The organism is Duganella aquatilis (genome assembly GCF_009674565.1).
GTDB lineage: Bacteria > Pseudomonadota > Gammaproteobacteria > Burkholderiales > Burkholderiaceae_D > Rugamonas > Rugamonas aquatilis.
In genome coordinates, this window is record NZ_WKJL01000022.1 from 55,994 (window position 1) to 103,015 (window position 47,022).

43 protein-coding genes and 1 tRNA gene (1 of these 44 running past the window's edge) are annotated in these 47,022 nt (G+C 63.8%); 9 read left to right on the top strand and 35 right to left on the bottom strand.

Annotated features, from left to right (window positions below; translation table 11 throughout):
* From GJ698_RS23570 to GJ698_RS23610, 9 genes are all read right to left on the bottom strand, one after another.
* Positions 1-13 carry the 5' end (the start) of an enoyl-CoA hydratase/isomerase family protein gene (locus tag GJ698_RS23570; protein WP_154360309.1) on the bottom strand. Its footprint begins 1,052 nt before the window's first position, so 13 of the gene's 1,065 nt are visible here — the first part of the coding sequence; the start codon lies at positions 11-13; the stop codon falls past the left edge of the window.
* 9 nt (positions 14-22) lie between these two features.
* A complete protein-coding gene (locus GJ698_RS23575) occupies positions 23-940 on the bottom strand; it encodes an alginate lyase family protein (RefSeq protein WP_154360310.1) in 918 nt (305 codons plus the stop codon).
* Positions 941-998: 58 nt separating this feature from the next.
* Positions 999-1,358, bottom strand: a complete 360-nt coding sequence (hpf, locus tag GJ698_RS23580; protein ID WP_154360311.1) for a ribosome hibernation-promoting factor, HPF/YfiA family — start codon at positions 1,356-1,358, stop codon at positions 999-1,001.
* 74 nt (positions 1,359-1,432) lie between these two features.
* Entirely contained in the window at positions 1,433-2,905 is a 1,473-nt protein-coding gene (locus tag GJ698_RS23585; RefSeq protein WP_154360312.1) for an RNA polymerase factor sigma-54, read from the bottom strand.
* Between the two features lie 6 nt (positions 2,906-2,911).
* Positions 2,912-3,664 carry an LPS export ABC transporter ATP-binding protein gene (gene lptB / locus GJ698_RS23590; RefSeq protein WP_154360313.1) on the bottom strand — a complete coding sequence of 251 codons (753 nt, stop codon included), beginning with the start codon at positions 3,662-3,664 and terminating at the stop codon, positions 2,912-2,914.
* A gap of 1 nt (position 3,665) precedes the next feature.
* Positions 3,666-4,268: a lipopolysaccharide transport periplasmic protein LptA gene (lptA, locus tag GJ698_RS23595; protein ID WP_154360314.1), complete on the bottom strand. Its 603-nt coding sequence runs from the start codon at positions 4,266-4,268 to the stop codon at positions 3,666-3,668.
* Between the two features lie 12 nt (positions 4,269-4,280).
* Positions 4,281-4,874, bottom strand: coding sequence for an LPS export ABC transporter periplasmic protein LptC (lptC, locus tag GJ698_RS23600; protein ID WP_154360315.1), 594 nt, complete (start codon positions 4,872-4,874; stop codon positions 4,281-4,283).
* A gap of 12 nt (positions 4,875-4,886) precedes the next feature.
* Positions 4,887-5,414: a KdsC family phosphatase gene (locus GJ698_RS23605; protein ID WP_208023873.1), complete on the bottom strand. Its 528-nt coding sequence runs from the start codon at positions 5,412-5,414 to the stop codon at positions 4,887-4,889.
* 11 nt (positions 5,415-5,425) lie between these two features.
* Entirely contained in the window at positions 5,426-6,415 is a 990-nt protein-coding gene (locus tag GJ698_RS23610) for a KpsF/GutQ family sugar-phosphate isomerase (RefSeq protein ID WP_154360317.1), read from the bottom strand.
* Between the two features lie 139 nt (positions 6,416-6,554).
* On the opposite strand from GJ698_RS23610, the gene GJ698_RS23615 reads away from it, so the two are divergent.
* Entirely contained in the window at positions 6,555-8,537 is a 1,983-nt protein-coding gene (locus tag GJ698_RS23615; protein WP_154360318.1) for a monovalent cation:proton antiporter family protein, read from the top strand.
* 134 nt (positions 8,538-8,671) lie between these two features.
* Here GJ698_RS23615 and GJ698_RS23620 read toward each other — a convergent pair whose 3' ends face one another.
* The 7 genes from GJ698_RS23620 to ychF form a co-directional block, all read right to left on the bottom strand.
* Positions 8,672-9,790: an L-dopachrome tautomerase-related protein gene (locus GJ698_RS23620; protein WP_154360319.1), complete on the bottom strand. Its 1,119-nt coding sequence runs from the start codon at positions 9,788-9,790 to the stop codon at positions 8,672-8,674.
* Between the two features lie 101 nt (positions 9,791-9,891).
* Positions 9,892-11,061, bottom strand: coding sequence for a GGDEF domain-containing protein (locus GJ698_RS23625; protein ID WP_154360320.1), 1,170 nt, complete (start codon positions 11,059-11,061; stop codon positions 9,892-9,894).
* Positions 11,062-11,127: 66 nt separating this feature from the next.
* Complete coding sequence (locus GJ698_RS23630) at positions 11,128-11,979, bottom strand: MOSC domain-containing protein (RefSeq protein WP_154360321.1); 852 nt, start codon at positions 11,977-11,979, stop codon at positions 11,128-11,130.
* Positions 11,980-11,983: 4 nt separating this feature from the next.
* On the bottom strand, positions 11,984-13,522 hold the full coding sequence (locus GJ698_RS23635) for an NYN domain-containing protein (protein ID WP_154360322.1): 1,539 nt from the start codon (positions 13,520-13,522) through the stop codon (positions 11,984-11,986).
* 157 nt (positions 13,523-13,679) lie between these two features.
* Positions 13,680-13,973, bottom strand: coding sequence for a flagellin (locus GJ698_RS31050; protein ID WP_229260140.1), 294 nt, complete (start codon positions 13,971-13,973; stop codon positions 13,680-13,682).
* A gap of 71 nt (positions 13,974-14,044) precedes the next feature.
* Positions 14,045-14,584, bottom strand: coding sequence for a flagellin N-terminal helical domain-containing protein (locus GJ698_RS31055; RefSeq protein WP_229260141.1), 540 nt, complete (start codon positions 14,582-14,584; stop codon positions 14,045-14,047).
* A 158-nt stretch (positions 14,585-14,742) separates the two neighbouring features.
* Positions 14,743-15,834: a redox-regulated ATPase YchF gene (ychF, locus tag GJ698_RS23645; RefSeq protein ID WP_154360323.1), complete on the bottom strand. Its 1,092-nt coding sequence runs from the start codon at positions 15,832-15,834 to the stop codon at positions 14,743-14,745.
* 162 nt (positions 15,835-15,996) lie between these two features.
* On the opposite strand from ychF, the gene GJ698_RS23650 reads away from it, so the two are divergent.
* A complete protein-coding gene (locus GJ698_RS23650) occupies positions 15,997-16,428 on the top strand; it encodes an acyl-CoA thioesterase (RefSeq protein ID WP_229260142.1) in 432 nt (143 codons plus the stop codon).
* 64 nt (positions 16,429-16,492) lie between these two features.
* Positions 16,493-18,325 carry a DUF885 domain-containing protein gene (locus GJ698_RS23655; protein ID WP_154360324.1) on the top strand — a complete coding sequence of 611 codons (1,833 nt, stop codon included), beginning with the start codon at positions 16,493-16,495 and terminating at the stop codon, positions 18,323-18,325.
* A gap of 70 nt (positions 18,326-18,395) precedes the next feature.
* Here the strand turns inward: GJ698_RS23655 and GJ698_RS23660 are convergent, their stop codons facing one another.
* The 8 genes from GJ698_RS23660 to GJ698_RS23695 form a co-directional block, all read right to left on the bottom strand.
* The gene (locus tag GJ698_RS23660; RefSeq protein WP_154360325.1) at positions 18,396-19,646 is read right to left on the bottom strand and encodes an amidohydrolase; all 1,251 of its coding nucleotides are present in this window, start codon (positions 19,644-19,646) and stop codon (positions 18,396-18,398) included.
* Between the two features lie 8 nt (positions 19,647-19,654).
* Positions 19,655-20,236 carry an aminoacyl-tRNA hydrolase gene (gene pth / locus GJ698_RS23665; protein WP_154360326.1) on the bottom strand — a complete coding sequence of 194 codons (582 nt, stop codon included), beginning with the start codon at positions 20,234-20,236 and terminating at the stop codon, positions 19,655-19,657.
* Between the two features lie 113 nt (positions 20,237-20,349).
* Entirely contained in the window at positions 20,350-20,955 is a 606-nt protein-coding gene (locus GJ698_RS23670; protein ID WP_154360327.1) for a 50S ribosomal protein L25/general stress protein Ctc, read from the bottom strand.
* Positions 20,956-21,089: 134 nt separating this feature from the next.
* Positions 21,090-22,040 carry a ribose-phosphate pyrophosphokinase gene (locus tag GJ698_RS23675; protein ID WP_154360328.1) on the bottom strand — a complete coding sequence of 317 codons (951 nt, stop codon included), beginning with the start codon at positions 22,038-22,040 and terminating at the stop codon, positions 21,090-21,092.
* 150 nt (positions 22,041-22,190) lie between these two features.
* Positions 22,191-22,267 (bottom strand) — tRNA-Gln (locus GJ698_RS23680).
* A gap of 76 nt (positions 22,268-22,343) precedes the next feature.
* The gene (gene ispE, locus GJ698_RS23685; protein WP_154360329.1) at positions 22,344-23,234 is read right to left on the bottom strand and encodes a 4-(cytidine 5'-diphospho)-2-C-methyl-D-erythritol kinase; all 891 of its coding nucleotides are present in this window, start codon (positions 23,232-23,234) and stop codon (positions 22,344-22,346) included.
* A gap of 9 nt (positions 23,235-23,243) precedes the next feature.
* Positions 23,244-23,843 carry an outer membrane lipoprotein LolB gene (locus GJ698_RS23690; RefSeq protein WP_154360330.1) on the bottom strand — a complete coding sequence of 200 codons (600 nt, stop codon included), beginning with the start codon at positions 23,841-23,843 and terminating at the stop codon, positions 23,244-23,246.
* A gap of 14 nt (positions 23,844-23,857) precedes the next feature.
* Positions 23,858-25,606 (bottom strand): tetratricopeptide repeat protein, encoded by a 1,749-nt coding sequence (locus GJ698_RS23695; RefSeq protein ID WP_154360352.1) that lies wholly within the window; start codon positions 25,604-25,606, stop codon positions 23,858-23,860.
* Positions 25,607-25,791: 185 nt separating this feature from the next.
* On the opposite strand from GJ698_RS23695, the gene mutM reads away from it, so the two are divergent.
* The 3 genes from mutM to mutY are packed head-to-tail and all read left to right on the top strand — an operon-like array spanning position 25,792 to position 29,710.
* Positions 25,792-26,625, top strand: a complete 834-nt coding sequence (mutM, locus tag GJ698_RS23700; RefSeq protein ID WP_154360331.1) for a bifunctional DNA-formamidopyrimidine glycosylase/DNA-(apurinic or apyrimidinic site) lyase — start codon at positions 25,792-25,794, stop codon at positions 26,623-26,625.
* Between the two features lie 13 nt (positions 26,626-26,638).
* Entirely contained in the window at positions 26,639-28,567 is a 1,929-nt protein-coding gene (locus GJ698_RS23705; RefSeq protein ID WP_154360353.1) for a dynamin family protein, read from the top strand.
* A gap of 12 nt (positions 28,568-28,579) precedes the next feature.
* Entirely contained in the window at positions 28,580-29,710 is a 1,131-nt protein-coding gene (gene mutY, locus GJ698_RS23710) for an A/G-specific adenine glycosylase (RefSeq protein ID WP_154360332.1), read from the top strand.
* Here the strand turns inward: mutY and GJ698_RS23715 are convergent.
* The 9 genes from GJ698_RS23715 to GJ698_RS23755 form a co-directional block, all read right to left on the bottom strand.
* Positions 29,707-30,102, bottom strand: a complete 396-nt coding sequence (locus tag GJ698_RS23715; RefSeq protein WP_154360333.1) for a CCDC90 family protein — start codon at positions 30,100-30,102, stop codon at positions 29,707-29,709. The genes mutY and GJ698_RS23715 overlap by 4 nt on opposite strands.
* 75 nt (positions 30,103-30,177) lie before the next feature.
* Entirely contained in the window at positions 30,178-31,314 is a 1,137-nt protein-coding gene (locus tag GJ698_RS23720; protein WP_154360334.1) for a deoxyguanosinetriphosphate triphosphohydrolase, read from the bottom strand.
* A 14-nt stretch (positions 31,315-31,328) separates the two neighbouring features.
* Entirely contained in the window at positions 31,329-32,972 is a 1,644-nt protein-coding gene (aroKB, locus tag GJ698_RS23725) for a bifunctional shikimate kinase/3-dehydroquinate synthase AroKB (protein WP_154360335.1), read from the bottom strand.
* Between the two features lie 12 nt (positions 32,973-32,984).
* Positions 32,985-35,156, bottom strand: a complete 2,172-nt coding sequence (locus tag GJ698_RS23730) for a beta strand repeat-containing protein (protein ID WP_154360336.1) — start codon at positions 35,154-35,156, stop codon at positions 32,985-32,987.
* A gap of 32 nt (positions 35,157-35,188) precedes the next feature.
* Complete coding sequence (locus tag GJ698_RS23735) at positions 35,189-37,384, bottom strand: type IV pilus secretin PilQ (protein ID WP_154360337.1); 2,196 nt, start codon at positions 37,382-37,384, stop codon at positions 35,189-35,191.
* A complete protein-coding gene (locus tag GJ698_RS23740) occupies positions 37,381-37,920 on the bottom strand; it encodes a pilus assembly protein PilP (RefSeq protein ID WP_154360338.1) in 540 nt (179 codons plus the stop codon). Before GJ698_RS23740 ends, GJ698_RS23735 begins: the two co-directional genes overlap by 4 nt.
* Complete coding sequence (locus GJ698_RS23745; RefSeq protein ID WP_154360339.1) at positions 37,917-38,591, bottom strand: type IV pilus inner membrane component PilO; 675 nt, start codon at positions 38,589-38,591, stop codon at positions 37,917-37,919. Before GJ698_RS23745 ends, GJ698_RS23740 begins: the two co-directional genes overlap by 4 nt.
* On the bottom strand, positions 38,591-39,223 hold the full coding sequence (locus tag GJ698_RS23750; protein ID WP_154360340.1) for a PilN domain-containing protein: 633 nt from the start codon (positions 39,221-39,223) through the stop codon (positions 38,591-38,593). Before GJ698_RS23750 ends, GJ698_RS23745 begins: the two co-directional genes overlap by 1 nt.
* Positions 39,223-40,299, bottom strand: coding sequence for a pilus assembly protein PilM (locus tag GJ698_RS23755; protein WP_154360341.1), 1,077 nt, complete (start codon positions 40,297-40,299; stop codon positions 39,223-39,225). The genes GJ698_RS23750 and GJ698_RS23755 overlap by 1 nt, the downstream gene beginning before the upstream one ends.
* A 327-nt stretch (positions 40,300-40,626) precedes the next feature.
* Here GJ698_RS23755 and GJ698_RS23760 point away from each other — a divergent pair, with 327 nt between their 5' ends.
* Positions 40,627-42,996 (top strand): penicillin-binding protein 1A, encoded by a 2,370-nt coding sequence (locus tag GJ698_RS23760; RefSeq protein WP_154360342.1) that lies wholly within the window; start codon positions 40,627-40,629, stop codon positions 42,994-42,996.
* A gap of 31 nt (positions 42,997-43,027) precedes the next feature.
* On the opposite strand, the gene GJ698_RS23765 is transcribed toward GJ698_RS23760, so the two are convergent.
* Complete coding sequence (locus GJ698_RS23765; RefSeq protein WP_154360343.1) at positions 43,028-45,094, bottom strand: acyltransferase family protein; 2,067 nt, start codon at positions 45,092-45,094, stop codon at positions 43,028-43,030.
* A complete protein-coding gene (cyaY, locus tag GJ698_RS23770; RefSeq protein ID WP_154360344.1) occupies positions 45,091-45,426 on the bottom strand; it encodes an iron donor protein CyaY in 336 nt (111 codons plus the stop codon). Before cyaY ends, GJ698_RS23765 begins: the two co-directional genes overlap by 4 nt.
* Positions 45,427-45,469: 43 nt before the next feature.
* On the opposite strand from cyaY, the gene lptM reads away from it, so the two are divergent.
* Together lptM and lysA are read left to right on the top strand one after the other, a co-directional pair.
* On the top strand, positions 45,470-45,649 hold the full coding sequence (gene lptM, locus GJ698_RS23775; RefSeq protein ID WP_154360345.1) for an LPS translocon maturation chaperone LptM: 180 nt from the start codon (positions 45,470-45,472) through the stop codon (positions 45,647-45,649).
* Positions 45,650-45,654: 5 nt separating this feature from the next.
* Positions 45,655-46,932 carry a diaminopimelate decarboxylase gene (lysA, locus tag GJ698_RS23780; protein ID WP_154360346.1) on the top strand — a complete coding sequence of 426 codons (1,278 nt, stop codon included), beginning with the start codon at positions 45,655-45,657 and terminating at the stop codon, positions 46,930-46,932.
* Positions 46,933-47,022 lie beyond the last annotated feature (90 nt).

Below are 47,022 nucleotides of genomic sequence, written 5' to 3' on the forward strand. Positions count from 1 at the left end.
TATATTCGCTCATGCGAATATTCTACTTCAGATGCTCCAGCGGATTGGGCACATCCAGCGAACCGCCCATGCGCGGCTGCCACAGCGCCTTGCCTCCCGGCGGCGGCGCCTTGCCCTCGTGGCGGTTGTAGACCACGGTCACCTCGCGGCTGCCGACCGGCTCCTGCTCAAAGCCGGTACGCCTGGCGATGCCGGAAGGATCGGCCGAACCCGCCACGGTGAACGCCACCAGCGTGTCCAGGCGCGGATCGTGCACGTCCAGGATGGAGGCGATGAACACCAGCGGCGTCGCCGCAAACACCTGGTAGTGCAAGGCCTTGCCGGCGCGCTCCATCTCGGCCGGCAGCGAGCCGTCCTCGGCCATCTGCCCCAGCGCATGCTCAAGCACCTTGCGGCCCCAGTCCAGGTAGCGCTTGTCGCCGGTGACGCCGCCCACCGACGTCACCGCCAGCCCTTCCCAGTAGTAGTGATTGTTGCGGCCGCCCTTCTTGGCGTCCGAATGCGCCATGGTGGCGTCCGCCAGCGTCCTGAACCAGCCTTCGATCACCGCGCGCTGCGCCGGCGTCGCCTGCGCCTGCACGCGCGCGTAGCTCAGCGCCATGCCGCCCAGGGTCCACTTGCGCACGTAGTAGGCCTGCTCGCTGGACAGCTTGCCCAGCATGGCCTTCTGCCCGCCCCAGCTGGCCAGCCAGGACAGCGCACAGACCGCGTCGCCGCCGGCGTTGGCGTCCTTGGCCACCTGCGCCAGAAAATCCTCGATCGGCTTGGTGTTGGCGATATTGCGCGCCCGCAGCACCGGATCGATCACCGAATGGTGGGCGTCCGAGTAATAGCTGTTGGCGTCGATGTCGATACGGGCCGGTGGCGGCGCCTCGCAGGCGGCCATGGCGGAGGAGCCGGCCAGCGCCAGCGACATCATCAGAGTTAAACGTTTAACCATAAGACCTCAATAAAGGGCGCTCAGAGCGCCCTTAGTTGTTGATGCCAAAAACCGCTAATCAGACGGCAGCGGCGGCGGGTTCGTAGCTGTCGGGAATATGCTTGATCGCATCGTGCCCGTGCTGTTGCACTTTGTTTTTGTATTTCATGACCTGCCGATCCAGCTTGTCGATCAGCGTATCGATGGCGGCATACAGGTCTTGCGACAGGCTCTCCACGTACACGGTCTTGCCGGACATACGCAGGTTGATTTCAGCCTTTTGACGTTTCTCTTTCTCTTTAAGGTTATCTACGGTCAGGATGACAGCAATATCAATCACTTGATCAAAGTGGCGGGTGACGCGTTCCAGCTTGTTCTGCACGTACTCACGAATAGCCGAGGTCACTTCGAGATGATGTCCACTGATGGTGAGATTCATACACACTCCTAAAGATGATGTCGCTTGACGGTTAGTGCTGCGCCCATTGCCGCCGGGCGCGCAGGAACCACACACTACAAAGACTTGCGGAGGCTGACTGGAGGGATCTTGAGGGCTTCGCGATATTTGGCAACAGTGCGTCGCGCAATCACCATGCCCTGTTCACCCAGCATGTCCGCAATCTTACTGTCGGATAAAGGATTTTTAGGGTCTTCAGCTCCTGTCAATTGCACTATCAAGGCACGTATCGCCGTCGAACTTGCTTCCCCGCCAGCTTCGGTGGCGACATGGCTACCAAAGAAATATTTCAACTCAAACATGCCGTGCGGGGTCAGCATATATTTTTGAGTTGTTACCCGAGAAATGGTGCTCTCGTGTAAACCCAGTGTATCAGCAATTTCGCGAAGCACAAGGGGACGCATGGCGACCGCGCCGTGCGAGAAAAAGTTCTTTTGTCTTTCTACTATCGCCTGCGCCACGCGCAGGATGGTGTCGAAGCGCTGGCGCATATTCTTGATCAGCCACTTGGCTTCCTGCAGCTGCGCTCCCATCGCGCCTTCGCCCTTGCCCTGCTTGAGCAGGTTGGCGTACATGGCGTTGACGCGCAGGCGCGGCATGACGTCGTTGTTCAGGCTGACCTGCCAGCCGTTGCGCGATTTTTTCACGATCACGTCCGGCACCACGTAGTCCGACACGTCCGATGCGAAGGCCGCGCCCGGATGCGGATTGCACTGGCGGATCACGGCCTGCGCTTCACGCAGGTCTTCGTCGTCGCACAGCAGCGCTTTTTTCAGCTTGTTGAAATCGCGCTGCGCAAACCAGGCCAGGTGATTCTCGACGATGGCCAGCGCCATGCGCCGCGTCACCATCGGCACGCAAGGCAAGCGCTTGATCTGCAAGGCCAGGCACTCGGCCGCGTTGCGCGCGCCGACGCCCATCGGATCGAAGCTTTGCAGCATGCTCAGGGCCGTCTGCAATTCCTCGATCTCGACGTCGAGTTCTTCCGGCAGGCGCGCGTGAATGTCCTCCAGCGATTCTTCCAGGTAGCCGTTCTCGTCGAGCGCGTCGATGATCAGTTCGACCAGCGCGCGGTCGCGCATTTCCAGCACCGTCACGCGCATCTGTTCCATCAGATGTTCGCGCAGCGTGCAGTGGTGCGCTTCCAGTTGCGGCCGCGCGTCTTCATCATCGGGCGCCTTGCTGCGGCCGGCGTCGCTCCAGTCGACGTCGGCTTCGGCGGTGGTGCTTTCGGTGTCGGCGGCCGGGCCTTCGTAGGCGTCGCCTTCCGGCGCCGGCGCGTCGCCCGGCGGCCCTTCGGGCGGCGCGTCGCCGACCGGCGCCTGCTGGCTGATGGCGCCGTCGGACAGCAGCCGCAGCGAATGGTCGAGCGGATCGTCGAGACGTTCCAGCAGCGGGTTATCGGTCAGCAGCTGTTCGAGTTCCTGGTGCAGCTCCAGCGTCGACAATTGCAGCAGCCGGATCGACTGTTGCAGTTGAGGCGTCAACGCCAGGTGCTGCGACGTGCGCAGTTGCAAAGACTGTTTCATTAGGGGTTACATGCGGAAGTGTTCACCCAGGTAGACGCGACGCACCGATTCGTTGGCGATGATGTCGTCCGGACGGCCTGATGCCAGCACCGAGCCCTGGTTGATGATATATGCGCGGTCGCAGATGCCCAGCGTCTCGCGCACATTGTGATCGGTAATGAGGACGCCGATATTCCGTTCCTTGAGGAAGCGCACGATGCGCTGGATCTCAATCACGGCAATCGGGTCGACCCCGGCGAATGGTTCATCGAGCAGCACGAAGCGCGGATTGGTCGCCAGGGCGCGCGCGATCTCCACGCGGCGGCGTTCGCCGCCGGAGAGCGACAGCGCCTGGTTCTCGCGCAACTTCTCGATTTGCAAATCGGCCAGCAGGGTATTCAGCCGTTCATCAATTTCAGCCTTGGATAAAGACTTGCCGTTCACCTTCTGAATTTCGAGAACGGCGCGAATATTTTCTTCCACAGTCAGCTTGCGGAACACCGACGCTTCCTGTGGCAGGTAAGACAGGCCCATCGCCGCGCGGCGATGGATGGGGAGCGACGAGATATCGGTGCCGCTGATATCGATGCTGCCGGCGTCCGACGGCACCAAGCCGACGATCATGTAGAACGAGGTGGTCTTGCCGGCGCCGTTCGGCCCCAGCAGGCCGACCACTTCGCCGCACTCCACCTGCAACGACACGTCATGCACCACCTGGCGCTTGCCGTAGGTCTTTTGCAGGCCCTTGACGATCAGGGTGCTACCGCAGGATGGTTCCATCTTATTTCCCCGGTGCAGGCTGGGTGGTCGGAGCAGGCGCAGGCTCTGCCTGTTTGTTTGACGGTTGGATCACCATGGTGCCGCGGCCGGCGCCCACCTGGCTGTCACCAGTCGGCGTGTTCTTCACCGCGAAGAATTCCTTGCGGCTGTCGTAGGAAATGAATTCGCTGTCCACCTGGCTGGCGACTTTCGGGCCTTCCAGCTTCTTGATCTGGGCCTTGGCGAACAGTTTCACCAGCTCGGTCTTGCCGTCGTATTCGATGCGGTCGGCCTTGCCTTCGACCCACTGGTCGCCGGCGCCGTCGAGCTTCTGGCGGAAGGTAGCCTGCACGCCCGGCGCGCTGTTCAGCACCACGTACTGGTAGCCTTCCGGATCTTCGGTCACCACCGCCTTCGGCGACTTCATCAGCAGGGTGCCGCGGGTCAGCACCACGTTGCCGGTGAAGGTCTTGATCTGCTTGACGTCATCGGCGTCCAGCTGGTCGAAGGTGATCTGGGTCGGCTTGCTGGAGTCAGCCTTTTCCGCGTGCGCGACGCCGGCGGCGGCAACGGCCAGCAGCAGCGTGGCGGCCAGCATCAGTTTGTTGGTCTTGATTCGGTTCATCTCTCTCATTCCTCAATGTGCCGCGCGCGGCGGCATCGTAATAGTTCCGCGTCCGCCCAGCGTGATCTGGCGGGTGGCGTTGTTCGCCGTCATGCCGGTGCCGGTGGCGGTCGAGCGCCCGGACAGCATCTCCACTGCGGCGTCGGTCTGCATGCGCTCCTCGTCCGGGTACACGGTCAGCGTACTGGTCTTCAGGCGCAACTCCTGCGCTTGCTTGGTGGCGGGTCGCACCACGTCCACATTACCACTCAGCTTGACGCGCGTATTGCCCTGGTCGACATAAGCGGTCAGCGCGTGAATATTCATCGGCGGCTGTTCGGTGGACAGGCTGTGCACGTAGGGCTTGTCGATCAGCGACGAATCATCGATGGGATGATGGGTCAGCTTGTCGCCGGAAATGATGTAGGCCGGCTGGCCCTTCATGTCCATGCGTACCGTACTGAAGCGCTCGATGATGTAATCCGGCTCGTCGCGGAAGCGGTCGGCCTGCGCCTTCTGCCCGGCCTGGTCGACCACCTGCACCAGCCAGAAGCTGCCGAGGGCCACGAACACGCCGACCATCATGATCAACGTCAGCTGCCAGCGATGTGCCGTTCTTTTACGCATGACTTGTCCTTGTTAAACCAGGAATTGTGCCATCACGCGCTCGTAGCTGCCTTGCGCATGCATCAACAGTTCGCACACTTCGCGCACCGCGCCACGGCCGCCGAACGCGACGGTGGTGTGGTGGGCGCGCTCCAGCACTTCCTGGCGGCCGTTCGGCACGGCGACGGCAAAGCCGACGCGCGCCAGGATCGGCAGGTCCACCACATCGTCGCCGATGAAGCCGACCTGCTCGGCGCTGAGGCCGGTTTTTTCCAGCAGCGCGTTGAACGGCGTCAGCTTGTCGTGGCCGCCCTGGTGCAGGTGGTTGATGCCGAGGTCGGCCGCGCGCTTGATCACCTGCGGCGACTTGCGCGCGCTGATGATGGCGGTGTCGATGCCGGCTTCCTGGATCAGCTTGATGCCCAGTCCATCCTGCACGTTGAAGGTCTTCAGCGCTTCGCCGTCGGCGCCGTAGTGCAGGCTGCCGTCGGTCAGCACGCCATCGACGTCGAAGATCATCAGCTTCACGCGCGCGGCGCGTTCCAGATACGTGATAGTCATCAAATCGCCCATTAGATTACTTTTGCACGGGTCAGGTCATGGATGTGCAGCGCGCCGACCAGCTTGCCGTCGGCGTCGGTCACCAGCATCTGGTTGATGCGGTACTGCTCCATCACGGCCACCGCGTCCACCGCCATCTTTTCCGGCGAGATGCTGCGCGGGTTGGCGTGCATCACGTCGCCGATGACGACCTGGGTGAAGTCCTGTACTTTTTCGATCATGCGGCGCAGATCGCCGTCGGTGAACACGCCCAGCGGCTTGTCGTCGGCGTCGACGATGGCGGTCATGCCCATGCCCTTCTGCGTGATTTCCAGCAGCGCTTCGGTCAGCTTGACGTCGGCACGCACCTTCGGCACGGCGTCGCCGCTGCGCATCACGTCCTTGACGTGGGTCAGCAGGCGGCGGCCCAGCGCGCCGCCGGGGTGCGAGCGGGCGAAATCTTCTTCCTTGAAGCCGCGCAGGTCCAGCAGCGCCACGGCCAGCGCGTCGCCCAGCGCCAGCGTGACGGTGGTCGAAGTGGTTGGCGCCAGGTTCATCGGGCAGGCTTCCTTGGCCACGGCCACGTTCAGGTGGACGTCGGCGATGGTGGCCAGGCTGGAGCCTGGCTTGCCGGTCATGGCGATGACCTTGCTGCCCATGCGTTTCACGACCGGCAGAATGGTCATCAGTTCCGAGCTTTCGCCGGAATACGAGATGGCGATGAAGGCGTCGTCGCGGGTGACCATGCCGAGGTCGCCGTGCGCGGCTTCGGCCGGGTGCACGAACAGCGCCGGCGTGCCGGTCGAGGCCAGGGTGGCGGCGATCTTGCGGCCGATGTGGCCGGACTTGCCGATGCCCGACACGACCACGCGGCCGGTGCAGTTCAGCAGCAGCGAGATGGCCTGCACCACGCTGTCGTCGTCTTCCAGGCGCGCGTTCAGGGCATTGATGGCATCCGCTTCGTTTTGCAGCGTGTCTCGGGCAAGACGCAGTGCCGTTTTTGCATCAAAAGCTTTCAGCATTGTTTTTTCATGGGTTACACTCATGCCCAAGTATAGCCGAATTGAGAAAGCAAAAAACTTGCCAGTCGCAACATAACGCCCTTGGATGCCTGGAAAGGCCCACAAACAACAAAACTTTACCTTTACCGGCGATGTTGAAATGACGTTTTCACCTCTGGAATTAACACTGTTGCTGTTGGGAAGCGCCGTGCTCGGCGTGGTGGCTTTCCGCATGATGCACCTGCCGCCGATGCTTGGCTACCTGACCGTCGGCATCCTGATCGGCCCCCACGCGCTGGGCCTGGCCGAGCAGAGCGAAACCACCCACGGCCTGGCCGAGTTCGGCGTGGTGTTCCTGATGTTCTCGATCGGCCTCGAATTTTCCTTGCCCAAATTGAAAGCCATGCGCGGCATCGTGTTCGGGCTGGGCATGGCGCAGGTGGTGCTGACCATCGTCGCCACCATGATACTGGGCTGGGCCATCGCCACCCAGCTGCCGGTGGCGCTGCATCTGAGCTGGCAGGCCTCGTTTGCGCTGGGCGGCGCGCTGGCCATGTCCTCCACCGCCATCGTCTCGAAAATGCTGACCGAGCGGCTGGAGCTGGAAAGCGAACATGGCCGCAAGATCATCGGCATCCTGCTGTTCCAGGATCTGGCGGTGGTGCCGCTGCTGATCCTGATCCCGTCGCTGGGCGAGCGCCCGGACGCACTGATGGAAACGCTGGGCTGGGCCGCGCTGAAGGCGGTGGTGGTGCTGGCCCTGCTGTTCGTGGTCGGCCACAAGGTCACGCGCGGCTGGTTCACCATCGTGGTCAAGCGCCGCTCGCAGGAACTGTTCATGCTGAACCTGCTGCTGGTGACCCTGAGCGCGGCCTGGATCACCGAGCGCGCCGGCCTGTCGCTTGCGCTGGGCGCCTTCGTGGCCGGCATGCTGATTTCCGAAACCGAATACAAGCACCAGGTGGAAGAAGACATCAAACCGTTCCGCGATGTGCTGCTGGGACTGTTCTTCATCACCATCGGCATGCTGCTGAACCTGCGCCTGGTGCTGGAAAACTGGTGGCTGGTGCTGTTGCTGCTGTGCGTGCCGGTGCTGATGAAATTCGCGCTGATCGCCGGCCTGGCCAAACTGTTCGGCTCGTCGGACGGCGTGTCGATGCGGGTCGGCCTGGCGCTGGCGCAGGCGGGCGAGTTCGGCTTCGTGCTGCTGAACCTGGCGGCCGGGCATAACCTGATGGAATCGTATGTGGTGCAGGTGGTGCTGGCGTCGATGGTGTTGTCGATGCTGGTGGCGCCGTTCATCATCGCACAGTCGGACAAGATTGTGATGAAGTTCTCCAGCAACGAGTGGATGATGCAGTCGCTGCAGCTGACCAAGATCGCCAGCCGGGCGATGTCCACCAACAAGCACGTGATCGTGTGCGGCTTCGGTCGCAGCGGCCAGCGCCTGGCGACCTTGCTGGCCGAGGAGAAGATCGATTATCACGCGCTGGATCTCGATCCGGAGCGGGTGCAGGAGGCGCAGACGGCCGGCGCGCATGTGTCGTACGGCGATGCGGGACGGCGCGAGAGCCTGGTGGCGGCGGGGATTTACCGGGCCAGCGCGGTGGTGATTTCCTATGCCGACACGGCCTCGGCGCTGCGCGTGCTGCGCCAGGTGAATGAGCTGACGCCGGCGCTGCCGGTGATCGTGCGCTCGCATGACGATACGGATCTGGACCAGTTGAAGGCGGCCGGTGCGGCCGAGGTGGTGCCGGAGATTATGGAGGGCAGTCTGATGCTGGCCTCGCATGCGCTGGTGATGCTGGGCGTGCCGCTGCGGCGCGTGGTGCACCGGGTACAGGCGGCGCGCGAGGAGCGCTATGCGTCGCTGCGCGGGTATTTCCCCGGCATTACCGATGCGGAGGAGGAGACCGATCCGGAGAGGTTGCATACGGTGACGCTGACCGGCAGCGCCAGCAGTGTTGGGCGGTCGCTGGGGTCGGTGGATGTGGCGGGGTGTGGGGCGGAGGTGGCCAGCATCCGGCGCGGCAAGGGTGGACTGGAAGTGGCGCCGGAGACTGTGCTGCAAGCCGGCGATGTGGTGGTGCTGCGCGGCGAAGCCGAGGCAGTCAACCGCGCGGAGCAACGCCTCTTGCGCTGAACCCCGCAGGGCCACAGAGGGGTCTGACCCCTGCGGGGTCAGACCCCGACGGCGGCGCGCCGCTTGGGGGTGACAGCATGCAATCGGGTCGGCGCAGGCGTCGCGTCTTTTTTCACGCGACTTACCCCGTCATGCTATCGCGTCGGCGCCGGCTTCGCGTTAATTTTCACGCGGAATAAGCCATAGGCTTTTTCGCGCAAGTCTTTGCCGCCATGGAAGCCGGCCTGGCGGTGCAGTTGGTTGGCGGTGAAGTACAAATAGCCATCCGGACCGATCGACAGCGTATCCGGCCACAGCAACCGGCCATCACTGGCCAGCGTGCTCCAGCTGCCGTCCGGCGCGCGCTTGCGGATGCTGTTGTGCTCGTAGTCGCTGGCGTACACCGCGCCATCGGCATCCGCTTCCAGACCATCCGATGCCCCCTTCTCACCCAGGTCTTTCACCGCCGCCGCCAGTTGCTGCTCGCTGACCGCCGCATCGCGCAGCAGACGCGTCGGCACCGAGTACAGGTGGCGGCTGGACAGCGGGCTGTAATACAAGGTTGCGCCATCGGCCGACAAGGCGATGCCGTCGGACGCCACGGTGAACGGCTGCGTGCTGCCATCGGCATTGCGTACCTTCATGTTTTCCCCTTCCACCATCGGCGCGAAGGACGGGTCGGCCGACGTCGATGCATGACCGCTCAGGCGCCGCAGCGCCTTGCCGCTGGCCAGGTCCAGCACGATGATGGCGCCCGGGCCGCTCAATGACGAATCGGTCACATACGCGGTGCCGGTACGGAAATCGAAACGCACATCGTTGACATAGGTAGTCGGCAGGATCACGTTGGAGGGGAATACCACCGTCTGCGCCACCTTGTCGGTTTTCAGATCGACCGCAACCAGTTTCGGGCCGCCCGGCTTCGGCGCGGCAAAGCCCGGCGCCGCCGTATCCAGCACCCACAGCTTGCCCTGGCCGTCGGCCACCACGCTCTGCACGCTGGAGAAATCGCGGTTGGCGGCAGCGCTGGGATAAGCGAGCACGCGGCCATCGCGGATCTCGCCCACGCCGAACGGCACGTCGTCACCCCACTGCGGGAAATTCACGAAGATGCGCCCGGTCTCGGACACGCTGACACCGGTCGGCATGGCGCCGGTGAAGACAAACACGCGCTCGGCCTGGCCGACAGGACGTTGCTGCGGCACCGGTTCGGCGGCTTGAACATGGAAGGAAAAAGCCAGCGCCAGGGCGGCGGCGATACGCAGGGTTTTCATGGCAGCCTTTCAAAGAGAATGAAGTTGCGGCCATGTTATTCCCGGTATCAACGCAGATAAATCCCCTTAATCAGCTAACTCTTTCAAGAAAATCGCGAAAATCATTCAGCCCGATAGCTGATGACGCGGTTGCGGCCATTTTCCTTGGCGTCGTACAGCAGGCCGTCGGCGCGCTCGATCAGGTTGCGGGCGATGACTTCCGGATCGCCCTCCGCCATGCCCACTTCGAGGCAGGCCACGCCGATCGACACCGTCACCGACAGCTGCAGTTCCGGCGACAGCGTGATCATGCTGCCGGCTACGCTGGCGCGGATGCGCTCGGCCACGAAGGCGGCGCTTTCCAGGTTGGCGTCGATCAGCAGCACGACGAATTCCTCGCCGCCGAAACGCGCCAGTGCGTCCGAAGTGCGCAGCTCGTTCTTGATGCGCGCCGCCACCTCGCGCAGCACCTCGTCGCCGCCGCCGTGGCCGACGGTGTCGTTGACGCGCTTGAAGTGGTCGATGTCGATGTACATGAAGGAAATCGGATACTGCTGGCGGCGCGCCCGCGCAATCTCTTCCAGCAGGCGGCGGTCGATGTAACGGCGATTGTAGACGCCGGTCAGCGAATCGGTCAGGCCGATGTACTTCAGCATCTCGTTGCTGATGACGTTTTCCAGGCAGATGGCAATGATCGACGCCATGTGCTCGATGAAATCGGTGCCCAGGCTCGGCGTGAAGCGGGTCGGATCGCAGCTGCCCAGATTCAGGCTGCCGATGATCCGCTTGTTGCGCAGCAGCGGCACCATCGCCACGCTTTGCAGGCCGACCGGCGCGTTAGGGAAGGTGTGCGCGTGGCGCTGCCGGTCGTACATGCCCAGCAGCGGCCGCGGCGTCGGCGCGTTGGCCGTGCGGCGCGCCAGGTCCAGGCCCAGCTCGTCCAGCGTTTCAACAAAAATCAGGTCGGGGAAATCTTCGAACACCACATCCAGCTTCAGCATCACCGTGCGGATGTCGGCGTCTTCGTCGATCAGCGTCAGCGTCACGCTGTCCAGCTCGGAGATCACGGGCAGCACGCGGAAGATGGTGCCCACCAGTTCCGGGAAATTGCTGGCGCCAACGATTTCCAGATCGAAAGCCTGGTGGCGCGTCATGATCGAATGGTTGCGTTCGGCCTGCTCCAGCAGATAGGCCATGCGCGCGCGCAAAGCCCGGTTCTCGGCCGCCAGATCATGCGCAGCGTCGGCGTGATCGATATTCGGCGGTAGTTTCCCGGTTGCGGTATGCGTCATAAGTGGCCTTTCTTGCGTACCCCTCACCTTACGCCAAGTTGCGGCGCTTGGGAATGCCCCGGGGTGTCAAAATGCCAAGGTAACTTCAATTTCTTGTCCTACGCGCACACGCTGGTCGTCGCCGGCAATCAAAATGGCGTTCATGCCGAAACACAGCGCGCCTTCCAGCTCCGGCTTGGCGCGGTAGCTTTGCATGATGTCCATAGGGTCGGGACCGAACTCGCCGGTGGCCTGATCGACCGACGGCATCGGGCAGCGCGGGCACGGCTTGACCGGCTTCAGCACCACCTCGCCGATCTGGTAGGTTTCCGCGTAGTCTTCCTCGAAGGCTTCGATGCCGTCGATGACCAGGTTGGGACGGAAGCGGTTCATCGGCAGCGCCTGGCGGCCGGCGGCCACCAGTTTCTGGTTCAGATCGTCCAGCGACGCGCTGCCGGCCACCAGGATCGGATAGCCGTCGGAGAACATGGTGGTCGCCTGCACGCCGTCGGTCCACTTGGTGCTGACCGGGCGTTCGGCACTGGCGTGGAAGCGCACCAGCCGACACGGCGCACCGACCGCATTGCTGATCCATTCGGCGGTGAGCGCGTCGCAGTCGTAGGCCTGCACCGTGTCGTCCCACACTTGGACGTTCAGCGACGGCGCGCTGGCCGGGTCCGGCAGGCCCAGGGGAATTTCCAGGCGCAGCATGCCGGGCGCTTGCAGTTCCAGCGTGGTGGCCTTGATCGTTGGCTTGATCAGCGCCATGCGCGGATGCTCGCGCTGGGTCAGGCAGTTGCCGTTGTTGTCCACCACCATCCATTCGCGATCGTAAATCTGCTCGCTCATCAGCCCCAGCGGCGTCACCGTGACTTCCTCCAGGGAGATGCCGGCGCAGGATTTGATCGGGTACAGCGTAATGGCGGACAGTACTGGCATCGGCTTACTCTTCGGTTGGCGTGGCGGAGGCTTTGGGCGGACGTGGCGCACGCGGGGCAGCTGGCTTGCGCGCCGGTTTGGCGGCGGCCGGCTTGGCCTTCGGCTTGCCTTTGGCCGGCTTGTCGGCGGCGGCTTCTGGAGCGGCTTCGGCTGGTGCGGCGACCGGCGCCGCTACCGCGACGGCAGTTTCATCGGCCTTCGGCTTGGCGTTCTGCCTGCCGCCATTGGCGCGGCCGTTCGGCTTGCCGGCCGGGCGTTGTGCCGGTGCGGCTTCGGCAACCGTTGGCTCTGGCGTCGGCGCAGGCGCTGGCGCGACTTCCGGCACCACGGCTGGCGCCTCAACATCGGTCGACGCATTGCCTTTCTTGGCAGCGGTCTTCACCTTGCGTGCAGGCGGCTTGGCGCCATTTTTTTTCTTGGCTGGCGCAGCGGGTGCGGCGACTTCCACCACCGGTGCAGTCTCGACCGGCACAACCACTTCAGGCACAGCGGCCACCTCCACCACCTCGGCGGCCGCCACTGCCGGCGCATCTGCTTGCGGCTGGCCGCCGCGTTGCTGCTGAACCTGGCGCTGCGCCTGGCGTTCGGCAAACCGCTCGGCAGCGGTACGGCCGCGATTGCGGCTGCGGCGCGATTCCTGCTGGCCGCCGTCCACCGGCGCGGCGGCTGGCGCGGCGCCCTCCGTGTTCGTCTGCGCTTCGGCGGCAGCTTGCGGCACACCATTGCCGCGATAAACGTAGGCGCCGGATTTTTCATCGCGGCCGAATTCCAGGTAGCCGCGCGCCTTGCATTCCTCGATCAGATTGCCGAAGGTGCGGAAGCCGTAGTAGGACTCGCTGAAATCCGGCTTGCGGCGCTTGATCGCCTCCTTCAGCACGGAGGCCCAGATCTTGCCGCTGTCGCCGCGTTCCAGCACCAGCGCCTCGAAGGTATTGACGGCGATTTCCACCGCCTGGCTGCGGCGCTTCTCCATCTCGTCGCGGCGTGCGCGTTCCTCTTCCGGCGTGCGCTTGACCTGCGGCTTGCTGTCGGTGGCGCCGCTGCTTTCGCGCTTGGCGCGGCGGCTCTCGCGCACCAGGTCGTCGTAGAAGATGAATTCATCGCAGTTGGCCACCAGCAGGTCCGAGGTGGACTGCTTGACGCCGACGCCGATCACCTTCTTGGCGTTCTCGCGCAGCTTGGACACCAGCGGCGAAAAATCGGAATCGCCGGAGATGATGACGAAGGTATCGACGTGCGACTTGGTGTAGCACAAGTCCAGCGCATCGACCACCATGCGGATGTCGGCCGAGTTCTTGCCGGACTGGCGCACGTGCGGGATCTCGATCAGCTCGAAGTTCGCCTCGTGCATGGGCGCCTTGAAACCCTTGTAGCGGTCCCAGTCGCAATAGGCTTTCTTGACCACGATGCTGCCTTTGAGCAGCAAGCGCTCCAGCACCGGCTTGATGTCGAACTTGTCGTAGTTAGCGTCGCGCACGCCGAGCGCCACGTTTTCGAAGTCGCAGAACAGCGCCATGCTGACGTTTTCGTTGGAAGATGCCATGAAAAGTATTTTCTTGTATAGGAGTGAGGGGGGCGGGAGGCAAACGCGGCGGTCCAGCGATCCGGCAATCCGACGATTATACCCAACAACGGTGCGCGCACGGCTATCGGCACAGCTTGCGTTGCGCGGCGGTCGCGGCGGCGCGCAGGCGCACCGCTTACTGGACCAGGGTAATGACCAGTTGGGACAGGCTATTGGATTGCTTCAGCATGGCGCTGGCGCTCTGCGTAAGCATTTGATCTTGCGTCGCGTTGGCCGCCTCGGTGGCGAAATCGGTATCGACGATGCGCCCACGCGCCGCCTCCGTGTTGTTGCGAACATTGGCGAGGTTGCGGAAGACGCTGTTAAGGCGATTGCTGGTAGCGCCCAATTGCGCGCGCAGCGCGCCCACATCGTCCGCCGCCGCGGCGATCTTGCCGATCAGCGCGTTGGCGGACTCGGCCGAGGTCAATTCGGTGCCGGGGCCGTCGACCGGAAAGCCGGACAGGCTTTCGTCGTCGATCGCGTAATACAGCGAAACATTCAGCCGTCCCAGAAACGGACGGAAGTCGATATTGATGGTTTCCTTCGCGGATGCGCCGGTCTGGAAGGTGATCGCGCTATCCCCCAGTGTGCCCGGGCCTCAGGACCGGACGGCGCAACGATGTATCGCATCAAGTATTTGCCCGCGTACACCCCCTCGTTGATGATCTGATCGATCTGCTTGCTTTGCGTGACATACTCGGCATGTAGCGCATCCCGATCTGCCTGGGTGCTGGAACCGTCCGCCGCCTGCACCGCCAGCTCTCCCAAGCGCGTCAGTAAATTGCTGACCTCATCGAGCATGCCGTCTGCGGTCTGCAACATGGAAATGCCGTTTTGGGTGTTGCGCATGGCGACCGCCATCCCGCTCGATTGGGCCGAGAGCCGGGTCGCCAGTTGCAGACCGGCGGCATCGTCCATGGCGGAGTTGACGCGGTAGCCGGTGCTCAGGCGCGTTTGCGAGGTGGCCAGGGTACTACTGGCGCGACGTAGCGCATTTTGACTGGACAACGATGCGAGGCTGGTACGAAGGCTAAGCATTCAAGCAATCATTCTTTACGAAAATGTTTCTATATTACATAGAGGCGACACCAATTGTAAGGAGATTAAGGATACCGCTGGTTTTTTTCTTAAAACATCCGCTGCAACAAAAAAGCCCCGCATTGCGGGGCCTCCTTGCACTGCCGCTCGGGCAGCGCTTAGACGTTGAACAGGAAGTTCAGCACGTCGCCATCTTTCACGACGTATTCCTTGCCCTCGGCGCGCATCTTGCCGGCTTCTTTCGCGCCGCCCTCGCCCTTGTACTGGATGTAGTCGTCGTAGGCGATGGTTTGTGCGCGGATGAAGCCACGTTCGAAGTCGGTGTGGATCACGCCGGCCGCTTGCGGGGCGGTGTCGCCGATGTGGATGGTCCAGGCGCGCACTTCCTTCACGCCGGCGGTGAAGTAGGTTTGCAGGCCCAGCAGCTTGTAGGCGGCGCGGATCAGACGGTCCAGGCCCGGCTCTTCCATGCCCATGTCGGCCAGGAAGGCGGTCTTGTCAGCGTCGTCCAGGTCGGCGATTTCCGCTTCGATCGCGGCGCAGATGGCGACGATCGGCGCGTTCTGGGTGGCGGCGTAGGCGGTCAGCTGGTCCAGCAGCGGGTTGTTGGTGAAGCCGGAATCCGATACGTTGGCCACGTACATGGCCGGCTTGGCGGTGATCAGGCACAGCGGCTTGATCAGGGCCATTTCGTCGGCATCCAGGCCCATCGCGCGCACCGGTTTGGCTTCGTTCAGGTGCGGCACAATGCGCTCCATGATGGCGACCAGCTTGGCGGCGTCCTTGTCGCCCGAACGGGCTTTCTTGTTTTCGCGGTGGATGGCTTTTTCCACGGTGCCCAGGTCGGCCAGCGCCAGCTCGGTCTGGATCACTTCGATGTCGTCCAGCGGGCTGACCTTGCCGGCCACGTGGATCACGTTGTCGTCTTCGAAGCAGCGCACCACGTTGACGATGGCGTCGGTTTCGCGGATGTGCGACAGGAACTGGTTGCCCAGGCCCTCGCCCTGCGAGGCGCCCGCCACCAGGCCGGCGATGTCGACGAACTCGACGATGGCGTTGACCATGCGCTCAGGCTTGACGATGTCGGCCAGCGCGGCCATGCGCGGGTCCGGCACTTCGACCACGCCGACGTTCGGCTCGATGGTGCAGAACGGGTAGTTTTCGGCCGGGATGCCGGCCTTGGTCAGGGCGTTGAACAGGGTGGACTTGCCGACGTTAGGCAAGCCGACGATGCCGCATTGGAGACTCATGTGAACCTTTAAATTATCAATATTGCCGGCAAGCGGCTGGTGAAAAACGGCCCGCAGGCGGCGTTTTTGGATATTCTTGCTGTTTCTAAGCTAATACAGCGTTCAAGGGTCCATTGTACCTCCCTTGTCCCCACTCTTCAAAAAACAGGAGGCCGCATGACCATGCGTGACGCCGGACGGGACCAGTTCCGCCACTTCCAGGCCATTCCGACCCGCTGGATGGACAACGATATCTATGGCCACGTGAACAACGTTGTCTATTACTCATATTTCGACACGGCGGTGAACCAGTTCCTGATCGAGGCCGGCGTGCTGGATATTCACCAGGGCGAGGTGGTGGGCTTCGTGGTGGACAGCGGCTGCTCCTACTTCAGTCCGATCGCCTTTCCGGACGTGGTGCACGCCGGCATCCGCGTGGCCAAGCTGGGCAACTCCAGCGTGCGCTACGAAGTCGCCCTTTACCGCAACGACGATGCCCTGCCCGCCGCCGCCGGCCATTTCGTCCATGTCTACGTCGACCGCGCCAGCAACCGCGCTGTGCCAGTGCCGCCCGCCGTGCGTGACGTGCTGAATACGCTGGCTGTTCTTGGCTGACTTGTTTGATGCTAGACTCATTCGTCATCGCACTCGAATAATTTATCTTCATCAGGAAAGCCACATGCTATTTTCTCGTTGCCAAGCGCCGTTGCGTACCTCCGTTCTGATTGCCAGCCTGATGCTGGCTGGTGCTTATACCTTGCCGGTGCAGGCGACGCCGGCGGTGGCGGCGGTCAAGGCCAACCAGGCGCAGAAGCAGTTGGCGAAGATCGCGGCGGCCTTCCATACCGCGCGCTGCAAGTTCGATCCGCTGCTGTTTGCCACCGCCAATGGCGACAGCCGCTATGACGATCAGCTCGGCCTGGCGATTTCGCCCAAGGTGCGCGCGGCCCAGTTCACGCTATACCGCGGCATGCAGAAGCAGCTGATGGCGGTGCGCCGCGACCAGCTTGGCGCGCAGGAGCAACTGACCTACGACCTGCTCACCTATGAGCTGAACAACGCGATGCAGCTGGAGTCCTTCCCCGACCACCTGCTGCCGCTGAACCAGTTCGACAACGTGCCCAGCACGCTGGCCAACTACGCCGGCGGCACCGGTTCGCAGCCACTGGAAACGGTCAAGCAATACCAGGCTTATCTGAGCCGCCTGAACCAGCTGCCCGGCTGGATCGATCAGGCCATCGCCAACATGAAGGAAGGCATCCGCAGCGGCGTGGTGCAGCCGAAGGCGATCACCGTCGCCATGCTGCCGCAGTTCCAGAACCTGCGCGCCGCCACGCCAGAAGCCAGCGTCTATTATTCGCCGGTGACGCGCTTCCCGGCCGCGTTCTCCGACGCCGAGAAAAAGCAGCTCACCGCTGCCTACCTGAAAACGGTGGACAGCAAGATCGCGCCGGCGTTGACCCGCCTGGTCGATTTCCTCGAACACCAGTACCTGCCGGCCAGCCGCACCAGCACCGGCTGGAGTGCGCTGCCGAACGGCATGGCCTGGTATGCGGCCCACATCAAGGACAGCACCAACCTGCCGCTGACGCCGGACGAAGTCCACGCGCTGGGCCTGAAGGAGGTGGCGCGCATCCAGCAGCAGCTGACCGTGCTCGGTCCCAAGCTGGGCTACGACGGCCCGGAGAAGCAGCTGCCGCAATGGGTCGGCGCGCAAACCAAGTTCGACATTTTCACCAGCGACGAGCAGGTGCTAGATGCCTACCGCGCCATCTACGCGCAGGTCCAGGCCAAGCTGCCGACCTACTTCAGCCTGATTCCGAAAGCGAAGCTGGAGCTGCACCTGGAACCGGAACTGACGCGCGCCACCGCCTCCGACCACTACACGCCGCCAGCCGCCGACGGTTCGCACCCTGGCGTGTTCTGGCCGGTGGTGAACGATCCGAAGAAATACAGCCGGGTCGACATGGTCAGCCTGTTCCTGCACGAAGGCGTGCCGGGCCACCACCTGCACGCGGCGCTGCTGAAGGAATTGGACCTGCCGGACTTCCGCAAGTTCAGCACCGAGAATCCGAACAGCGCGGCCTACACCGAAGGCTGGGCGCTGTATTGCGAAACGCTGGGCAAGGAGATGGGCCTGTACGATGACCCGGTGGCCTACTACGGCCATTTGAACGCGGAGATGCTGCGCGCCGCGCGCCTGGTGGTCGATACCGGCATGCACGCCAAGGGCTGGTCGCGCGAGCAGGCCATCGCCTACCTGGTCGAGACGCTGGGCTGGAGCGAACCGCGCGCACGCAACCAGATCGAGCGCTACATGGTCTGGCCGGCGCAGGCGTTGAGCTACAAGATCGGCTCGCTGAAGATCCTGGAACTGCGCGCCCGCGCGCAGATGGCCTTGGGCGACAAGTTCAGCTACCCGAAATTCCACGAGGTGGTGATTGGCGACGGCACGCTGCCGCTGCCGATCCTGGAACAGCGCGTCGATCGCTGGATCGCCGCCACCAAATAAAACCGGGGTCAGTTCTGCCAATCGCACACGAACTCATGTACCAATGGCAGAACTGACCCCGGATTGAGGTTTATTTGGCCATCACGTTCATCACCGCCAGCGTCATCGCCTGGGCGGCGGTCTTGATCGAGGGTTCCGGCACCGGCGCGTAGTACGGCGAGTGGTTGAAGGCGACCGGCTTGCCGCCGTGCTCGGCTTCCGCCACCGCTTTCGGGTCGTAGACGCCGGTGAAGAAGAACATGCCCGGCACGCCCTGGTTCACGTATTGCGAAAAGTCTTCGCTGGCGGTCATGGCCGGCATGCGCGATACGTTGGCGTCGCCGAAGGCTTTCTTCAGCACGCCTTCGGTGCGGGTCACCAGCGCTGCGTTGTTTTCGATGGCGATGCCGCCGGGGATCAGCTGCACGTCCGGCGCCGGCGCGTCGGCCATCGCCGCCGAGGCGTTGGCGACGCGACGCACGCCGGCCAGGATTTTCTCCCGCACAGCCGGGCTGTAGCTGCGGATGGTGCCGCGCACTTTCACCGTGTCCGGGATGATGTTGCCGACCGTGCCGCCGTTGATGGCGCCGATGGTCACCACGCCGAATTCCTTCGGATCTTTCTCGCGGCTGATGACGGTCTGTACCTCGACCACGAAGCGCGCGGCGATGGTGATCGGGTCCAGCGCCTTGTCCGGCGCCGAGCCGTGGCCGCCGCGGCCCTTGAAGGTGATCTCGATCGCGTCGGAGTTCGACGACACCGGCCCGCTGTTGTAGCCGATGGTGCCGTAGGCCAGCGGCCACGAGTGCAGCGCGAACGCATAGTCCGGCTTGCCGAAGCGCTGAAACAGCCCATCCTCCAGCATGGCCTTGGCGCCGGACACGGTTTCTTCCGCCGGCTGGCCGATGAACATCAGTGTGCCTTGCCATTGCGACTTGAGCGCCACCAGCGTGCGCGCGCTGGCCAGCCAGGCCGTCATGTGGACATCGTGGCCGCAGCTGTGGGCGGCGCCGTTCTTGCTGGCGTATGGCAGGCCGGATTTTTCTTCCATCGGCAAGGCGTCCATCTCGGTACGCACCAGCACCAGCGGGCCGGGACCGTTCTTGTAGATGGCGACGATGCCGGTCTTGCCGACCTTTTCCGTGACCTCGAAGCCGATCTTGCGCATTTCGGCAGCCAGCCTGGCGGCGGTGCGCTCTTCCTGGAAGGCGATTTCGGGATGCGCGTGCAAGTCCTTGTAGATCGTCTCCAGTTGCGGATACATGCCGTTGATGAGGGCGCCTGCGTCCTGCGCCTGGGCGGCCGTGGCGGCCAGCAGTGCAACGATCGGTAAGAGTTTCATTGCTTCCTTTAGTCGGTATGCAGCTTGGTGGTGGCGGCGGGGAATTCGCCTTTGACGATTTGCGGCATGATCAGCAGCGATTTTTCAATGGCGCGTTCGATCAGTTCCTGGTCTTCGCGACGCGGGCGGTGCAGCACGAAATCCGCCACCTGCTGCGCCAGGTTCAGCGAACGCGGATGGCCGACGCCGAGGCGCAGCCGCCAGTAGTCCTGCGTGCCGAGCGCGGCGGTGATGTCCTTCAGGCCGTTGTGGCCGCCCGAGGAGCCGCCTTTTTTCAGGCGGGCGATGCCGGGCAGCAGGTCCAGCTCGTCGTGCACGACCAGCACTTCGTCGGCGGCGATCTTGAAGAAGCGGCACAGCGCGCCGACCGACTGGCCGGACCGGTTCATAAAGGTCAGCGGCTCCAGCAGATACACTTCCTGGCCGGCGATCGAGGTCCTGGCCACCATGGCGTTGTACTTGGCTTCGCGCTGCAGGCGCGCGCCGCTGTCGTTGGCGAGGTTGTCCACCAGCCAGAAGCCGGCGTTGTGGCGGGTTTGTTCGTATTCAGGGCCGGGATTGCCGAGGCCAACGATAAGACGGATGGGCATGACGTGATAACGATGTGATTGATACGTGATTATGGACGAAAAAAAACCCTGTAGCGCTGAACGCGATCTTGAGCGCGTTCAGGCTACAGGGTTTTTTAGCGAAGCGGTTTAAATTACTTCTTGGCTTCTTCGGTGGTTGCAGCGGCTTCAGCAGCAACGTGGCCAGCAGGTACCGAAGCGGTAGCGATGGTCAGGTTGTTGCCGTGGGTGACAGCGGTCACGCCAGCTGGCAGTTTGATGTCGTTCACGTGCACCGAGTGGCCGACGTCCACGTTGGTCAGGTCAACGGTCACGAACTCTGGCAGGTCTTTCGGCAGGCATTCGATTTCGATTTCGTTGGCAACGTGGCTGATGGTTGCGCCGTGCAGCTTGACCGCTGGCGAAATTTCAGCGTTGGCGAAGTGCAGCGCCACTTTCATGTGGATCTTTTTGCCGGCGTCAACGCGCTGGAAGTCAGCGTGCAGAACCAGTTGTTTGAACGCGTGCATCTGGAAGTCGCGCAGCAGAACTTTCTCTGCCTTGCCGTCGATTTCCAGGTCCAGGATCGACGAGTGGAACGCTTCTTTTTTCAGCGCGTGGTACAGGGCGTTGTGGTCCAGGGCGATGGTCACCGGTGCTTCGGTACCGCCGTAGATGATGCCAGGGGTTTGGCCCGAATTGCGCAGGCGGCGGCTCGCTCCGGAACCTTGCAATTCGCGTTTGAATGCAACAACTTTCATGTGTAACTCCAATAATTAACAGGGCTTGCGCCCCGTGTGATGAAGCGCCCCGCGACCAGGCGCGCTTCGGGAAAAACGGCGCGCCCGGAAAAAACCGGGCGCGCCGCCTGAAAAACTTGGCTTGTCGAGACTGCTTAGTCGACGAACAGGGAGATCACGGAATCGCCCTTGATGATGCGTTTGAACGTCTCGGCCAGCAGCGGTGCGCAGGTCAGCTGACGGATCTTGGCGCACTGCTTGGCGGCGTCGGACAGCGGAATCGTGTCGGTCACCACCAGTTCGTCCAGCGACGAGCTGTTGATGCGGTCGATCGCCGGGCCGGACAGCACAGCGTGGGTGCAATATGCTACCACTTTCTTGGCGCCGCGCTCTTTCAGCACTTCCGCCGCCTTGACCAGGGTGCCGGCGGTATCCACCATGTCATCCATGATCACGCAGTTGCGGCCTTCGACGTCACCGATGATGTTCATCACTTCGGACACATTGGCTTTCGGACGACGCTTGTCGATGATCGCCAGGTCGCAGCCCAGGCGCTTGGCCAGGGCACGGGCACGCACCACGCCACCGACGTCCGGGGACACCACCAGCAGGTCTTCGTTGTGCTTTTTCTGCAGGTCGCCCAGCAGGATAGGCGAAGCGTAGATATTGTCGACCGGGATATCGAAGAAGCCCTGGATCTGGTCTGCGTGCAGATCCATGATCAGGACGCGCTCGACGCCGGCTTCTTCCAGCATGTTGGCGACCACTTTGGCCGAGATCGCAACGCGCGCCGAACGTGGGCGGCGGTCTTGACGGGCGTAACCAAAGTAAGGAATCGCAGCGGTGATGCGGCCAGCCGAAGCGCGTTTCAGGGCGTCAACCATCAGGATCAGTTCCATCAGGTTGTCGTTGGTTGGCGCGCAGGTCGATTGCAGCACGAAAACGTCTTTACCGCGGACGTTTTCATTGATCTCAACCATGACTTCGCCGTCCGAGAATTTCGAAACGTTTGCCTTGCCGAGGGGGATGCCGAGATTTTTTGCGACTCCCTCTGCCAACGCAGGATTAGCGTTGCCGGTAAAAACCATCAGGTTTTCGTAAGCCATTGGGATTCCAGAGAAGTTGTAGAAGATTCTTTGAAGAGCCAGCGCAAGCAGCGCGGCACTGAACTAAATGGAATGAGGCGCATCGTGCGCCTCACTTTTTGCTCTATCTGGCCGGAGACTAGTGCCTCGACGGTTCCAGATACAAACGAATGGCAGGGGAACAAGGATTCGAACCTTGGTATGCCGGAATCAAAATCCGGTGCCTTAACCAGCTTGGCGATTCCCCTACGCAACTGACTGCTCGTCGTTACAGGCCGATATTGTACAGCCTTTTTCACGCTTCGCAAAATCTTTTTTGCCGATTCACAACTTGGCGCTGAATTTCCCGATGAGTGGATGCTGTTTCAGCGCCTTGGCCTTCCAGGCTGTCCACTGCGCTGGCACTTTTGCAAGTACCGCGTCGGCGTCCGCCTCGGTTGCTACCGCACTGAACACACATGCACCGGAACCAGTCATCCTGGCATCGCCGTAAGCACCGAGCCATTCTACCGCTTCTGCTACCGGCGGGAATAACTTCGTTGCTACCTGTTGCAAGTCGTTCTTTCCAAACCCCGATGTGCTGGAGTGGCTGGAAAAGTCCGTTATATTAACGAGCGGCGTGTCCCTTGTCAAATGTTCTGAACCGAAAATTGCCGCCGTGGGCACCATGACGCCCGGTTCGATGACCACATACCAACATTCCGGCGCCGATACCGCCTGCAGCGCCTCGCCCACCCCTTCGGCAAAGGCGGTTTCGCCAAAGATGAAGAACGGGATGTCGGCGCCCAGCGGCAGGCCCAGGGCCATCAGTTCCTGCTTGCTCAGGCCGGCATTCCACAGGTGGTTCAGCGCCATCAGCGTGGTGGCGGCGTCGGACGAGCCGCCGCCGACGCCGCCGCCCATCGGCAGGATCTTGTCGATTTCAATGTTCACGCCGCGCGGCAAGGCGCCGCTGCGGCGCAGCACCTCGGCTTGCAGCAGGCTGGCGGCGCGGATAATCAGGTCGCTCTCTTCCGGCACGCCGGGCAGGTCCGTCACGCGGCGCAGCGCGGTGTCGTCGCGCAGCGCGAAGTGCAGCGTGTCGCCATGGTCGATCAGCTGGAACACGGTTTGCAGCAGGTGGTAGCCGTCGGCGCGGCGGCCATTCACGTGCAGGAAAAGGTTGAGCTTGGCCGGAGCCGGGCAGTTGTTCAGCGCAGTGTCGAATGCAGTCATGCCGATATTTTACTTGTCGGACGGGAAGATGACGACGCGGATGTTGACGTCATCCACCGCCTCGCCCAACACGATGCGGGTGGCGTCGATGCGCTTCGGTTGCGGCACGGCGGCCTGGTCGTCCTGCCAGCTGACGTAGTCCAGTTTCCAGCCGTCGCGCGTGATGACGGTGTCGTTGGCGGGCGAGGCGACGAAGCGCTTGCCGTCGCGGCCGGTGGCGTAGCCCTGCAGCCATTCGCGCAGGCCGGACACCGGCAGCACCCAGCCCAGCGTTTTCTGTGTCAGCGCATCGACGTCCGGTGCGCGCTGCGGCGGCTTGCCGCTTTCGGTCAGTGTGGCCGAGGTCGGCGTGACATTGATCACGGCCGCCGTCTGCCCGGTCGGCAGGGTCAGGGTGACGTCGGTATTGGTTTTGGTCTGCTGCCAGTTGAAGGAGACGGTCGCCGATTCCTTCTTGCCGTCATGGCTGTAGTTGATGCCGATGCGGCCGGCCAGCGCGATATCGTCGCGATACGGCGCCACGCCGGCGCTGGAGACCGGGCCGGACGGCGTGGTGGCGCAACCGGCAACGGCGGACAGGGCAAGGGCAAACAGCAGTGGTCGTATCATTTATACACTTTGAATTAAATGCTTTGATTCAGGCGCGCCAGCGTGCTCTTCAGCGCGTCGTTTTTCGGATCCTTGCTCTGCGCTTCCTGCCACATCTTCTGCGCGCCGGCGAGGTCGCCTTTGACGAACAGCACTTCGCCCAGGTGCACGGCGATTTCCGGATCGCTGCGCAAGGTGTAGGCGCGGCGCAGGAAGGATTCGGCTTCGTTCAGGTTGCCCATGCGGAACTGCACCCAGCCCATGCTGTCCATGATGAAGGGATCGCCCGGCGCCATCTTCATCGCCTTGTCGATCAGCGAATAGGCTTCCGGCAGGCGCTCATTGCGTTCGGCCAGCGAATAGCCCAGCGCGTTGTAGGCATGCTGGTTGTCCGGCGCGGCGATCATCACCTGGCGCAGGGCTTTTTCCATCAGCTCCACCTGGCCCAGCTTTTCCGCCACCAGCGCGAAGTCGTACAGCAGGTCGGGATTGTCCGGGTAGCGCTTCAGCGCGTTTTCCAGCACCACGTAGGCGGCACGGTGGTCGCCGGCGTCGCGCAGCAGCTGGGCGTCGGTCTGGAATACCTGGGCCTGGTCGTTCGGATCGGCCGGTTTCAGTTCGGCCAGCTGCTTGCGGGCCTCGTCGATATTGCCTTTGCGGGCGGTCAGCAGCGCCATCTTCATGCGTGCGGCGAGGTAGATTTTTTCATCGCTGCCGTCGACCTTGTCCAGCCAGTTGTAGGCCGCGTCGAAGTCGCCGCGCTGCTCGGCGATCTGCGACAGTATCATCAGCACCTTGGACGGGTCGCGCTCGTCGTTGGGGTGATTCTCCAGTGCGGTGACGAAGCGGCTGAAGTATTTTTCCGCATCCGGCAGATTGTCGGACTGCATCGACATCACGCCCAGCGCGTACAGCGTGGCGATGTTGTCCGGTTGGTCGTTCAGCAGGATCAGGAATTGTTTGCGGCCTTCGTCGAACTGCTTGTTGTCGACCAGGATGCGGGCGTAGGCGGCACGCACTTCGGCCGACTTCGGATATTTGTCGAGGAAGCTGCTCAGCTGCTTGAGCGCGCCGTCGATGTCGCCCGACACCTGGGCGCTGGTCAGGACCACCAGTTCGGAATCCGGCTTGATGGCCAGCGCCTTGGCCGACTCTTCGCGCGCGCGCGCCAGGTCGTTCAGGCTGAACGCGCCTTGCGACAGGATCAAATGGGCTTCCAGCGTGTCGTCATACGGCATCAGCACGCGTTCCTGCAGCGTGAAGGCGGCGTTCTTGTCCTTGGCGCGCAGCAGGTATTGCTGCATCTGGAACATCACCAGCGGGCGCGCGGCCGGCTTGGCTTTTTTCAGGCGTTCCTCGAACAGCGCTTCGGCCTCGCCCAGATCGTCGGCCACCACGGCAAAGCCGAGGAAGTACTGCACCGCCTCGTCCGAATCCGGCGCCAGGCTGCGCCACAGGCGGATGGCGGCCACCGCTTCGCCGGTCTGCTTGGCGGTCAGCGCCATTTCGGCGGCGCGCTTCGCCAGGCGCGGATCGCGGGTCTGCTGGGCCAGCGACATCATGGTGATGTACGGGCCCTGCCACTGCCCTTTCTTGAATTCCAGCTCGGCCTTGGTGATGCGGAACAGCAGATCGCCCGTCAGCTCGGTATTCGGCAGCACTTCCGGCGCCGGGGCCGGCGCTTCGGCGACAGCCGGCGCTTCCGCCTCGGCGGGCGCGGCGGGCTGCGGCGCAGCGGCGGACTCGGCCGGTTTTTCCGGCGCGATGGCGCACGCCGACAGCATGGCAGAGAGGGTTACAATGGCGAAAGCGTTTTTCAAGGGTAGATCCTGGCAGGTCAGCAAAGTACAGTCAGATTTTACGCCGATCGCATCGCGGGCGGAGTTTGACTAGTGTAACCAAATATTCCGCCACGGCCAGACGTTACCCGCCTTTATTTCCTCAGCCCTAAGAGACAGTTGCCAGACAGATGCCAGAATTACCAGAAGTCGAAGTCACCCGGCGCGGCGTCGCGCCCCATGTCGAAGGCCGCACCGTGCGCCAGGTGGTGCTGCGCCGCGATGGTTTGCGCTGGCCCTTCCCGCCCGAGTTGCCGCAGCTGCTGGCGCAGCGCAAAGTGCTGCGCACCGGCCGCCGCGGCAAATACCTGCTGATCCATTTCGAGCACGGCACGCTGATCATCCACCTCGGCATGTCCGGCCACCTGCGGGTGATGGCGCCGGGCATCGAGCCGGAAAAGCACGACCACTTCGACCTCGAGGTCAGCGGTCCGGCAGGCAACCAGGTGCTGCGCATGAAAGACCCGCGCCGCTTCGGCGCCGTGCTGTGGCACGACGACGCCGACGGCGATTTGGAACACCATGTGCTGCTGCGCGGCCTCGGCGTGGAGCCGCTGGAAGCGGGCTTCAGCGGCAAATTGCTGTACGATCAGACCCGGCAGCGCAGCGCGCCGGTCAAGCAGGTGCTGCTGGCGGGCGATATCGTGGTGGGTGTCGGTAATATTTATGCATCGGAAAGCCTGTTCCGCGCCGGCATCAATCCGAAGACGCCGGCCAAGCGCATCAGCCTGGCGCGCTACGAGAAACTGGCGCAGGCGGTGCGCGAGATCCTGGCCGAGGCCATCGTCCAGGGCGGCAGCACGCTGCGCGACTTTATCAGCGTCAACGGGCAGTCCGGGTATTTCCAGCAGACGTATTTCGTCTATGATCGGGCTGGCGTGCCCTGCCGCGTGTGCGCGGCGCCGATACGCCAGATCAAGCAGGGCCAGCGCTCCACCTTCTATTGTGTGAATTGCCAAAAATAAGGGCAGACTGATGATGGCCAGGGATTTCGAACAATACAGCGCCTGGCGGCAAGGCGTGGTCACCGCACTGAAGAATTATCAGTCGTGGGTGGCGGGCGCATCCCTGACCGACGCCGCCACCGACCAGCGCATCACGCGCACGCTGGCGCGGCTGGCCGACGACAAGCTGTCGGTGGCCTTTGTCGCCGAATTCTCGCGCGGCAAGTCGGAACTGATCAACGCCATCTTCTTTGCCGAGTACGGCCAGCGCATCCTGCCGTCGGCGGCCGGCCGCACCACCATGTGCCCGACCGAGCTGCTGTGGGACCACACGCTGGCGCCGTCGATCCGCCTGCTGCCGATCGAGACGCGGGCCGACAACCTGTCCACCAGCGACTACCGCGAACAGCCGGCCGCCTGGACCGTGCTGCCGCTGAACCTGGACGCCGGCGCCGACATGCACGAGGCCTTCAAGCAGGTCAGCAAGACGCGCTACGTGCCGGTGGAGGAAGCCAAGCGCTACGGCCTGTACGACGAGGACGATCCGGACATGCCGGTCACGCTGGACGAGCACGGCCAGGTGGAGATTTCGCTGTGGCGCCACGCCATCATCAACTTCCCGCACCCGCTGCTGAAGCAAGGCCTGGTGATCCTCGACACGCCGGGCCTGAACGCCATCGGCACCGAGCCGGAGCTGACGCTGAACCTGATTCCGAACGCGCACGCGGTGCTGTTCATCCTGGCCGCCGACACCGGCGTGACCAAAAGCGACATCGAAGTCTGGCGCAACCACATCGGCGCCGGCGCCGGCCGCCTGGTGGTGCTGAACAAGATCGACAGCATGTGGGACGAGCTGCGCAGCGAGGACGACGTCAACGCCGAGATCGAGCGGCAGCAGGCCAATGTGGCGCATGTGCTGTCGCTGGAGCCGCGCCAGGTGTTTCCGGTGTCGGCGCAGAAGGCGCTGGTGGGCAAGATCAACCGCGACGTGGCGCTGATCGCGCGCAGCCGCCTGCACGCGCTGGAAGGCGCGCTGTTCAACGAGCTGATTCCGGCCAAGAAGGACATCGTGCGCAAGCAGCTGGCCGAGGAATTGCAGGCGTTGAACACGGCGCAGCTGGGCATGCTGAACGGCCGCGCGCGCGGCATCGTCGAGCAGCTGCACGAGCTGCGCAGCCTGCGCGGCAAGAACCAGAATGTGATCGCGCACATGATGCGCCGCATCGACGTCGAGAAGAAGGAGTTCGACGCCAGCCTGTTCAAGCTGCAGGCGACGCGCGCCGTGTTCACCCGCCTGTCGACCGAGCTGTACACCACCATGGGCATGGACATCGTGCGCGACGATATCGAACTGGTGCGCGAGGAGATGCAGCGCAGCCGCTTCTTCACCGGCGTGCGCGAGGCGGTGCGCGGCTACTTCGAACGCACCCGCGCCAACCTCGACGCGGCCGAACGCAAGACGCTGGAGATCAGCGAGATGATGGGCGTGATGTACCGCCGCTTCTCGACCGAGCACGGCCTGACGCTGGCGCTGCCGATGCCGTTTTCGCTGGACCGCTATCGGGACGAGCTGGCCAGCATCGAGGCGATCTACTACAAGACCTTCGGCACGGCGACGCTGATCACCACCAGCCGCGTGACCCTGATGGAGAAGTTCTTCGACACCATCGCCTCGCGCGTGCGCGGCTGCTTCCGCTCGGCGAACAACGACGCCGAGGCCTGGCTGAAGGTGATCATGGCGCCGCTGGAGGCGCAGATCCGTCAGCACAAGGATCAGTTGAAACACCGGCTGGGTTCGATCCAGCGCATCCACGATGCGACCGACAGCCTGGAACAGAAAATTGACGCGTTCGAGCACAGCCAGCAGGAGCTGGAAGTGCAGAAGACGCGCCTGAATGAACTGGCGGGTGCGATCAGCATCGCCATCAACGCGGAATTCGTGGCGCTTGACGCCGCCGCCTAATCTAGGAACAGAATGAAAGTTGTAGCAGTAGAGAATTTTGCAGATCCGAGTTTTTCGGCCGACCTGATCGGCTGGCAAAAAGTACATGGCCGTCATGTGCTGCCGTGGCAGAACACCCGCGATGCCTACCTGATCTGGCTGTCGGAAATCATGTTGCAGCAGACGCAGGTGTCGGCGGTGCTGGGCTATTACGCGCGCTTCCTGGCGCGCTTCCCTACCCTGCGCGACCTGGCCGCCGCGCCGGTCGAGGATGTGATGGCGCAGTGGAGCGGCCTGGGCTACTACACGCGCGCACGCAATCTGCACAAGTGCGCGCAGCGCGTGGTGGCCGAGTACGACGGCGTGTTTCCTTCCGATCCGCTGCTGCTGGCGGAGCTGCCGGGCATCGGCCGTTCGACGGCGGCGGCGATCGCGGCGTTTTCCAGCGGCCGGCGCGCGGCCATCATGGACGGCAACGTCAAGCGCGTGTTTGCACGCGTATTCGGCATCGACACCTATCCGGGCGAGCGCAAGACCGAGGAAGCCATGTGGCGGCGCGCGGAGGCCTTGTTGCCGGAGGTGGGCATCGAGTCGTACACGCAGGGTTTGATGGACATGGGCGCGACCTTGTGCACGCGCAGCAGTCCGTCGTGCGAGCGTTGCCCGATGCAGCCGCGCTGCGTGGCGTTTGCCACCAGCCGCACCAAGGACCTGCCGGTGCGCAAGCCGAAGAAGGCGACGCCGGAGAAGCATGCGGTGATGCTGGCGATCGTCGACAACGGGCAGGTGCTGCTGGAACAGCGGCCGCCGAGCGGTATCTGGGGCGGGCTGTTGTCGCTGCCGGAGCTGGACGGCCACGTGGCGGCGGAGGATGACGAGGTGGCGCCGGCGGATGATGATGCGCTGTTGCGCGCGGTGGGCAAATTCGGCGAGATGGAATCGTGTGAACGCCTGTCGACGGTGACGCATGTGTTCACGCACTACAAGCTGCACATCGCGCCCTATCGCGTGACCCTGGCGAAGCGGCTGCCGATGGCCGCCGAGTCCGGTCACGTCTGGCTCGATGCCGCCCGCATCGCCGACGCCGCCCTGCCGGCGCCGATCAAGAAGCTGCTGCTGGAACTGGTGGGCGACAGCCGCGAGGCGCAGCAGCGGATGTTCTAGAGGTATTTGATGGCCGCGATAAACATCGCCGCAACGCTAATCTGAGAAGCAAACATCCATTTGAGCAAAGTGGCGATCGCGTGGTCGATGCGTGCATCAAGCCGGGCAAAGCCAACGTCCATCTTGGCGGAGAGCTCCGCATGCACGAGGTCAATCTTGCCGTGGAGCTCGGCATGCATTCCGTTCATCTTGCCGAGGAGTTCGGCATGCACGAGGTCAATCTTGCCATTGAGCTCGGTATGCACGAAGTCAATCTTGGCGTTGACCTTGGCGAAGCCGACGCCCACTTCTTCGCGCAACGCGGAGAATTCATCCCTGCGGACGTAATTGGACTGAATGACGGCAACGTCTGTTTCCAATGTGCTGACACGCCCGGTAATTTGCTGGTCCATGGCCGCCTCCCGACTTTCATCATCGACCGCGCAAGGCGCAACGTCAAGCGCGGCGCTTGCCGTGCTTGAGGCAGATCAGAGTTCGTCGAGCGAGAACAGGCGGCGGTGTTCGCGGATCGCGTAGCGGTCGGTCATGCCGGCGATGTAGTCGGCGATCTTGCGCGCCTGCTTGTTGACGTCGCCCGACTTGTCCTGGTAATCCGGCGGCAACAACACCGGTTCGGCCATGAAGGACTCGAACAACTCGCGCACGATGCGGCTGGCCTTTACCCGCATGCGGTTGACCTTGTAGTGACGGTACAGATTCGCATACAGGAAACGCTTGAGCTCGGTCGCATCCTTGCGCATGCCATCCGAAAAACGGATCAGCGGCGGCGCCGCGCGCACGTCGTCGATATGCTTCGGCGCCGCCTCGGCGATGCGCGCGCTCGACGTGACGATCAGGTCGTCCGCCAGCGCCGTGATCAGGCGGCGTAAGGTTTCGTAAATCGCGCGCCGGCCCGCCAGGCCTGGGAAGGCCTGCTGCACATCGCGCCACAGCCGCGCAAAGAAATCCACCTGCTCCAGCTGCCCGATGGTGATCAGGCCGGAACGCAGGCCGTCATCGATATCGTGGCTGTTGTAGGCGATCTCATCCGCCAGATTGGTCAGCTGCGCCTCCAGCGACGGCTGCGTGCGGTCGATGAAGCGCTGCGCCACGGGCCCCAGCACGCGCGCATTGTTCAGCGAGCAGTGCTTGAGGATGCCCTCGCGCGTTTCAAACATCAGGTTCAGGCCGTCGTAGGCGCCGTAGTGTTCTTCCAGCTCGTCGACCACGCGCAGGCTTTGCAGGTTGTGCTCGAAGCCGCCATGGTCCTTCATGCACTCGTTGAGCACATCCTGGCCGACGTGGCCGAACGGTGTGTGGCCCAAGTCGTGCGCCAGCGAAATCGCCTCCACCAGGTCCTCGTTCAGGCGCAGATTGCGCGCCAGCGAACGGCCGATCTGCGCCACCTCCAGGCTGTGGGTCAGCCGGGTGCGGAACAGGTCGCCTTCATGGTTGAGGAACACCTGGGTCTTGTACTCCAGCCGGCGGAACGCCGACGAGTGGATGATGCGGTCGCGGTCGCGCTGGAACTGGCTGCGCGACGCATGCGCCGTTTCCGGATGATGGCGTCCCACGCCGCCTTCCGAATGGGCCGCGTAGGGAGCGAGGTATTCTTCCGGCGACATCGCGGCCTCCCCGCTCAGACGCAGGCGGCCAGCGTCGCCAGCAGCAGCTCCTGCGGCGCGTTGGTGATCTTTGGCGCACCCAGCGGATTGAGCAGGATGAACTTGATGGCGCCGCCCTCGTTCTTCTTGTCGACTTCCATCAGCTCCAGCCAGCGCCCGGTGCCCAGATCGGGCGCCTTGACCGGCAGGCCGGCCGCCGCCACCAGCGCGCGCACGCGCGCGACCGACGCCGCGTCGATCAGGCCCATGCGTTGCGACAGATCGGCCGCCATCACCATGCCGCAGCCGACCGCCTCGCCGTGCAGCCACTCGCCGTAGCCGAGGCCGTTTTCGATGGCGTGGCCGAAGGTGTGGCCAAAGTTCAGGATGGCGCGCAGTCCGCCTTCGCGCTCGTCCTGGCGCACCACGTCCGACTTGATTTCGCAGGAACGGGCGATGGCGTAGGCCAGCGCGCCCTTGTCGCGCGCCACCAGCTTGCCGATATTGGCTTCGATCCAGTCGAAGAAGGCGGCGTCGATGATGGCGCCGTGCTTGATCACTTCCGCCAGGCCGGCCGCCAGTTCGCGCGCCGGCAGGGTTTCCAGCGTCGAGGTATCGGCGATCACCGCGCGCGGCTGGTAGAAGGCGCCGATCATGTTCTTGCCCAGCGGATGGTTAATGCCGGTCTTGCCGCCCACCGAAGAGTCGACCTGCGACAGCAGCGTGGTCGGCACCTGGATGAAGTCGACGCCGCGCATATAGCTGGCGGCCGCATAGCCGGTCAGGTCGCCGATCACGCCGCCGCCCAGCGCCACCAGCGTGGTCTTGCGGTCGGCCTTGTTTTCCAGCAGCGCATCGAAGATCTGCATCAGGCTGGTCCAGTTCTTGAATTCCTCGCCGTCCGGCAGGATCACAGACATGACTTGCTTGCCGGCATCACGCAGGCCGCGCTCGACGCGCTCCAGGTAGAGCGGCGCCACGGTGGTGTTGGTGACGATCGCCACCTTGCTGCCGTGCACGTGGCGCGCCAGCAGGTTGCTGTCGTTGAGCAGCGCCGGGCCGATGGAAATCGGGTAGCTGCGCTCGCCCAGTTCGACGTTTAACAGGATGTTGGATTGTTCGGTCATCGATGGTTCTGCGTAGGTCACACAGTTGGGCGCGGCCTCGCAGGCTTTGGTTTCCAACTGGTTCAAAATGGTCTGAACCATCGATTGTACGTTAGGACGGCCGGTATCGATGACCAAATCGGCAATTTCCGTGTACAAAGGATCACGCACCGCCATCAATTCCTCGAGTTTCTTGCGCGGATCGGCGGTTTGCAGCAGCGGCCGGTTCTTGTCGTGCGCGGTGCGCTGCAGGATGCTGTGCACGGTGGCGCGCAGATACACCACGGTGCCGCGCGACTTCAGCAGCGCGCGGCTGTCGGCGTTGAGGACGGCGCCGCCGCCGGTGGCCAGCACCAGGCCGTCCTGGCCGCATAGCTCGCGGATGACCTCGGCTTCGCGGCGGCGGAAGCTGGCCTCGCCCTCGATTTCAAAGATCCACGGGATCGATGCGCCCGTGCGCGCCTCGATCTCATGGTCGGAATCAATAAACTTCAGCCCCAGCTTGCGCGCCAGGATGCGGCCGATGGTGGTCTTTCCTGCCCCCATCAAGCCGACTAAAAACACATTTTGCATGCACGATCCAAGTTATAACGGGTTACTGCACTGCGTCGACACCCCGTATGGACTGGTCGCACCAGGCGGGCGGACAGTTTGCGACGTGTAATCGGTACTCAATCCTATCAAGTGTACCAGAGAGGTGTAGCGGGACTCCGTGCCGCTGGCCTGGCCACGGATGGTCATGTTGACATCGAGCCAATAAACCCGGTCGCGCGGGTACACCAGCGACACCGTGGCGCGGCCGCTGGCGTCGGTGGTCACGCTCGGCGTGACGGTGACCGGAATGCCCGGATCGAGCACGCCGTTGCCGTTGATGTCTTCGCCGGCGTCGAGGATGCCGTTGTTGTTGACGTCCTCGTTGGCGCAGGCGGTGCGCGACACCGGCTCCCACGGACCGGTCGGCGCGGTATAGGCCAGCGCGCCCTTGTAGTAGGTGGCCGGCAGCACCGACGCGGTCAGGTTGACGCCCGACACCGCGTTGCCGGCGGCGTCGGTGACGATCACCACGTAGTCGAGCTGGTAGGTGGTGCTGCCCGGCGTGCCGACGGTGTTGCCGGTGCCGGCGCTGATGAACATCGATTTCTGCGCCACCGTCAGGGTGGCGGTGGCGCTGGCATTGGAACCGCCGTTCAGGCGCGCCTGGATGCGCACGCCGTTGGTGGCGGTGACCGAGCTGCCGGCAATGAAGCTGGTGGTGGCGGCGCCGTCGGCGCCGGTGATCGCCACCGACGGTTCGGTCAGGCGGCCGCCGCTCGGATCGCTGAGGATGGAGAACGACACGCTGGCGTTCTGGACCAGGTTGTTCTGCGCCGTGCCGTCGCGCACCACCGCGCGCAGGGTGGCCTGCTCGCTGGTGCTGCCGCTGGTGTTGGTGCCGATGGTGGCCGGATCGACCTGCAGCGTGATGGTGGACGAGCCGGTGACCGGCGCATAGAACGCCAGCGTGGTCTGGGTGGTCTGGCCGGCGGCGTTGGCGGTCAGCGTGGCCACGCCGGGGCCGGTGGCGTTGACAAAGGCGGTGGCGGCGCCGCCGGACAGGCCCAGCGCACCGCTCAGCGGCGCGCTGCAGCCGGCGTCGCTGTAGATGGTGCCGCGCGAGGTGCTGAGGGTAACGCTGCCGCCCGGCGCATTGGTCACGGCCACCTGCTGGCAGCCGCCGATCGGCGCCGCCGCTTCGACATTGCCGCCGCCGTCCAGCACGCGCACCGCGAAGGTCGACGAATTGATGCTGATGCCGGTCGAGGCGATTTCGCCCATGGCCTTGACGGTGATCACGTCGGCCGTGCCGCCGCTGGCCGTGTAGCTGAGCACCAGCTGGCCGGCGGAGTTGGTGACCGCCGCGCCGCCGCCCTTGACGGTCAGCGCGTTGGCGTTGGAGCCGTAGGTGACCGGCATGCCGACCAGCGCGTTGCCGGCCGAATCGACCAGCTTGACGGTGACGTCGGCGCTGGCGCCGGCGCTGATGGTCGGCGCGGCGCTGATGGTCAGCACGTTGCCGCTGACGCGCACCACGATCGGCGTCGCCGTCGCACCCGGCACGCTGGCGCTGACGGTGATGTTGCGCGAGGTGGCGTCGCCGCCGATGCCCAGCGTGCCGGTGACGATGCCCTGGGCGCTGGTAACCGGGTTGGCCACGGTCAGGCTGCCGGAGTCGGACTTCAGGCTGACGCTCACGTTCGGCACCACGTTGTTGTTGGCGTCGCGCACCAGCGCGGTGACGGTGACGTTCTTGGTGCCGCCGGACGGCAGCGTGCCGGAATCGGCGGTCAGCGTCAGGGTCGGCACGGCGTTGACCACCTGCACCGTGATGGCGCTGGATTTGGCGTTGCCGGCGCTGGCGGTGATGGTGATGGTGCGCAGCGAGGCATCGCCCTTGACGCTGAGTTTTTCCACCACCTGGCCGGAGCTGTTGGTGCTGCGGTTGGTGCTGGTGATGGTGCCCGAACTGGCGCTGAAGCTGACCGTTTCACCGGCCAGCGCATTGCCGCCAGCATCCTTGACAATGGCCGTCAGCGTCACTTCGGTGCCGTCCAGGCCGGACGAGGCGATGGTGGTGGCGTCGGCCGTCAGCGTCACGCTGGCCGCTTTCGACGGCGCCACGCCGTTGCTGTTGGTGCCCGGCGAACCGCCGCCGCCGCCGCACGCGGCTAACAGGCCCGCGCAGGCAAGCGCCGTCAGCCATCCCGTGAATTTATTCATGAATGCATCCCCTGGTTGTCGATTGATTCAGCCTAGCGCGCCGAGGACAGCTTCTCGGCCACGATCTTCGGCGTGATAAACACCAGCAGCTCCGTCTTGTCGTTGGTGCGGGTATTGCTGCGGAACAGATAGCCCAACACCGGCACATCGCCCAGCAGCGGGACTTTGTCGGTGGTGCTGCGCTCGGTAAGCTGGTAGATGCCGCCCAGCACCACGGTGCCGCCGTTGTCGACCATCACCTGGGTCTTGACGTGCTTGGTGTCGATGGCGAAGCCGGAACGGGTTTCCTGGCCGACGCTGTCCTTGTTGACGTCGACGTCGATGACGACGTTGCCGTCCGGCGTGATCTGCGGCGTCACTTCCAGCCGCAGGTTGGCCTTGCGGAACTGGATCGAGGTGGCGCCGCTGCTGGTGGCCACCTGGTACGGCAGTTCGATGCCCTGCTCGATCAGCGCCACCGATTTGTCGGAGGTGATCACGCGCGGGCTGGAGATGATCTTGCCAGTGCCGTCCTCTTCCAGCGCCGACAGTTCCAGGTTGAGGAAGCGGTTGGCGGCCGACGAGAACAGGCTGACCGCCAGGCTGCCGGCCTGGGCGCCGTTGATGTTGGCGGCCGGCAGGTTGACGAACTGGCTGTTGGCAAAGCTGCTGGTGCTGACCGCCACCTGGCCGGTGGTTTCGCCGACGCCGGTGAGGTTGCCGCCGATGCCGATGCGGGTGTTGCTGCTGCCGAGCTGGTAGCCGGAATCGCCGCCGCGCTGGGTGCGCAGGTCGGTAAAGCCGAGCTTGGCGCCGAGGTTGCGGGTGAAGGTGTCGCTGGCCTCGACGATGCGGGCTTCGATCAGCACCTGCTTGGTGGCGACGTCGGTCTTGGCGATCAGGCGGCGCACGTCCTCCAGCTTGGACGCGATGTCGGTGACGAACAGCTGGTTGGTGCGCGGCTCGATGATGGCGCTGCCGCGCTTGGACAGGATGCGGTTCTTGCTGTCGGTGCCGCCGTCCAGGCCGAACACCAGCTTGAATGCTTCGGCCTTCTGGTAGTTGAGCTGGAAGATTTCCGACTTCAGCGGTTCCAGGTCGGCGATCTGGGCGCGCTGCTCCAGTTCCAGTTTTTCCTTGGTCAGCAATTCCTCTTTCGGCGCGATCCAGATCACCGAGCCGTTCTTGCGCATGTCCAGGCCCTTGGCCTGCAGGATCACGTCCAGCGCCTGGTCCCACGGCACTTCCTTCAGGCGCAGGGTCAGGTTGCCGGCGACGCTGTCGCTGGTGATGATGTTGAGGCCCGAGATGTCGGCGATGGCCTGCAGCGCCGCCCGCACTTCCACGTTCTGGAAGTTGAACGACAGCTTCTCGCCGCGATAGCCCTGCGAACCCTGGGTCAGCTTGTTCGGATCTTCCTTGATCGGCTTGATGTCGACCACCAGTTGGGTGTCGCTCTGGTAGACGGTCTGTTCCCACAGGCCGCGCGCCTCGATGGTCAGGCGCGTGTTCTCGCCCTGCGGCACGGTGGTGACCTGCGACACCGGGGTGCCGAAGTCGCCGACGTCGAGCTTGCGGCGCAGGCTTTCCGGCACGCCGGTCTTGAGGAAGTCGACCACCACGCCGGTCGGCGTCTGGCGCACGTCGACCGCCACCTGGTTGTTGGGCAGGCCGACCACGACCCGGCCTTCACCGTTGGCGCCGCGGCGGAAATCGAGATCGCGCAACAGCTGTTTGCCGGCCGGCGCGGCCGGCTTGGCCACCGGCAGGCCGGCGCCGTCGACCGCCGTGGCCAGGCCGCCGGAACCGTCGATGGTCAGGATCACCGTGTTGCCGTCGATGGCGGTGGCGTAGTTGAGCGGGCGCTTCAGGTTGAACACCAGGCGCGAGCGCTCGCCGGCCTGCACCAGGTTCACGCCGCGCAGGTCGCCCTGGTTCAGTTCCAGCGAGCCCTTGCCGGTGGCGTTGACGGTGGCGCCGAAGTCCAGCGCGATGCGCGCCGGATTGCTGATGGCAAAGTTGATCGGCAGCTTGTCCGGCGCGTTGCGCAGCTTGATACGGACAATGACGTTGGCGCCCTGCTGGTTGGCGGAAATCGCTTCGATGGCGTTGGCGGCGACGCTGGACGCCGCCGGCGCCGCAGTCTGCGCCTGGGCGCCGGCAGCCAACTGCAAGGCCAGCGCGATGGCCAGCACAGGCGCCCAAGTGGCGGCGGCCAAGGCGCGCCGGGCCGTGAGATGAGCGGTCATTTGGTGTTCTCCTTGCTTTCCTGCAGTTCCAACTTGGACAGGCGCTCGACCCAGTCGCCGGTGGCGTCCTGGACGATTTCCTTGACGGTGACAGTGTTGTCGCTGATGCCGGTGATGCGGCCGTAGTTCTCGCCCAGGTGCTGGCCGACCACCACCTGGTGCACGGCGCGGTCGACCTGCAGCACGGCGTGCATCACGCCCTTCTTCTCGATGGTGCCGACCATCTTGATGGTGTCGAGCGGATAGGACTCCAGCAATTCCTTGCGGCGCTCCATGTCCGGCTTGAGGCCGCCACCGCCGCTGCTGGCGGCCTGCTTGGCCAGCTCGGCCAGCAGCTTGTTGGGATTGAACGGATCGATCTCGTCCTTGCGCGCATAGGCGTAGGGGATGAACACCTTGGGTTCGGCGATCGGCGGCACCCGCACCTGGGTCTGGGCGTCGACCTGTTTCATCCAGCTGCGCACTTCCTGCACGTCGCTGTCGCCGCAGCCGGCCAGCAGGCACAGGGCCATCAGGGCGGAAAGAAGCGTCTTCATGATTTTTTCGCCGCCTTCTTCTTGTCGGCGGCGGCCTTGCGCTGCGCCGCCACTTCTTCCGGATCGAGGTAGCGGAAGGTCTTGGCCACCGCTTCCAGGGTCAGCGTGCCATCCTTGCCGGTGCTCAGCGCCAGGTTGTTGAGCGTGACGATGCGCGGCAGGTTGGCGATGTCGCCGGTGAAGGCGCCGATGTCGTGGTAGTTGCCGGTGATCTTGATGTCGATCGGCAGCTCAGCGTAGTAATCCTTGATCACCACCTGCTGCGGCTTGAACAGGTCGAACTGCAGGCCGCGGCCGGAGCCGGCCTGGTTGATGTCGGTCAGCAGCGCGGCCATCTCGGCCTTGCTCGGCAGCTGTTTCTGCAGGCGCTCGACGTACTGGTCGACCTGGGCCTTCTGCGCGCGCAGCGCATCGAGGTTGATGGCCTGCGCGGTCTTCATCTTGTACTCGTCGCGCAGCCTGTTTTCCAGCTGGAGGCCGGCGTCCTGCTCCTCGAACTGCGAGCTCCAGTAGCCGAAGTAGCCGGCCGCGCACACCGCCAGCGTCACGCCGATGGCGCACAGCACGCGCGGCGCCAGCGGCCACTGACCCGGATGGCGGCCGTTGAGGTCGCGGAACTGGCCGGCCAGGTCCGCAAACAGTTCATTGAGGTTGATGTTTGCCCTGGCCATTATGCGTGCCCCGCTGCTTTGGCCGGCGCGACTGGCGCCTTGCCTTTGGCGCCGTCTTCCGGCTGGTCCTTGTCGCGCGGGCGCTTGATGAACACGTTCAGGTTGAACTCCACCACCTTCTTGGCGGTCTTGCCCTGGCCCAGGCCGGTGGACTTCACTTCGATCAGGTCCGGCCGTTCCAGCCACGGCGACACGCCGGCCAGGTTGCGCAGCAATTCCGATACCCGCTCCTGCGATTGCGCATAGCCGTTGACCGCCACCTTCTGGCCGTCCTGGCGGAACGACTTCAGGTAGACGCCGGCCGGGGTCTGCGTCACCAGTTCGTCCAGCAGGTAGACCGGCTGGTTGCGGTCGCCCTGCAAATCCTCGACCGCCTGCTGGCGCGCCTTCAGCGCTTCGATTTCCTGCTTCAGCGTGGCGATCTCGGCGATCTTCTTGTCGAGGCCGCTGATGGCGGTTTTCAGTTCGGTGTTGCGCGCGTCCTGGATCGAGATCGCGCGCGCGTTGTAGCCGCCCACCAGCAGCACGATGCCGACGCCGATGACGCCGCCCAGCGCCAGCAGCGCATAGAAGGCCTGCTTCTTCTGCTTGCGTTTTTCTTCGCGGTGCGGCAGCAGGTTAATCCGTATCATCAGCCGAACCTCCGCAGGGCCAGGCCGCAGGCCACCAGGTAGGCCGGCGCGTCGAGCCGCAGCTGCGACTCGCGCACCGAGGAACCGATCTGCATGCCCTTGAACGGCGAGATCACCGCGCTGGAAATGCGGGTGCGGCTGGCCACCAGTTCCAGCAGGCCGGGGATCAGCGCGCAGCCGCCGGCCAGGTACAGCTGGTCGACCTTGGTGTACGGCGTGGAGGTGTAGAAGAACTGGATGGCGCGCGTGACTTCCAGCGCGGCGCTTTCCAGGAACGGCGTCAGCAGTTCAGCGTGGTAGTTGTCCGGCAGGTCGCCGGTTTTCTTGCGCGCCTCGGCTTCGTCGAAGGACATGCCGTAGCTGCGCACGATGTCCTGGGTCAGCGTGTTGCCGCCGAACGGCTGCTCGCGCTCGTAGACGGTGACGCCGTCCAGCATCACGGAAATATGAGTGACCTGGGCGCCGATCTGGAACAGCGCGATGACCTGGCCGGCGCCCGCTTCCGGCAGCTGCGCCACCACCCGGTCCAGCGCGGCGCGGGCGGCATAGGATTCGATGTCCATCACGGTGGCCTTGAGGCCGGACGCTTCGGCGATCGCCACCCGGTCCTCGACCTTTTCGCGGCGCGAGGCGGCCAGCATGACTTCGATGTCGTCGGCCGAATTGGCGGCCGGGCCGATGACGTCGAAGTCCAGGCTGACCTCGTCCAGCGCGAACGGGATGTACTGGCTGGCTTCGGATTCGACCTGTACTTCCAGCTGGTCTTCCGGCAGCCCGGCCGGCAGGATGATTTTCTTGGTGATGACCGAGGCCGGCGGCATGCCCAGCGCGGCGTGGCGCGCGCGGGTGCCGCTCTTCTTCCAGACGCGGCGCACGGCTTCCACCACCTGGTCCATGTTCTCGATATTGCCGTCGGTGACAGCGTTGCGCGGCAGCGGCTCGGCGGCGTAGCGTTCCAGCTTCAGTTCGCCCTTGGCGCCCTGCGCCAGCTCCACCAGGCGCACGCTGGAAGTGCTGATATCGATGCCCACCAGTGGTGGGTTGCCTTGGCCCAGCAGGGCCTTGAAATCGATCATACGAGGCCTCCGGCGCCATGGCTGGCGCCAGCACAGCAGTGCATCCGAGCATGTTGTCGAACTGTTTGCATAAAGGAACTCGTTTGAAAACCAGCATTTAGACGGCTTATATCAGCCTGTACATTAAATCGAGCCTATTTAAGTGTAAAGGTATTTCTACTGTGCACAATTGTGTGGGTGTGAGGGTTTCACCACACTTATTTTTGCCTTCATGGCAGCAAAAACAACTCAGTTGTTTTGTTGCTCACGCAGAAATATTCCTGTCATATGGAACGGCGCGCCGCTCGCTTATAATGGCCCGGACAATTCATAGAAAGATCGCACTGCATGGCCACTTCCAATTCGGCACCGCCACCAAGCAACCCGCCTGATAAAGCTGACAACAAATCCGCCAAGGGCGCCTCGCGCTCCTCGCGCTTTTTCCTGATGGCCGGCCTGTCCGTGCTCGGGCTCGGGGTGACCGGCGTGCTGCTGGTGGTGTTCGGCCTGGCGATGGCCTATCCCAACCTGCCCGAGCTCGACACGCTGACCGACTACCGGCCGAAGATGCCGCTGCGTATCTTCTCGGCCGATAACGTGCTGATCGGCGAGTTCGGCGAAGAGCGCCGCAACCTGGTGCGCATCAAGGACATCCCGGATGTCATGAAGAAAGCCGTGCTGGCGATCGAGGACGACCGCTTCTACGAGCACGGCGGCGTCGACTACACCGGCATCCTGCGCGCCGGCTTGCACAATGCGATCGGCAGCGGCGGCAAGCAAGGCGCGTCGACCATCACCCAGCAGGTGGCGCGCAACTTCTTCCTGTCGAGCGAGCAGACCATCAAGCGCAAGGTCTACGAAATGCTGCTGGCTTGGAAGATCGAGAAGAACCTGACCAAGGACCAGATTCTTGAGGTCTATATGAACCAGATCTACCTGGGCCAGCGCGCCTATGGTTTCTCGTCGGCCGCGCAAATCTATTTCGGCAAGAACCTGCGCGACATCAGCATCGCCGAGGCCGCCATGCTGGCCGGCCTGCCGAAAGCGCCGTCCGCCTACAACCCGGTGGTCAACCCGAAACGCGCGCGCACCCGCCAACAGTACATCCTGCAGCGCATGCATGAGTTGGGCTACATCAGCGACAAGCAGTACGAGACCGCCAAGGCCGAGGAACTGAAGGTCAAGACCGACAGCAGCGAGTTCGGCGTGCACGCCGAGTACGTGGCCGAGCTGGCGCGCCAGCTGGTGTACGAGCAATTCAAAGAGGACACCTACACGCGCGGCCTGAACGTGTTCACCACCATCACCAAGTCCGACCAGGACGCCGCCTACCTGGCGCTGCGCAAGGGCGTGATGGATTACGAACGCCGCCACGCCTATCGCGGCCCGGAAGCGTATATCGACATCCCGGCCGCCAAGGAAGACGCCGACGACGCCATCGAGACCGTGCTGGCCGAACATCCGGACAACGACGACCTGATCGCCGCCGTGGTGCTGTCGGCCACGCCGCAGCTGATCACCGCCGTCACCGCCTCGGGCGAAGAGATCAAGATCAGCGGCGCCGGCCTGGAACAGGGCCGCTCCTGGCTGTCCGACAAGAATCCGCCGAACAAGCGCATCCGCCGCGGCGCCGTGATCCGCGTGCTACAGGAAGGCAAGGACTGGCTGGTGGCGCAGATGCCGGAAATCGAATCAGCCTTCGTGGCGGCCAGCACCACCGACGGCGCGATCAAGGCCATGGTCGGCGGCTTCGACTACAACCGCAACAAGTTCAACCACGTGACCCAGGCCTGGCGCCAGCCGGGCTCGTCGTTCAAGCCCTTCATTTATTCGGCGTCGCTGGAGCGCGGCCTGTCGCCGGCCACCATCATCAACGACGCGCCGATCTCGTTCGACGCCGGCCAGACCGGCGGCCAGGCGTGGGAGCCGAAGAACTACGACGGCAAGTACGAAGGGCCGATGACCATGCGCAAGGGCCTGACCAAGTCCAAGAACATGATCTCGATCCGCATCCTGCACCGCATCGGCGCCAAGTACGGCCAGGAATACGCGACCCGCTTCGGCTTCGACGCCGACAAGAATCCGCCCTACCTGACCCTGGCGCTGGGCGCCGGCAACGTGACGCCGCTGCAGATGGCCGGCGCCTACGCGGTGTTCGCCAACGGCGGCTACAAGGTCAGCCCCTACCTGATTTCCAAGGTGACCGACGCCGACGGCAAGATCCTGTCGCAGGCGCATCCGGACCTGGCCGGCGACGAGAAGAACCGCGTGATCGACGAGCGCAACGCCTTCCTGATGGATTCGATGCTGAAGGACGTGGTGCGCTTCGGCACCGCCGCCAAGGCCAATGTGCTGGGCCGGCGCGACATCGCCGGCAAGACCGGCACCACCAACGACTCGATCGACGCCTGGTTCGCCGGCTACCAGGCCAAGCTGGTGGGCATCGCCTGGATCGGCTACGACCAGCCGAAGAACCTGGGCAACCGCGAAACCGGCGGCGGCCTGGCGCTGCCGATCTGGATCAACTACATGCAGAAAGCGCTGAAGAGCATCCCGGTCGAGGAACGCGCGGTGCCGGAAGGCGTGATGCTGGTGGGGGATGAGTACTACTACACGGAAAATCCGCCGGGCACCGGGGTCAACAACCTCGATGCGCCGGGGCACGGCACCCCGGCCGAAGAGAAGGCCAAGGACGCCGTCAAGAACGAGTTGTTCTAACAAAAAGCCCGGCACAGATGCCGGGCTTTTTTTATGTGCCGGTAACGGCCTTGACCAGCGCCTGGCGCGCAAGGTAGTCGGACGCTTCCGGCATCAGGTGGCCGTAATCGAAGCTGGTCAGGCCGGTCTTGGGATCGGCGCCCAGGTAGGTCATGCAGCCCTCGGGGCGGCAGAACACGTCCATGATGTCGAGATAGACGACGCTGCCGTCGCCGCCGGCAAAGCCTGCTTTCAGTTCGCGGTCCAGCGCCACCACGTCGGTTTTCAGGCCACGCGTGGTGTAGCGTGGCTTGGTCAGCCACAGGTCGGTCATCATCAGGGTTGGCAGGCTGGCGCGCCAATGCGGCACCGGACCGGTGAACACGACGCGCGGCACGCCCAGGGCTTTCAGGCCGGCTTCCAGATGCCTGAAGTTGGCCATCGAATGCCCTTCGTTCTGGCCCACCAGCACTACGTCCGGGTGCACATCCTGGATGGTCTTCAGGGCGAACCAGTTGGACTGGATGCATTGGTTGTCGCCGGATGGCCCAGCCGCCTCCAGCGAAGGATTGCAGCTGGAACTGGCCACTTGCAGTACCTGCCAGTTCGTCGGCAGATTCTTACGCAAGCCATACGACAAATGTTCGGCATGGGAGTCGCCCCAGATCAGCACCACCTTCGGCCTGGACGGGTCGCGCTGGTAGCAATTGGCGGAGATCGCTGGCCGTGGCACCTGGGTGATGTGGCCCGCGCGGTAGCTGGCGATATCGAAGAACTCGCACTCAGTGTGATTCTTCTGCGGATAGCCGACCCGGTTGAACAGATTCCACGTGCCCGGATCGTTGCTGAAATAATCGGAAAATTCCTGGCGTTCTTTCAGGCGAAAGCTCATGCCGTCGCGCCGGTAGGTGTCGTAGCCGACCAGCGCCAGCAGCACCATCAGCGACACCAGCACGGTCGTCTTGCGCTGGTTGTTACGCCCGGAACGCAGCGGCCGTTCCAGCAGGCGATAGCTGAGCCAGGCCAGCAGCAGCGCCGCGGCCAGCACGCCGACACGCAGCGCCGCATCCGGCCCGGACACCTCGAACATGCCGGCAAACACCAGCAGCGGCCAATGCCAGAGGTACAACGGAAAGCTGATCAGCCCCAACCACACCAATGCCGGATGGGTCAGCACCTTGCGGTTGAACCAGGCCTGGCTGCCGGCGGCAATCAGCAGCACCGCGCCCAGGGTCGGGATCAGCGCGCGCCAGCCGGGAAACACGCTGTCCTCATGGATGGTCAGCACGCCGCCGGCGATCAGCAGCGCGCCCAGCACCGACTGCGTGTCCGCCAGCGTGCCACTGGCGCGCGGCGGCGCATAGATCACCTGTCCCAGCCAGGCGTCGGCTCGCGGCCGGTGACGGCCCAGCAGATTGCGGCCATGCAGGGTCAACCAGGCCAGCGCGGAACCGGACAGCATTTGCCAGAAGCGCGCGTGCGGTGCGTAGAAGGCGCCCACCGGGTCTTTGTGGATCAGTTTGATATTGATGACGAAGGACACCAGCGCCAGCACCAGGCTCAGCGTCAGCAGATGGTAGCCGCGCCGGTACGCCAGCCACAGCAGCGCTGGCCAGAGGATGTAGAACTGTTCCTCCACACCCAGCGACCATAGATGCAGCAAGGGCTTGGTCTGGGCGGCCAGGTCGAAATAACCCTGCTCTTTCCACAGCACCCAGTTGGAGACGAAGCCGGCGCCGCCGGCGATATGCTTGCCCAGCTGCTTGTACTGGTCGCCCATCATCGAGAACCAGCCCCACGCGTAGCAGGCCGCCATCACCAGCAACAGCACCGGGAAGATGCGGCGCACGCGACGGCCGTAGAAATCGGCCACGCTGAAACTGCCGCGCTCCAGATTGGTCATGATGATGGTACTGATCAAAAAACCGGAAATGACGAAAAAGATGTCGACGCCGATAAAACCACCGCGCAACGCCTGCGGGAAAGCATGGAACACCACCACGCTGAGCACAGCGACGGCGCGCAGGCCATCAATATCGGCACGGTACTTCGGATGAACAGGCGCAAGCGCGGCCGCAGCCGGCCGTTCCAGCTCCGCACCACTGGTCAGCAAATTCATTCGGCGGCGAGGACCACCGGGCTGCCGCCCTGCTTGGTGACTTCATCGGACAGGGTGGCGAACAGCTCGGAGCCGTCGCGGGTGTTAAGCCACTTGCCGTCCTTCTGGCGGTAGTGGTAGCCGCCGGAACGCGAGGCCACCCACAGTTCCTGCATCGCGGCCTGGCTGTTGACGATGATCTTGGAACCATTGTCGATGAACTCGATTTCGAGCACGTTGCCGCTGCGGCTGCACTCGACATCGGTCATGTCGGCGTCGTTCAAACGGTCCAGCGCGGCCTCGATGGCGTCGAGGGTGGCTTCGGCTTGCGCCATGAATTCTGATTCGCCCATGCTACACTCCAGTATCTGCACTTAAATAATCCATGATTTTATCGTGAAGTCCACTTTCCGTTTGATTATCGGCACATCTATCCTGTGCCTGACCGTATTGCTGGGCGGCTGCGGCCAACCCGGTCCACTGTACCTGCCCAAGCCTCCTGCAGCCAAGCCCACCGCCAAGAGCGGCGCCGTTGCGCCAACCACCTCGCCGGTGCCTCCCGCTCCCCAACAATAAAGTCTATGTCGCAATTTTCGTATAAAGACGGCGTGCTGCACGCCGAAGGCGCTTCGCTGAGCGCGATTGCCGAGCAGTTCGGCACGCCAACCTATGTGTATTCCAAGGCCGCGCTGCTGGCCAACTTCGCCTCCTACGCCGACGCCTGCGCCGGCCGCGACGCGCTGGTGTGCTACGCCATGAAGGCCAACTCCAACCTGGCCATCCTCGACCTGCTGGCGCGCCAGGGCGCGGGTTTCGACATCGTCTCCGGCGGCGAGCTGCTGCGCGTGCTGGCGGCCGGCGGCGATCCGCGCAAGGTGATCTTCTCCGGCGTCGGCAAGAGTGTGGCAGAAATGCGCCTGGCGCTGTCGCACGACATCCTGTGCTTCAACGTCGAATCGATACCCGAGCTGCACCGCTTGAACGAGGTGGCCGGCGCCATGGGCAAGAAGGCGCGCATCTCGCTGCGCGTGAACCCGAATGTGGACGCCAAGACCCACCCGTACATCGCCACCGGCCTGAAAGCCAACAAGTTCGGCGTGGCGTTCGACGATGCGCTGGACACCTACCGCACCGCCGCCCAGCTGCCGCACCTGGAAGTGGCCGGCATCGACTGCCACATCGGCTCGCAGCTGCTGGACGACGCACCGCTGCTGGAAGCGCTGGACCGCCTGATCGAGCTGATCGACCAGCTGGGTGCGGAAGGCATCGAACTGCACCACCTGGACATCGGCGGCGGCATCGGCATCGACTACCGTGAAGCGGGCGAAGCGGCGCCGGTGCCGGTGGGCGACTATCTGGGCCGCCTGTTCGCCAAGATCGACGCCTGGCGCGCCGCGCGCCACCACGGCAAGGCGATCAAGGTGATCTTCGAGCCGGGCCGCTCGATCGTCGGCGACACCGGCGTGCTGCTGACACGGGTGGAATTCCTCAAGCACGGCGAAGAAAAGAATTTCTGCATCGTCGATGCGGCGATGAACGACATGGCGCGTCCGGCGCTGTACCAGGCGTGGATGGACATGCAGCCGGTGGTGCAGAGCGGCGCGGCGGCGGCGACCTACGACGTGGTCGGCCCGATCTGCGAATCCGGCGACTGGCTGGCGCGCGACCGCGAGCTGGCGGTGGCTGCCGGCGACCTGCTGGTGATGCACACGGCCGGCGCCTACGGCATGACCATGGCCTCCAACTACAACACCCGCGGCCGCGCGGCCGAGGTGATCGTCGACGGCGACACCGTGCACCTGGTACGCCAGCGCGAAAAGCCGGAAGACCTCTACGCGCTGGAATCGCTGATCAAGTAAAAATCCGGGGTCAGTTCTGCCAATCGCACACGAGCCCTGCCGTAGCGGCCGCTACGGCAGGGCTCGTGTGCGATTGGCAGAACTGACCCC

Bases quoted from the DNA above. Each gene is read 5' to 3' on its own strand.
- GJ698_RS23730 (WP_154360336.1), bottom strand. From the start codon at position 35,156: ATGAATAAATTCACGGGATGGCTGACGGCGCTTGCCTGCGCGGGCCTG.
- lptB (WP_154360313.1), bottom strand. From the start codon at position 3,664: ATGGAACCATCCTGCGGTAGCACCCTGATCGTCAAGGGCCTGCAAAAG.
- GJ698_RS23720 (WP_154360334.1), bottom strand. From the start codon at position 31,314: ATGTCGCCGGAAGAATACCTCGCTCCCTACGCGGCCCATTCGGAAGGC.
- lysA (WP_154360346.1), top strand. From the start codon at position 45,655: ATGTCGCAATTTTCGTATAAAGACGGCGTGCTGCACGCCGAAGGCGCT.
- GJ698_RS23750 (WP_154360340.1), bottom strand. From the start codon at position 39,223: ATGATACGGATTAACCTGCTGCCGCACCGCGAAGAAAAACGCAAGCAG.
- GJ698_RS31055 (WP_229260141.1), bottom strand. From the start codon at position 14,584: ATGCTTAGCCTTCGTACCAGCCTCGCATCGTTGTCCAGTCAAAATGCG.
- aroKB (WP_154360335.1), bottom strand. From the start codon at position 32,972: ATGCAAAATGTGTTTTTAGTCGGCTTGATGGGGGCAGGAAAGACCACC.
- GJ698_RS23610 (WP_154360317.1), bottom strand. From the start codon at position 6,415: ATGCTGAAAGCTTTTGATGCAAAAACGGCACTGCGTCTTGCCCGAGAC.
- GJ698_RS23745 (WP_154360339.1), bottom strand. From the start codon at position 38,591: ATGGCCAGGGCAAACATCAACCTCAATGAACTGTTTGCGGACCTGGCC.
- GJ698_RS23635 (WP_154360322.1), bottom strand. From the start codon at position 13,522: ATGGCATCTTCCAACGAAAACGTCAGCATGGCGCTGTTCTGCGACTTC.
- GJ698_RS23625 (WP_154360320.1), bottom strand. From the start codon at position 11,061: ATGACGCATACCGCAACCGGGAAACTACCGCCGAATATCGATCACGCC.
- GJ698_RS23755 (WP_154360341.1), bottom strand. From the start codon at position 40,299: ATGATCGATTTCAAGGCCCTGCTGGGCCAAGGCAACCCACCACTGGTG.
- GJ698_RS23615 (WP_154360318.1), top strand. From the start codon at position 6,555: ATGACGTTTTCACCTCTGGAATTAACACTGTTGCTGTTGGGAAGCGCC.
- mutY (WP_154360332.1), top strand. From the start codon at position 28,580: ATGAAAGTTGTAGCAGTAGAGAATTTTGCAGATCCGAGTTTTTCGGCC.
- ychF (WP_154360323.1), bottom strand. From the start codon at position 15,834: ATGAGTCTCCAATGCGGCATCGTCGGCTTGCCTAACGTCGGCAAGTCC.
- GJ698_RS23740 (WP_154360338.1), bottom strand. From the start codon at position 37,920: ATGAAGACGCTTCTTTCCGCCCTGATGGCCCTGTGCCTGCTGGCCGGC.
- GJ698_RS23670 (WP_154360327.1), bottom strand. From the start codon at position 20,955: ATGAAAGTTGTTGCATTCAAACGCGAATTGCAAGGTTCCGGAGCGAGC.
- GJ698_RS23705 (WP_154360353.1), top strand. From the start codon at position 26,639: ATGGCCAGGGATTTCGAACAATACAGCGCCTGGCGGCAAGGCGTGGTC.
- pth (WP_154360326.1), bottom strand. From the start codon at position 20,236: ATGCCCATCCGTCTTATCGTTGGCCTCGGCAATCCCGGCCCTGAATAC.
- GJ698_RS23620 (WP_154360319.1), bottom strand. From the start codon at position 9,790: ATGAAAACCCTGCGTATCGCCGCCGCCCTGGCGCTGGCTTTTTCCTTC.
- GJ698_RS23650 (WP_229260142.1), top strand. From the start codon at position 15,997: ATGCGTGACGCCGGACGGGACCAGTTCCGCCACTTCCAGGCCATTCCG.
- GJ698_RS23660 (WP_154360325.1), bottom strand. From the start codon at position 19,646: ATGAAACTCTTACCGATCGTTGCACTGCTGGCCGCCACGGCCGCCCAG.
- GJ698_RS23675 (WP_154360328.1), bottom strand. From the start codon at position 22,040: ATGGCTTACGAAAACCTGATGGTTTTTACCGGCAACGCTAATCCTGCG.
- hpf (WP_154360311.1), bottom strand. From the start codon at position 1,358: ATGAATCTCACCATCAGTGGACATCATCTCGAAGTGACCTCGGCTATT.
- mutM (WP_154360331.1), top strand. From the start codon at position 25,792: ATGCCAGAATTACCAGAAGTCGAAGTCACCCGGCGCGGCGTCGCGCCC.
- GJ698_RS23735 (WP_154360337.1), bottom strand. From the start codon at position 37,384: ATGACCGCTCATCTCACGGCCCGGCGCGCCTTGGCCGCCGCCACTTGG.
- GJ698_RS23630 (WP_154360321.1), bottom strand. From the start codon at position 11,979: ATGCCAGTACTGTCCGCCATTACGCTGTACCCGATCAAATCCTGCGCC.
- GJ698_RS23760 (WP_154360342.1), top strand. From the start codon at position 40,627: ATGGCCACTTCCAATTCGGCACCGCCACCAAGCAACCCGCCTGATAAA.
- GJ698_RS23655 (WP_154360324.1), top strand. From the start codon at position 16,493: ATGCTATTTTCTCGTTGCCAAGCGCCGTTGCGTACCTCCGTTCTGATT.
- cyaY (WP_154360344.1), bottom strand. From the start codon at position 45,426: ATGGGCGAATCAGAATTCATGGCGCAAGCCGAAGCCACCCTCGACGCC.
- GJ698_RS23605 (WP_208023873.1), bottom strand. From the start codon at position 5,414: ATGACTATCACGTATCTGGAACGCGCCGCGCGCGTGAAGCTGATGATC.
- GJ698_RS23765 (WP_154360343.1), bottom strand. From the start codon at position 45,094: ATGAATTTGCTGACCAGTGGTGCGGAGCTGGAACGGCCGGCTGCGGCC.
- GJ698_RS23690 (WP_154360330.1), bottom strand. From the start codon at position 23,843: ATGATACGACCACTGCTGTTTGCCCTTGCCCTGTCCGCCGTTGCCGGT.
- GJ698_RS23585 (WP_154360312.1), bottom strand. From the start codon at position 2,905: ATGAAACAGTCTTTGCAACTGCGCACGTCGCAGCACCTGGCGTTGACG.
- GJ698_RS23715 (WP_154360333.1), bottom strand. From the start codon at position 30,102: ATGGACCAGCAAATTACCGGGCGTGTCAGCACATTGGAAACAGACGTT.
- GJ698_RS23575 (WP_154360310.1), bottom strand. From the start codon at position 940: ATGGTTAAACGTTTAACTCTGATGATGTCGCTGGCGCTGGCCGGCTCC.
- lptC (WP_154360315.1), bottom strand. From the start codon at position 4,874: ATGCGTAAAAGAACGGCACATCGCTGGCAGCTGACGTTGATCATGATG.
- GJ698_RS23695 (WP_154360352.1), bottom strand. From the start codon at position 25,606: ATGCTGTCGGCGTGCGCCATCGCGCCGGAAAAACCGGCCGAGTCCGCC.
- ispE (WP_154360329.1), bottom strand. From the start codon at position 23,234: ATGACTGCATTCGACACTGCGCTGAACAACTGCCCGGCTCCGGCCAAG.
- lptA (WP_154360314.1), bottom strand. From the start codon at position 4,268: ATGAACCGAATCAAGACCAACAAACTGATGCTGGCCGCCACGCTGCTG.